Origin of the sequence: uncultured Bradyrhizobium sp., assembly GCF_964252615.1 — a bacterium.
In the GTDB taxonomy this organism is placed as follows: Bacteria; Pseudomonadota; Alphaproteobacteria; order Rhizobiales; family Xanthobacteraceae; genus Bradyrhizobium.
The window spans coordinates 1-54,541 of sequence record NZ_CAXUNQ010000003.1 but is presented as its reverse complement, the minus strand read 5'-3'; the positions used below and the strand labels follow the sequence as shown (position 1 = coordinate 54,541).

Genomic DNA, 54,541 nt, shown 5'->3' with positions numbered 1-54,541 from the left:
ATTGCTCCGCGGCGGCAAGACGCCAGTTCAACGGTACCAGCATGGCGCCGAGCCGGGCGCAGGCATAGAGCAGCACCAGATAGTCCGGCCGATTGAGGCTCAGGATCGCGACCCGGTCGCCGCGGCCGACGCCGCATCCGGCATTCAAGGCGCGCGCGGTTTGCTCGATGCGCGCGTGAAACGCCCGATAGCTGAGAGTCTGATCCTCAAAAATGGTCGCGGGCTTGTCCGGCGTAAACGCCGCGTGGCGCGCGATGAGATCGGAGAGGTCCAAGGTCAGCGACGTCCTGCAAATCTTTCAACAAGTACGACCTCATCCGGAGGAGCGCGCTCGCGCGCGTTTCGAACGATGGGCCACAAATCGCTGTATTCTTCGAGACGCGGCGAAGACGCCGCTCCGCGGGATGACGGCGTCAACAAATTCACGCGTCCGTCTCGCCGTTTTCGTACAACGCCTCGCGGCCGATGCGGTCGAGGCAGAGTTCGGCGGTCCACGGCAGCATCAGCGAGCCGCAGCGGCTGTCGCGATAGATGCGCTCCAAGCCCAGCGATTTCAGCATCGCCTGGCCGCCACAGGTGCGGATCGCCAGCGTCGCGATTTCGTTGGCGCCCTCCATCGCGGAATATTGCGCGGCGTAGGCGCGCAGCACCTGCTCCTTGGTCGGATTGGGGCCGGCCTCGGTTACCGCCTGAAACCAGACCGCCTTGATCTGCTCCAGTCTGATCTGCATCTGCGCGACCGCGATCTGCTTGGTCGGATACATTCGGCGCTTCACCGGCGGCGTACCCGGCATTTCGCCGCGCAGATAACGCACCGTGAAATCGTAAGCGGCCTGCGCCAGGCCGATATAGGTCGGCGACAGCGTCAGGAACATATGCGGCCAGCGCTGAGCCGCCTGGAAATATACGCCGCGCGGCATCAGCGCGGCATCCTCGGCCACAAATACATCCTTGAAAAGGAGCGTGCGCGACACCGTGCCGCGCATGCCCAGTGGATCCCAGTCGCCGACCACGGAAATGCCATCGGCTTTCGCAGGAAGCGCAAGATACAGCGTGTTGCGCCGCGAGGCCTTCTCGCCTTCCGCGATCTCGGTGCACAGCACGCCATAATAATCGGCATGGCCCGACAATGATGCAAAAATCTTCTTGCCGTTGACGATCCATCCGCCCTTGACCGGTTCTGCTTCGGTACCGAAGGCGACGCCGCCTGCCGCGGCGGCGCCGCCTTCCGAAAACGGCTGCGAATAGATGGCGCCGTCATCGACGATGCGTTGGTAATGTACCGCACGACGCGCCTCGTGTTCGGTGCGGGTCGCGGCGTCCATTTCAAGATCGTCGGCGAGCGGGCCGGACCACAGCGTCGAGCAGACATGCATGTTCCAGGTCAGCGCGGTGGCGCCGCAGTAGCGGCCGATCTCGGCGGCCGCGATGGCGTAGGTCCGATAATCGGCGCCGAGGCCGCCATGCTGTTTCGGTATCGCGATGCCGAGCAGGCCGGCGCGGTGCAGATCCCGGTAATTCTCCGTCGGAAAGGCGGCCTTGCGATCGTAGTCCGCGGCACGGCCTGCGAACACGGTCTGTCCAAGCCCGCGAGCAATGGCGATGATCGCGGCCTGTTCGTCGTTGAGCCGAAACGCGCTGGGATCGAAGATGGGCGCGTCCGGTACCACGCTGACCGAGCCAGTCATGACGGCAGTTTGCCCGGTCACGCGTCGGTTCCCGTGGCAGGCGAGACCATGCGGAGAAAATCATCGAGGACCGCGTTGAATTCACCAGGCTGTTCAAGCGCAACCAGGTGCCCGACCCCCTCCAGTTCGACATAGGTCGCGTTTGGAATGAAGCTCGCCATTTTCTTCACCATCGGCGCGGGTGCATTCTTGTCTTTGGTGCCGGAGATGACCAGCGTGGGAACCCTGATCTGCGCCAGCGATTTGCGCAGATCGAACCCAAGCATCGACATCATCATGGCACGATAGCTCGGCTCTGACACCGACGCCATGCAGTCGCGCGCGAGTTCGACGCCGGCGGGATCGGCATCGTCGCCGATGAGATCGGCGACGAGCTTTGGGGCCAGCGACGCCATCGTCTCGCCGCGCTCCAGCGGGCCAAGACGGGCGTCGAGAAACTCCTTCTGCCAATCGCCACCCGGCTTGCCGAATGCGGGGCTGGTCTGCGCCAACACCACCGATGCCGCGATGATCGGGTCGTGGGTAAGCAATTGCTGCACGATCATGCCGCCGATCGAATGTCCGACAAGGACCGGTTTGGTTGCGCCGACGCCGGCGAGAAAATCCTTCAAAGCGTCGGCGAGCGCGGCAACGCTGACGGATGGAAGCGGTGCGGATCCCCCATAGCCGGGCATGTCCCACGCAATGGCGTGGTAGCGGTCCTTGAAATAATTCAACTGGCCGCGCCAGACCCGGGCAGCGCCGCCGATACCATGCAGGAACACCAGCGGCGGCCGATCGGCCGCGCCTGCGGCTTCGTAGCCGAAGCGGCCGTCTTTCGTTGTCAGGGCAGCGGGGCTGGACACGGGATCTCCACGATATTGGCTATGGCGGTCAGTCTAACAGGCCGCCATCATATGCAAAGCGGTTCCATGCCGTTCTTGCAAAAATTTTAAGCTTAAAATATATTGGGTTGGCGACCCGCAAAAGGATGTTGATGCATGTCCGAACAGTCCCGCTCATCGCATGCGCTGGTGACGGGCGGCGGCAGCGGCATCGGTCGCGCGACGGCGGCGGCGCTGTCGCGCGCGGGCGCAACGGTGACGGTGCTGGGCCGCAATCGGGCGGCGCTCGAGGAAGTCGTCGCCGCCGGTTTTGCGCATTTTGTCGCCGTGGCCGATGTCGCCGACCAGGCAGCCGTCGACGCGGCGGCGATCGCAGTCGCGGCGCGGCAACCGGTCGATCTTCTGGTGGCGAACGCGGGCGCGGCCGAATCGGCGCCGTTCGCAAAATCCGATGCGGCGCTGTTCCGCCGCATGATCGACGTTAACTTTTTTGGCCTGGTTCATACGGCGCAAGCGGTGCTGCCGTCGATGAAGGCGCGCGGTCGCGGGCGCATTGTCGCCGTTGCCTCGACCGCGGGCCTCAAAGGCTACGCCTATGTCAGCGCTTATGCTGCCGCCAAACACGCTGTGGTGGGGCTGGTGCGTTCGCTGGCACTGGAGCTTGCGACCAGCGGCATAACCGTCAACGCGGTGTGTCCCGGCTTCACGGACACGAACCTGCTGACCGCAAGTATCGACACCATCATGCGCAAGACCAAGCGCAGCCGTGACGAGGCTTTGGCCGAATTGGCAAAGCATAATCCGCAGCGACGCCTGGTCACCCCGGCGGAGGTCGCCGACACCGTGCTATGGCTGTGCGGCGATGGCGCCGGCGCGATTACGGGCCAGGCCATCGCAGTCGCCGGCGGGGAGATTTGATCGAGAAATGCGTTGTTGTCGTGCGTCAGAACCCGCCTCAATCGTCATTGCCGGGCTTGATCCGGCAATCCATCCTTGTCGAAAGATTCTTGCAAGATGGACGCGCGGTCCCGCCCGCGCATGACGGGTCGCCTTTAGGATTGGAGATCCCATGAGCAAACCCGCCAATCCCGTCACACTGCCGCTGGCGGACTATTCGCCGAGCCATTTTCTGCTTGCGGTTGTCGACGGCGTCGCCACCGTGACGTTGAATCGGCCGGAACGGAAGAATCCGTTGACGTTCGAGAGCTACCGCGAGCTTACGGATTTCTTCCGCGCCTGTGCTTTTGATGATGAGGTGAAAACCATCGTGGTTTCCGGCGCCGGCGGGAATTTTTCGTCCGGCGGCGACGTGTTTGAAATCATCGGGCCGCTGGTGCGGATGAATACCAAGGGCCTCACCGCATTCACGCGCATGACCGGGGATTTGGTCAAGGCGATGCGGGCCTGTCCGCAGCCGGTGATCGCGGCCGTCGACGGCATCTGCGCCGGCGCAGGCGCGATCATCGCGATGGCTTCCGATATCAGGCTCGCCGCCATCGGCGCCAAGGTCGCGTTCCTGTTCAACAAGGTGGGCCTGGCCGGCTGCGACATGGGCGCCTGCGCGATCCTGCCGCGCATCGTCGGTCAGTCGCGGGCGTCGGAATTGCTTTATACCGGGCGTTTCATGACGGCGGAGGAGGGCGAGCGCTGGGGTTTCTTCAGCCGCATCGTCATGCACGAGCACCTGCTGACGCAGGCGCAGCTGCTCGCCAAACAGATCGCCGAAGGCCCGGCCTTCGCCAATACCATGACCAAGCGCATGCTGGCCATGGAGTGGGCGATGTCGGTGGAGGAAGCGATTGAGGCCGAGGCGGTAGCCCAGGCGCTGTGCATGACCACGGAGGACTTTGCACGGGCGTTCGAGGCGTTTTCGAACAAGGTGAAGCCGGCGTTTCAAGGCAATTGAATCAATTTGCGTGTCCCGGACGCAGTAGCGCGGTGCGCTGCAGAGCGGGGAAACCGGCGCGGGCTTGCCGTTAAAATGTTTTAGGTTTAAAGTAATCGGATATCCCGGCGCATTGCCATGGAGGCGGCCATGAAGATCGCGATCGTCGGCGGCGGGCCGGCCGGCCTTTATTCTGCGATTCTGTTGAAGAAGCAGCGGCCACAGGCCGCCATCACGGTCTACGAGCGCAACCGCGCCGACGACACGTTCGGCTTTGGCGTGGTGTTTTCCGATGCCACCCTGGATAATTTCGAGAAGTACGATTCGCCGAGCTACCGGCGCATCACCCAGGAATTTGCCTATTGGGACGACATCGCCGTGCATTTCCGCGGCACCGTGCATCGCGTCGGTGGTAACGGGTTTTGCGGCTGCTCCCGGCGCGTGCTGCTCACGATCCTGCAGGAACGCGCCCGCGAACTCGGCGTCCATTTGATGTTTGAAGCGGAGATCGATGCGACCGGCGGGCTCGCCCATGCCGATCTGGTTGTGTTGGCCGACGGCATCAACAGCCGTTTTCGTGAAAGGTTCGCCGATCATTTCGAACCGGAGGTGGATCTGCGGGCCAACAAGTTCGCCTGGATGGGCTCCACAAAACCGCTCGATGCCTTCACCTTCATCTTTCAGGAGACCGAGTGGGGGCCGTTCATCGCGCATGCCTATCAATACGAGGTCGGCCGCTCCACCTGGATTTTCGAGACGGATCCCGCAACGTTCAGGCGCGCAGGCCTTGAGGGCCTTAGCGAACAGGATTCGGCGCAGCGGATGCACGGGATTTTCGGCTGGTTCCTTGGCAGCTATCCGCTGCTGACCAACCGTTCGATGTGGCGAAATTTCCCGATGATCCGCAGCAAGCGCTGGGTGAAAGGCAACATGGTGCTGCTCGGCGACGCCAAGGCGACCGCGCATTTTTCCATCGGCTCGGGCACGAAACTTGCGATGGAAGATGCCATCGCGCTGGCGGATGCGATGCATTCGGCGCCGACCATCGAGGCCGCCCTGCAGCTCTATGAAACGGGGCGGCGCGAGGAAGTGGAAAAAACCCAGCACGCCGCCGATGTGTCGCTGGTCTGGTTCGAGCATGTCGAGCGCTTCTGGGATTTCGATCCGGTCCAGTTCGCGTTCGGCGTCATGACCCGCGCCAAGGCCATTACCTACGACAATCTTAACCTGCGTGCTCCGGATTTCGTCGCCGAAGTCGACCGCGCCTTTGCCCGGCAGGTCCGCGCGGCAGGGTTGAATGTCGACGTCGATGATCCGGTGGCTCCGATGTTCCAGCCGCTCAAACTGCGCGAGATGGAATTAGCGAACCGCGCGGTGCTGTCGCCGATGTGCATGTATTCGGCCGAGGAAGGCGTGCCCGGCGACTTTCATTTCGTGCATTACGGCTCGCGCGCGATTGGCGGCGCCGGGCTTATCTTCACCGAGATGACCTGTGTCAGCCGCGACGCCCGCATCACGCCGGGGTGCGCCGGGCTGTGGAATGACGAGCAGGAAGCCGCGTGGCGGCGCATCGTCGATTTCGTCCATGCCAATTCGGCGGCAAAAATCTGCCTGCAGCTCGGCCATGCCGGCCGCAAGGGCGCGACCAAATTGATGTGGGACGGCATGGACCGGCCGTTGGAGCAGGGCGGCTGGGACGTGCTGTCGGCATCGCCGATCCCATATTTTCCGGACAGCCAGGTACCGCGCCAGATGGATCGCGCCGCCATGGATCGGGTCAAGGCGGAGTTCGTGGCCGCGGTGCGGCGCGGCGAGGCGTGCGGCTTCGACATGCTGGAGCTGCATTGCGCCCATGGCTATCTGCTCGCCAGTTTCATCTCGCCGTTGACCAACCGGCGAAGCGACGCCTATGGCGGTCCGATCGAGAACCGGGTGCGCTATCCGCTGGAAATTTTCGCGGCGATGCGCGCGGCGTGGCCGGCGCACAAGCCGATGTCGGTGCGCATCTCCGCCACCGACTGGGCAGAGGGCGGCATCACCGGCAACGAGGCGGTTACAATCGCCCGCGCCTTCGGCGACGCCGGTGTGGATCTGGTCGATGTCTCCACCGGACAGACCGTGCGCGACGCGCAGCCGATCTACGGCCGCATGTTCCAGACGCCGTTTTCCGATCAGGTCCGCAACGAGGCGCGCGTCGCCACCATGTGCGTCGGCAACATCACCACGGCGGATCAGGTCAACACCATCCTCGCCGCCGGCCGCGCCGACCTGGTGGCGCTGGGACGGCCGCATCTGGTCGATCCGTCCTTCACGCTGCGCGCCGCCGCCTGGTATGGCGCCGGGATTGCCTGCCCGCCGCAATATCTGCCGGGCAAGGAACAAATTTTCCGCAACAGCGTGCGCGACCGTCAGGATTTCGATGAGCTCAAGATCAAGGGCAAGCCGAAGACGCGGGCCGAGCTTCGCGAGGCGGCGAAAACGCTGGCGGCGGAATAATATGTCCGGGCCGGCGGCGCAGATTTCTTTCGTCATGGCCGGATGTATTCCGGCCATCCACGTCTGTCTTGCTGTTCCGGAGCAAGACGTGGAAGCCCGGGCATGACGGCAATGGCGCGAGCGGCCAAGCCACTGGCGATGATGGCGGGACGATGACAATTCTCGATTCCGAGACCAAAGCCGGCGAAACTCCCGAAGATCACGGCGACGAGTTGCGGCTGTGGCTGCGGCTGTTGACCTGCACCACCCTGATCGAGGGGGAGGTGCGCAGCCGGCTTCGCGCGCGCTTTGACGTTACGCTGCCGCGGTTCGACCTGATGGCGCAGCTCGACAAGGTCCCGGACGGCATGACGCTGTCGGATGTCTCGAAGCGCATGATGGTGTCGAACGGCAACGTCACCGGTCTGGTCGAACGTCTGGTCGAATCCGGCCATCTCGCCCGCCGTACCTCGGATCAGGACCGGCGCGTGCAAGTGATCCGACTCACCAAACTCGGCCGCGTCGAATTTCGCAAGATGGCGGCGGAACACGAAACCTGGATCGCGGACATGTTTTCGGATTTGACTGAAAAGGATGTTCGCGAGCTGATGCGGCTGTTGGCCAAGACAAAATTGTCAGCGCGGAAGGCTGCAAGAAGCGGGAGCAATGAAAGTGTCGGATAGGATTGCAAGTCTCGGTCCAACGCTTGGACCGTCCGGCCATGCCGATGATTTTGCGCGGCGGAATCTCCCGCCGCTCTCGCAATGGCCGGACTTGATGCTCGATCGGCCCGAATTCCAGTATCCGGAATATCTCAATGCCGCGGTGGAATTGACCGATCGTATCGTCGAGAAGGGGCATGGCGATCGTGTCGCGCTGATCGGCAACGGACGCCAGCGCACCTACAAGGAACTGGCGGACTGGTCGAATCGCCTGGCGCATGCATTGGTCGAGAATTACGGCGTGAAGCCGGGCAACCGGGTCTTGATCCGGTCAGGCAATAATCCGGCGCTGGTTGCGGCATGGCTGGCGGCAACCAAGGCAGGCGCCGTCGTCGTCAATACCATGCCGATGCTCCGTGCCGGCGAATTGACCAAGATCGTCGACAAGGCGGAGATCGCGCTGGCGTTGACCGACAGCCGCATTGCCGACGAACTGGTCGCCTGCGCGAAGACCAGCCGGTTTCTCAAGCAAGTCGTGAACTTCGACGGCACGTCGAACCACGATGCGGAACTCGATCGCGCAGCCCTCAGCAAACCGGTCCGGTTCGACGCCGTCAAAACCGGCCGCGACGATGTGGCGCTATTGGGATTTACCTCGGGCACCACCGGCGAGCCAAAGGCGACGATGCATTTTCATCGCGATCTCATGATCATCGCAGATGGCTATGCCAAAGAAGTCCTCAACGTCACGCCGGACGACGTCTTTGTCGGTTCGCCGCCGCTCGCCTTTACATTCGGGCTCGGCGGCCTTGCGATCTTCCCGCTGCGGTTCGGGGCGACGGCGACGCTCCTGGAAAACGCGGCGCCCGCCGAGATGGTCAGGATCATCGAAACCTATAGAGCCACGATATGCTTCACCTCGCCGACCGCCTATCGGGCGATGATGGCGGCGATGGACCAGGGCGCCGATCTCTCGTCGCTGCGGCTGGCGGTTTCGGCCGGCGAAACCCTGCCGGCGCCGGTTTTCGAAAGCTGGACCCGCAAGACCGGCAAGCCGATCCTCGATGGCATCGGAAGCACCGAATTGCTGCACATCTTCATCACCAACCGGATCGGCGATGCGGCCGCAGGCACTACCGGGCGTCCGGTTTCGGGTTACCAGGCCAGGATCGTCGACGACGACATGAACGAGCTGCCGCCGGGGGCCGTGGGCAAGCTTGCGGTCCGCGGGCCGACCGGATGCCGCTATCTCGCCGACGCCAGGCAGTCAAACTATGTACGCGACGGCTGGAATTTGACCGGCGATTCGTTCGTATGCGACGCGGACGGCCGTCTGTCCTTTGTCGCCCGTTCGGATGACATGATTGTATCTTCCGGCTACAACATCGCAGGCCCGGAAATCGAAGCCGTGTTGTTGACGCACCCGGCCGTGGCCGAATGCGGCGTGGTCGGTGCGCCCGACGAGGCCCGCGGCATGATCGTCAAGGCCTATGTGGTGCTGGCGCCCGGATTCGCCGGCGACGACGCGCTGTCGAGCGACCTGCAGGATCACGTCAAGCGCACGATCGCGCCCTATAAATATCCGCGCGCGATCGAGTTCGTCGCGCAAATGCCGAAGACCGAAACCGGGAAACTGAAGCGGTTCGCGCTACGGCAAATGGCGCAGGCCGGTACTTCAGCCAGGACAGCCGCGCAATGAGTTTTCAAAGTGACAATGACCGCCCGCGGATTTTGCAGCCGAGCGGCTGGCCCTTGCCCAAGGGCTATGCCAATGGCATGGCCGCGGATGGACGCATTGTCGTGACTGGCGGCGTGATCGGCTGGGACACCGCGGGCGATTTGCCGGAGAGCTTCATCGCGCAGGTGCGTCAGGCCTTGAGCAACATCGCCGCGATCCTCGCCGAAGGCGGCGCGCGGCCGGAGCACCTGGTGCGGCTTACCTGGTACGTCATCGACATGGATGAGTATCTGGCGAACCTGAAAGCGCTGGGCCGGATCTATCGCGAACTTTTTGGCGCGCATTATCCGGCGATGGCGCTGGTGCAGGTGGTGCGGCTGGTCGAGAAGGCTGCGCGAGTCGAGATCGAGGCCACCGCGGTGGTGCCGCGGTAAGTGCATTCTCCCGAAAGGGAGGTGAATGTTGGCGTCATTGCGAGCGAAGCGAAGCAATCCAGAGGCCACCAGGAAAACCGGATTGCTTGGTCGCGAGCGCTCCTCGCAATGACGGTTAGATGCACACAGCGTCAGCGGGCATCCTTCGAGACGCCGCGCCAAAGCGCGGCTTCTCAGAATGACGTTTCCTTTGTTGCAAATTCCGTCGGCGTCTTGCCTGTGACCTGCCGGAAGGCATGCGAAAACGCTGGAAAGCTCGCATAACCCAAATCGGCCGCGAGTTGCTTGACCGAGACGTTCGGCTGCATCGACAGCCGCTCGATCGCGGCGGCGATGCGGGCGCGCTGGCACCAGCTCTTGAAGCTGAGCTGCGTTTCGGCGGAGAACAGCCGCGACAACGTGCGGGCCGAAGTGCCGACGTCACTTGCGAGGTCGGCGACGTCATAGGTTGCGGCCGGATCGGCCAGCACGATATCGGCAGCGCGGCGGCATCGCGCGTCGCGCGGCAACGGAATGAAGGTAGCTGCGTCTTCGGCCTGATGCAGCTCCAGCATGGCCAGCCGAATCAGCAGGTCGGTGCGTTGGGGATTGTCACGGCCATCGAACAGCGCCAGGATCGACTGATGCAAAAGCCGCGACACCCGAACCACAAATTCGGCGTCAAGACTCCGGCTGCGATGCTCCCGCGCCAGCCACGCCAGGTCGAAATATAACGTCCGCATCTGGATATCCGCCAGCACGTCGATGGAATGCTCCAGCCGTGCCGGCACCCACACGGCACGGTCCGGCGGCACCAGCCAGCGTCCCTTCGGCGTGGTCACCTGCATCGTCCCCCTGGCTGCGTAAACCAGTTGTGCCTCGCGATGCATGTGGGCGTCGAGCCGGACGCCTTTGCGATAATTGCGCGCGACCAGATGGACGCCATTGCCGCTCGCGGAATGATGTCCGCGCATGGCAACGATTGGCGTTTCGGCGATACTCATTGGCGACATCCCGTCAGGGCAACAACCTATAACCTATTCGATGGAAATTGCAGGATTCGATTTTTCATGAACAGCCCCGCAAGGGTGATCGGCTTTGTCAACGCCGCGCACTTTATCGACCATTATGCGATGTTGATCTTCGCCGCCGCAGTCATCGTGATGGGACCGGCGCTGGGCATGGCCTATCCGGAACTGCTGCCTTATGCGACCCCCGGATTTGTCGCGTTCGGCGCTGGCTCGCTGCTGACCGGCTGGCTCGGCGACCACTGGAGCCGCCGCCACATGATGGTGATTTTTTTCGCCGGCATTGGAGTATCGATGGTCGCGGTCGGGTTGGTGCAGACCCCGCTGCAACTCGGCGCCGCGCTGTTGTCGATCGGCGTGTTCGCGTCGATCTATCACCCGGTCGGCACCGCCATGATCGTGTCCTACGCCGACAGGCTCGGCCGGGAGATCGGCCTCAACGGCGTCTGGGGCAATCTCGGCGTGGCGTCGTCGGCGCTGGTCACCGGCGTGGTCGGGCAATTTCTCGGCTGGCGCTGGGCCTTCATTGGTCCGGGCATCCTCACCATACTGCTTGGCCTGGTTTTCATGCGCACGGTGGTTCACGAGGACAGGTCCGGCCTCAAGCAGGCCGCCGCGCAGTCGCGGGTGGCAAAAAGCGACATGTGGCGGGTGATCGCCGCGCTTGTGATCGTAGTAATTGCGATATCAACGACGTTCAACGCGGTCACAGTAGCGCTGCCGAAGCTGTTCGCGGAACGGCTGAGCGATTTGACCGGAAGCCCGGCGCTGCTGGGCGCAATCGCCGCGTTCGTCTATGTGTTCGGCGCGCTGACGCAATATGCCATCGGCAAGCTGGTCGACCGCACTTCGCTAAAGGCCGTCGCCGTGCCGCTGTCGTTTCTGCTGGCGCCACTCCTGTATCTGGCGGCGACGCTGTCGAACCTGCCGCTGATCCTGGCTGTTATTGGCATTGTGATCGGAGCGTTTGGCCAGGTGACCGTCAACGACGCCATGATCGGCAAATACACCACGGAGAAATGGCGCTCGCGCGCCTATGCGGTGCGTTATTTCGTCGGCTTCACCACGGCGGGTGCCTCGGTCGGGCTGGTGGCATGGCTGTACGAGCAAGGCGGTTTCGCCACCATGCTGCATGCCTTTGCCGGGCTGTGTCTGCTGGTGGTCGCTGCCGCGATCATCCTGCCGACGGAGATCAAGGTGCCGGCGGCGCAGGCGAATTAGGCTTTCAACTATACGGCTTTCGCACCATCAGCTACACTCTACCGTCATCCTGAGGTGCTCGCCATTCTTCACGGCGAGCCTTGAAGGATGGGCTCCAGGCGCTCGAGGCGGTCCTTCGCGACGCCGCGCAAGGGCGCGGCCCCTTGGGATGACGTGTGTGATAACGGATCGGCAAAAACCCGGCATGGGAGGAACGTTAAATGTTCGATCGCTGTCTGGCGCGTGTCTGCGGCCTTATCCTGGGTATCTCGATGATGATGGCCGTTCCCGCAAGCGCCGATGCGCTGAAAGATGAGATCGCGCCGACCGGCAGGCTGCGGGTGGCGATCGCGATCAGTCCGGCCGGCGGCGCGTTCTGGTCGACCAAAACCGAGGCGGGCGGTTATGCCGGGGTGCCGGTCGATCTCGGCAAGGAAATGGCAGCCCAGCTCGGCGTGCCCGTCGAATATGTCGTGCACCAGAATTCCGGACAGATCGTCGATGCGGTGTCGAAAGGCACCTGGGATGTGACGTTCCTGCCGAAAGACCCCGAACGCGAAGCGCGGATGTCGTTCGGCCCGATCTATGAGGTCGCGGACGCCACCTTCATCGTCAAGCCCGGCTCGGCAATCGCTAATTTCATGGACCTCGATAAACCCGGCATCAAGGTTGCGGCCGTCAACAAGACCACCACCATGCGCGGCGCGGCCGCTTTTCTTCAGAACGCCAAAGTCACCGGCTATGAAACCTATGACGAGATTTTCGGACTGCTGCAGAAAGGCGAGATCGACGCGTTCGCGCTGTCGCGCGACCAGCTCAACGCGATGGCCAAAAAGCTTCCGGGATCGCGGGTGTTGGATGAGACCTTCAAGCAGACCGTAACCGCGGTAGCGGTGCCGCCGAATCATCCACTGGCGCTGGCGTTTGCCACCAAATTCATGACGGAGGCGACGTTGAACGGAACGCTGCGCAAGGCCTATGACGACAACGGCCTGAAGGACACGCCGATCCGGGTGAAGTAGAAATCGTCATTCGGGGCGTTGGCGCGCTATGCGCGGCGTCAGACGACCGGAATCCAGAAATCGGAGCGTGTTGCCGGATTCCGGGTTCGCGCGCGCTCCGTAACGACGGCCGGTTATTTGGCCCCGACCGTGGCGATTGCTGGAATCGGCTCCATGCCGCTCTTGGTGATCATAGCAGCCGCCGTCGGCGAGGCGAGAAACGCGATCAGCGCCTTGCCGGCTTCCGGCTCCTTGCTCACGCTGGCAATGCCGGCGGAAAACACTGTGATCTTCTGAAGCTCCGGCGGCAGTTGCCCGACGATATCGATCCCGGGCACGGGTTTGAGCTCGCTGATCTGCTGAAAGCCCAGTTCCGCGTCGCCGTGCGCGACGATCTCGCCCACCGGCGTGGCCGGGATTTTCTTCGCCTTGTCTTTCATTTCGTCGGCAATGCCTAGTTTCTGAAACATTTCGGTCGAGACATAGACGCCGCTGGCGCTGTCGGAATAGGCGACCGATTTTGCAGCCAACAGCGCGCGCTTGACGGCATCCGCCGAACCGATATCCGGCTTTGGCGCGCCTGACTTCACCGCAATCCCGATCGGTGACTTCACCAGATCGACTTGGCTGCCGGACATCACCTTGCCCTGCTTGGCCAAGTCCGTGAGGGCATAGCCGACCATGATCAGCACATCCGCCGGCTCACCGCGTTCCAGCCGGACCGGAATCGCGTTCGCCGTAGTGCCCATCGAGGGCCCATATGCCGTGATGACCTTGTTGCCGGTGGCGCGTTCGAATTCCGGCACCAGTTCCTTGTAGGCCGCGGTCAGTCCGCCCGAGATCATCACCCGGATTTCGGCGGCGCCTGCTCCGCCGGCGAGCAACAGAACGCAGGCGATGCCGAGCGCGCATGTGCGGACGCCGATCGAGATGGATTTCATGGAAAGTTCTCCCTGATGGACGGCTCTTGGTTTGGCCATCCTTGATCGCGGCGAACGATACTCCGCAAATCAGGTCTAGCCTAGGGAGCAAGTAGCGGGATGGAGTAGCGAAATCCGGGGCTGGTCATGAACCGACATGCACGAAGTCCCGCAGCGCGCGGGGTGGGTTAGCGCCGTAGGCGCGTAACCCACCGACCGGCGAATTCACGGGTTGCGAACGGTGGGTTACGGCGCTTCGCGCCTACCCACTCCATGGGTGTACTGCTGGCAATGACCTGGAGGCGAATGGCCCGGCGTCACGAATTGACGTGCACGAAATCCCGCAGCAGCGGGTAGATCTCGGTATTCCAGCGCCGGCCGCTGAACACGCCGTAATGGCCGACGCCGGCCTGCATGTGATGCACCTTGCGATAGGCGCGCACGCCGGTGCAGAGGTCCTGGGCTGCCAGGGTCTGGCCGATGGCGCAGATGTCGTCCTTTTCGCCCTCCACCGTCATCAGGCCCATCCGCCTGATCGACGCGCAATTCACCGGCCGGCCGCGATAGGTCAGCTTGCCCATCGGCAGCAGATGCTCCTGAAACACGTCGCGGATGGTTTCGATATAGAACTCCGCCGGCAGGTCCATCACCGCGAAATATTCGTCGTAAAAGGTCTTGATGGTTTCGGCCTTCTCGATTTCGCCCCTGGCGAGATGATCCGCGAGATCGACATGCTGCTTGACGTGGCGCTCCAGATTCATCGACACGAAGGCAGTGAGCTGCACAAAGCCCGGATAGACTTGCCGGAACGCGCCTTTGCACTGCACCGGCACGTAGTTGATCAGATTGTCCGTGAACCAGGTCAGCGGTTTGCTCTTGGCGAAGTCGTTGACCTTGGTGGGCGCGATCCGCGTATCGATCGGGCCGGCCATCAAGGTCAGGCTGGCGGGCCGCGCCGGGTGATCGTCCTCCGACATGATCGCGGCCGCGGCGAGCGCGCACACCGAGGGCTGGCAGATCGCGACCATGTGCGAGCGCGGACCGAGTTCGTTCATGAAGGCGATCAAGTGCTCGGTGTATTCGTCCAGGCCGAATTTTCCCGCCGTCAATGGGATGTCGCGCGGATTATGCCAGTCGGTAATGTAGACGTCATGGTCCTGCAGCAGCGTTTTCGCGGTGCCCCGCAGCAGCGTCGCAAAGTGCCCGGACATCGGCGCCACCAGCAGCATCCGCGGTTGCGCCGGCGAGTTCTCTTTCTTGAAATGCAGCAGCGAGCCGAACGCGGTCGCGAACACCACCTCTTCGGTGACTTGCAATTCCCGATTTCCCACCAGCACCTTGTCGATCCCGTAAGCCGGGCGCGCATAGGTCAGCGATGTCCGCGAGATCAGTTCGAGAGCGGCAGCCAGACGCCCGAACAGCTTGTCGGAGCTCCCCTGCGGGGCGAGGTTGAGAACTTTCAGCGCCGACGCGGCCCCCATCCGCCATGGCGCCGTGAGGTCCATGTGGTTCTGATAAGCCTGATACATCATGGACATCATGCGATTCTTTCCTGCTTTTTGATGCCATGCAATATCGACGCCAGCGCCGGCTCCGGCGGCCTGCAAAACTGGCATGTCGCTTGCTGCATAAACCGGCAGGCGCGTCTCATCGACCGTTCGGGATAAGGAGAAGCCATGGCCAAGGCCACACTGACCATCAGCAGCAAGAACTACTCGTCGTGGTCGCTGCGCGGCTGGCTGCTGACCAGGTTCTCCGGACTGGAATTCGACGAGATCATTACCTCGCCGGATGATGCCTCGGCGAAAGCGGAAATCCTGCTGCTGTCGTCCTCCATCCTGGTACCGTGCCTGCGGCACGCCGGCGCTACGGTGTGGGACACGCTGGCGATTGCGGAATATCTCAACGAGGTCATGCCGGAAGCAGGCTTGTTACCCACGGAGCGGGTGTTGCGCGCGCACTGCCGTTCGATTTGCGGCGAGATCCATTCCGGCTTTACTACCCTGCGCGCCTCGTTGCCGGTCAATTTGAAAGCCCACTTTCCGAATTTCAAGATCTGGTCGCGTGCGCAGGGCGACATCGACCGCATCTGCTCGATCTGGCGCGAATGCCTCGCCAGGTCGGGCGGGCCGTTCCTGTTCGGCGAGCGCACCATGGCCGATGCCATGTATGCGCCGGTCGTGACACGCTTCATGACCTACGATGTGAAGCTCGACGACATACTGACGGCTTATGCCGGCACGGTGATGGCGATGCCCGAGATGCAGGAATGGATCGATGCCGCCAAGGCCGAGCCAGCCGACATCGAGGAACTTGAGGTCGAATATTAGGCAGCGTGTGAGCCGTACTGCTTGTTTGACGGGCTCATCCATCATGCAGGTCTTGCTTAACTTCATGCCAGCCGCGGCGTATGGGGCTTCGCAGCGCCGGCCGCAGGATCGGCGCGAATCCGAATTCCACTCGTGGTTCCAGGATCTTCAGGGCAGTCAAACCGGGCGTAGCAAAGTTTGCTGCGTCGCAATGGGCTGGCTTGATTTTCGCATAGTGCAAACAAGCTTGCGAGGTGACGATCCGCGCTGCCAAAAAATTGGTCGCCGGCGATCGTGCCGATCGCGCGACAGACGGTGGAGGCCGACCATGAACCAGCTAGCTGCAGTGAAAAAATTCTCGCACGTCAAGCCGCAGGATACCGACTACACTGGCGGCGGCTTGCGCGATTTCTTCCTTTACCGCGACCTCGGCGTTGCGGAGGCGACCGGAGGTCAGGTGATCTGTCACCTTGTGAAAGCCAACGCCGACTTGCCGCCGGTGGACGGCACCGGCTGGCACCGCCACGATTGCGAATTCCAGATCGTAATCATGATGAAGGGCTGGGCCCGCTTCATGTATGAGGACAAGCCGACACTGGTTAAGGCCGGAGATGTCGTGCATCAACGGCCGGGAATTGTGCACTATCTGTATGATTATTCCCAGGACATGGAATATCTTGAAATCGTCAGTCCCGCGGACTTCAAGACCGTCGACATGCCCCCGGCCACCGACAACGTTCCGCCGGTGACGCCCTGGACATAACAAGCGACCGGCCGGCGACGGCCGGACGGTTAACAATCGCCCCAACCGTCTGGGAATCGCGGCTTTTGCCCGGCTGCTGTTGTGCGGTGCCGGCCCGGTATTTCGATATCTGGGAATGCCGGCCTGACGCGGGACCCTTGCCGCCGATTCGGGCGCGTTTCGTTCCGGACGCGTTCCGAACCTTAAGAAGGCGCCACGTTCAGTTCCATTGTGGCACACTTCGTCCCGCCGCAGGTGAAGGCGTTTTAAGGACGCGGCAGCCGCCAGCCGATGACGGTCGCCTGAACCGTGCCGCCCGATTCGCTGTTGCGCCACTCTCCATCGATCCAGCGGCAAGCGAATGGCAATTGGTAGGTGCCGCTGTGATCCTCGCACAGCACCTGCACCGGCTGATCTGGTGGCGGTTCGCCATTGCCGTTGAATTCAGCCAGGCGTCGTTCGCGCGTTGCCATGTCATGGTTCTCCGTGGGAAACCGAACGGCTTGCGCCGACGGTTGTTCCGCAACCTCCTAACGCCGCTTGGGAGACTGCCGCGATCAGTTTCAGCGCGAATGAGGTTGCAGTATGTTCTGTTTCCGCATTTCACGCCCGTTGACACGGCGCCGAAAGCGACGCTTGGCTGTTTCAGCCGTCGCGGCACAATCGATGGGGGCGTAGATGATCAGCCGGATGATGTTGGTGGTGTCCGTATTGCCGTTGCCCTGGCTGTTCGCATCCGGAAATGCCGCCGCGCAAGACGTTCCCGGCATCGAAATCTGCACCGTCGAAAAGACCATGGAGCGGCGCACCAGCTGCCTTCAGAGCAATGTGGATTTTCTGCAAAAGACCGTCACCCGGCTCGGCATCGACCACCAGCAAAAGCTCGAGGCCGCAAAAGCGCAGATCGAGGCCCTGAAAGCCACCGTCACCGCACTGCAAAGGGCCGTGGACGAATTGCAGGTGGCGCAGAAGAAGACGATCGAAGATCAGAAAAAGAAAGCCGAGCCGGCCAAGGACGGCGCGAAGTAGCGAATGGAAGAGCTGCCACATCCGTCATTGCGAGCGAAGCGAAGCAATCCAGCTACACGAAGTCCCACTGGACTGCTTCGTCGCGGAGCTCTTCGCAACGACGAAGCGCTTCAGCTCTTCTCGCCGCTCATGATCGGTCCGAACAACTCCCAGCTTTCGCCCTTGAACCGCATCATCTGCAACTGCTCCAGCGGCGCGAAGTCGGTGGGGCCGGTCTTGATTTTGGTGCCCGGCAGGTAAATTCCGATCTCGAAATTCAGGTTGGCGGCCTGCTTCATGACGTTTTCGCGGGTAAGATCGTCCTTGCACTGCTTGAGCACCTGCTCAAGCCCCTTGGCGACGCCGTAGGCGAACACGGTCGAGGCATCGTCCTGATCGCCTTCGGGATACCATCTGGTCATGAATGCCCGCCATTCATTCATGGCCGGGTCATCCTTCCATTGCGGATCCTTCGGGTCCTTCAGATAGGCCGTCGACAGTATTCCCTGGTCGTTCTCGTAGCCGGCCGGCTTCATCACGCCGCCGATCGAGCCCGAAACATTGGTCAGGAAATGAACGGGAGTCCATTTCAGTTCGCCGATCTTCTTGATCGCCTGGGCGGCGAATTTCGGCGTTGCAATATTGATGAAGATGTCTGGATTGGCGGTCTTGATCTGAACCACCTGCGAATCCACCGTCGGCGTGCTGGTTTCGTACGAACTCTCGACCACGATGAGCTTGTTCGCCTGGTCGCTCAGGCCCTCGCGCAATCCGATCACATAGTCCTTGCCGAAGTCGTCGTTCTGGTACAGCACGCCAATGGTCTTGCCGGGATGATTTTTCAGGATGTAGGCGGCATAGATGCGCGCCTCGGTCTGGTAGTTGGGCTGCCATCCCATGGTCCAGGGAAAGTTCTTGGGATCGTTCCATTTGGCGGCGCCCGTGGATACGAAGAGCTGCGGCACCTTCTTGGTGTTCATGTATTTCTGTATCGCCGTGTTGCTCGGCGTGCCCAGCGAATTGAAGATCAGCAGCACCTCGTCGGCCTCGACCAGTTTGCGCGCCTGTTCGACCGCCTTCGGCGGGCTGTAGCCGTCGTCGTAGGAAATGAAATTGATCTTGCGGCCGTTGATGCCGCCCTCGGAGTTGATCTTATTGAAATAAGCCGCCTCGGTCTTGCCGATGGTGGCGTAGGCCGATGCCGGCCCGCTGTAGGGCATGATATTGCCGATCTTGATTTCGGTGTCGGTGGCGCCCGGATCGTATTTCTTCTGCGCGGCGGCGGTGCTCGCCACAGATGCTGCGAGAACCCCTGCAAGCGCAAGTGATTTGGCATGTTTCAAAATTTGCACGATCGTCCTCCCTGAGGTAATGGCCGAGGCTCGGGCGATCTTCTGGCGGTCGGTTCTTGAGCCGTCGGATTATGCGGATGCAGTATGCACAGTTGGGCCGACGTTGCCAGCAATGCCTCCGCGGCTATTTTCCGCGACACGGAACCACGCGGACGCCGGGCCGCCGATGCAGCGCAGCGCGCCGCTGTTGCGCAGTGACCGCCGCAGGGTGAAGCAAGCAGAATGCCGGTGTCCGATACGGTCCCGGTCCTTGCGAAACAGCCCCGTGCGTTGCGATCTCTCGCTTTGCAATCGAGGTCACCTTTGCCATAACATCGCATAACAAAGTGCTGTGTGCGCGGGATCGAGTCCGCCTGCAGCTAAAAAGCCGGGAGGATTCATGTCCAGTGTTCGCGTTCTCGCCACCGATCTCGAATTTCCCGAAGGGCCGGTGGTGATGCCCGATGGATCGGTGGTGCTGGTCGAAATTCGCGGCCGGCGGCTGACCCGGATATGGCCGGATGGGCGCAAGGAGATCGTGGCCGAAATTCCCGGCGGTCCCAATGGCGCCGCGATCGGCCCCGACGGCAAATGCTACATCTGCAACAATGGCGGGTTCAGCTGGATCTCCTCGCGCGGCACCATGATGCCGGGCCCGCCGAGCAGTGCGGAATATATCGGCGGATCGATCCAGCGCATCGATCTTGTCTCCGGCAAGGTCGAGACGCTGTTCGATAAATGCGGCGAGCACCCGCTGAAGGGGCCGAATGATCTGGTGTTCGATAAACAAGGCGGGCTTTGGTTCACCGATCTCGGCAAGCGCCGCGCGCGAGACATGGACGTCGGCGCGGTCTATTACATGAACCCCGGCGCAACCGAATTGACCGAGCAGGTGTTCGGCATGCTGCCGGCCAACGGCATCGGATTGTCGCCCGACGAAAACACCGTCTACGTCGCCGAGACGCCGACGGCGCGGCTGTGGGCCTTCGATGTTCCTGCGCCCGGTCAGGTCAGGCCGCGCGACGTGATCTATCGCGGCGAACGAGGCAAGCCGATCGCGGGTCTCGGCGGCTATCAGATGTTCGACTCGCTCGCGGTGGAGGCCGGGGGGAATGTCTGCGTCGCTACCCTGATCTCGGGCTGCATCTCGGTGATCGCGCCCGATGGCACCATCGTCGAGCAGGTGCCGACCGGTGACCGCGTCACCACCAATATCGCGTTCGGCGGAGCGGAATTGAAGACCGCGTACATCACGCTGTCCGGCAAGGGCGAGTTGGTGGCCATGGACTGGGCGCGGCCCGGCCTGCCGCTGAATTTTTTGAACAAGTGATGATCGAAATGAAAGAATTCTGTCATTGCGAGCAAAAGCGAAGCAATCCAGAAAACCGCAAACGGTAAGCATCGGAGCCTTTGATGCCATGGCTTGAACCGGTAACTCTGCAGGGTCCGTACGCGCGGCTCGAGCCTTTATCGCACGAACATCAGGACGGCTTGGTCGAGGCGGTGAAAGACGGCGAGTTGTGGAAGCTGTGGTATACCTTCGTTCCGAAGCCGGAAGACATGGACGGGGAGATCGAGCGCCGCCTTGGCCTGCAGCGCGCGGGCGCGATGCTGCCCTGGACCGTGTTCGATGCCAGTGGAAAAATTGCAGGCATGACCACCTACATGAATATCGATGCGCCCAACCGCCGCGTCGAGATCGGGTCGACCTGGTACGCCAAGCGCGTCCAGCGCAGCGCGCTCAACACCCAATGCAAATCATTGCTGCTGACACATGCGTTCGAACGGCTCGATTGCATCGCGGTGGAATTCCGCACCCATTTTTTCAATCACCAGAGCCGGCGCGGCATCGAACGGCTTGGCGCGAAACAGGATGGCATCCTGCGCAACAACACGATTTCGCCGAACGGCACGCTGCGCGACACCGTGGTCTACAGTATCATCGCGTCGGAATGGCCGACGGTGAAGGCGCATCTCGACTATCAACTGAATGAGAAGGCCCGGTAGCGATGGATACGTTCGATTATGTTATCGTAGGCGCGGGCTCCGCCGGATGCGTGCTGACCAACCGGCTGAGTGAGGACGCCGGCACCAGCATCTGCGTGCTGGAAGCCGGGCCCCGGGATTGGCATCCCTACATCCATCTGCCGGCGGGGTTCATCAAGACCTTTCATATGCGAGGCATCAACTGGGCCTACCAGCAGGAGCCCGGTCCATGGACCGGGGGCCGCAGTATCTATGCGCCGCGCGGCAAGACGCTCGGCGGCTCGTCCTCGATCAACGGGCACATCTACAATCGCGGACAGCGCCAGGATTTCGACACCTGGGCGCAGCTCGGCAACCGGGGCTGGGGCTATCCGGATGTGTTGCCGTATTTCAAACGGCTGGAACGGCGCATTGGCGAAGGCGAGGACACGTTTCGCGGGCGCGACGGCAGTCTGACCGTTACCACGATGGAGTGGCGGGATCCGCTCTGCGAGGCATTCATGGCCGGCGCAATGAGCCTCGGCATTCCGCGCAATCCGGATTACAACGGCGCGGTTCAGGAGGGTGTCTCCTACGCGCAGCGGACGATCCAAAACGGGCGTCGCGTCAGCGCCGCCACCGCGTTCCTGCATCCGGCGGCGAAACGGCCGAATGTTCATGTTCGAACGCATGCGCATGCGACCGAAATTATTTTCGACGGCAAGCGCGCGACCGGCGTGCGCTATACCAAGGGCGGCAGGGGCGGCACCCCGACCGAGGTTCGCGCTAAAAAGGAAGTGATTCTCGCCGGCGGCAGCTACAACTCGCCGCAACTGCTGCAATTGTCCGGCGTAGGGTCGCCGGATCTGCTGCGGTCGCTCGGCATCGAGGTACGTCACGCGCTGCCGGGCGTCGGGGAGGGATTGCAGGACCATTACGCGCCGCGTTCGGTCGCACGCGTCAAGAATATCAAGACCATCAACGAACGAAGGCGCGGCCTGCATTTGTGGGTCGAGGCGCTGAAATGGGCCACGACGCGGCGCGGCCTGCTTTCGTTGTCCCCCACCATGGTCTACTGCTTCTGGCACTCCGGCGAGACCACCGAGAGCTCTGATCTGCAACTGACCTTCACGCCGGCAAGTTACAAGGAAGGCGTGCAGGGACAGCTCGAGGACCAGCCCGGCATGACGGTGGCGTCCTGGCAGCAGCGGCCGGAGAGCCGCGGCTATGTCCGCGCCCGCTCGGCCGATCCGTTCGAGCCTCCGATCATCCAGACCAATTACCTGGTGGCGGAACTCGATCGGCGCGTGGTCGTCGCCGGGATGAAGCTGGCGCGGCGGCTGCTCGCCTCGGCGCCGCTCGCGCCCTATTACGCCTATGAGGACTTTCCCGGACCCGGCGTGCAGACCAACGACGAATTCCTCGCCGCCGCGACCCAGCGCGGGACCACCACCTTCCACCCGGGATGCACCTGCCGCATGGGGCCCGCCGATAGTTCTTGGGCCGTCGTCGATGATCAACTCCGCGTCCATGGGCTGCAGGGCCTGCGCGTGGTCGATGCCTCGATCATGCCGCGGATGATTTCGGCCAATCTCAACGCCTCGACCCTGATGATCGCCGACAAGGCGTCGGATCTGATCCGCGGGCGTGCGCCGCTGGAGGCGGCGGTGTTGTCGAGCAACTGAATGCGCCGTCCGGCTCGGCACAGCCCCAACACCGCGCTCGTGTCCCCGGCGCGAAGCGCTGCTTCGCGCCTAGACGCGCTTATGGCGAAGAGCTACGCGCTGCGCTGTGTCTTCACACCTCGCGCCGGCTCAGAAAGGCCAGCCGCTCGAACAAATGCACGTCCTGCTCGTTCTTCAGGAGCGCGCCGTACAGCGGCGGGATCAGCTTGCGCGGCTCGCGTTCGCGCAGCATTTCCGGCGTCATGTCCTCGTTGAGCAGCAGCTTAAGCCAGTCCAGCAACTCCGAGGTCGACGGCTTCTTCTTCAGGCCCGGCACCTCGCGCACCTCGAAAAAGATGCGCAGCGCCTCCTGGACCAGCCGCTGCTTGATGCCGGGAAAATGCACGTCGACGATCCGGTTCATGGTCTCCTGGTCGGGAAACTTGATGTAGTGGAAGAAGCAGCGGCGCAGGAACGCGTCGGGCAATTCCTTCTCGTTGTTGGAGGTGATCATCACGATCGGGCGCAGCTTCGCCTTGATGTTTTCGCCGGTTTCGTAGACGAAGAATTCCATGCGGTCGAGTTCGAGCAGCAGATCGTTGGGAAATTCGATATCGGCCTTGTCGATTTCGTCGATCAGCAGCACGGGGCGCTTGTCGTGGGTGAAGGCTTCCCACAATTTGCCGCGCTTGATGTAATTGCCGATGTCGGAGACGCGGGCGTCGCCGAGCTGGCTGTCGCGCAGCCGCGATACCGCGTCGTATTCATACAGTCCCTGCTGGGCCTTGGTGGTAGACTTGATGTGCCAGGTCAACAGCGGCGCACCGATCGCCTTGGCGACCTCCTCGGCGAGTACCGTCTTGCCGGTGCCGGGCTCGCCCTTGATCAGGAGCGGGCGCTCCAGCACGATCGAGGCGTTGACGGCGATCTTGAGGTCGTCGGTAGCGACGTAATCCTTGGTCCCGGTAAATTTCATTTAAACTCTGCCTTGCTGTTTCCTGCATTAAACAAGAAACGACCGCCGGTGCGGCGGTCGTTCCCACGGTGAAGGCCGGTCGTCAGGTGCGTCTGACCAGTGAGATAACGACCAGAACGATTACTGCACCGATGGCGGAATCGATAATCGCGGCGAGGATACCTCCACCCAGATTGACTCCGAGATTCGGCAACAGCCAGCCCGCGACCACCGCACCGATGATGCCGACGACGATATTTCCCAACAGGCCGAAGCCGCCGCCCTTGACGATCAGCCCGGCGAGCCAGCCGGCAATGGCGCCCACGATAAGCCAGACGATAATGGAGTCGATACCCATGAAATTCCCCGGTTTGACACTTCAACGGGCCGAGTTTAGTTCAAAGTGCCTTGGCATTCTAGGCTGCCGACAGGACTTTACGGGGTGCATTGCAGCCCCGCACTTACCGGACGTGCGCTGCAAGCCCTTGACGGACGCCTTATCAAGGGCAAAGTGCTGAACCATGTTTCTGCAATTCTTCACATCGCTGCGCGATGCCCAGGTCCCGGTGACCCTGCGCGAATATCTGACGCTGATGGAGGCGCTCGACGCCGACCTCGCCGAGCAGACGGTGGAGAACTTTTACTACCTCTCACGCGCGGCGCTGGTGAAGGACGAACGCAACCTCGACAAGTTCGACCGCGTCTTCGGCACGGTGTTCAAGGGGCTGGAAAGCCTGCTCGACGCCATGGAAAAGGCGGACATCCCCGCCGAATGGCTGAAGAAGCTCGCCGAGAAATATCTCACCGAGGAAGAGAAGAAACAGATCGAGGCGATGGGCTGGGACAAGCTCATGGAAACCCTGCGCGAGCGGCTGAAGGAACAGAAGGGCCGCCACCAGGGTGGCAACAAATGGATCGGTACCGCCGGCACCTCGCCGTTCGGCGCCCACGGCTACAATCCGGAAGGCATCCGCATCGGCCAGGACAAGAACCGCAATTTTCGCGCGGTGAAGGTATGGGACCGCCGTGAGTTCAAGGATCTCGACGGCAATGTCGAACTCGGCATCCGCAACATCAAGATCGCGCTGCGCCGCCTGCGCAAATTCGCCCGCACCGGCGCGCCGGACGAACTCGACCTCGACACCACCATCAAGGAAACCGCCAACCACGGTTATCTCGACGTCCATATGCGTCCCGAGCGGCGCAACGCGGTCAAGGTACTGGTGTTCTTCGATATCGGCGGCTCGATGGATTCGCACATCGAGCAGGTCGAGGAGTTATTCTCGGCGGCGAAGACCGAGTTCAAGCACATGGAATATTTCTATTTCCACAACTGCCTCTACGAGGGCGTTTGGAAGCAGAACCGCCGGCGTTTCACCGACCGCACCCCGACCTGGGACGTGCTGCACAAATATCCGCACGACTACAAGGTGGTGTTCGTCGGCGACGCTTCGATGAGCCCTTACGAGGTGATGGTGCCTGGCGGCTCGGTCGAGCACGTCAACGAGGAGGCCGGTGCGGTCTGGCTGGAGCGCATCACCCGGACCTATCCCCACGCGGTATGGCTCAATCCGGTGGCGCAGCGGCACTGGGACTATTCGGAATCCACCACCATCATTCGCCGGCTGTTTTCGCAACGCATGTACCCGATCACCATCGAGGGCCTGGAAAATGCGATGAGGGAACTGGTGCGGTAACGTTTCGGGCCCGGATGCAGCGTAGCGCTGCGAAGCGGTGCGCTGCACCGGGGCCGGAAAAACGGCGGCGTTCGAGACAAGAGGGAGAGTCAATGTCCCAGACCATTACCCGCGGCATCAAGGCGATGATCGAGGAGGCCAGTGCCGAAATCGAAACCGTGAGCGCGGCCGATGCCATCGCGGCCTATCACGGCGGCGCCGGCAGCGACGTGGTGATCGTCGACATCCGCGATCCCAGAGAGATCGAGCGCGACGGCCGGATTCCTGGTGCGTTCTCCTGCACCCGCGGCATGCTGGAGTTCTGGATCGATCCGCAAAGCCCCTATGCCAAGCCGATTTTCCAGGGCGACAAGAAATTCATCTTTCACTGCGCAGGAGGCTTGCGCTCGGCCCTCGCTGCGAAAACCGCGCAGGACATGGGCCTGAAGCCCGTCGCGCATCTGGGCGGCGGTTTTGCCGCGTGGCGCGATGCCGGCGGCCCGGTCGAGAAATGGGAGCCGAAGAAGGCGAAGGGTTAGTTTCGTCATATGCGGGCTTGACCCGCGTATCCATCATTCTTCACAAGAGTCTTTCGAGAAGATGGATTGCCGGCTCACGCCCGGCAATGACTGGAGTGGGGAGATTGCTTATGACCACCACCGACGATCCGCTGGTCTCGACCGACTGGCTTGCCGCCCGTATCGACGATCCGAAACTCAAGATCATCGATGCATCGTTCAAGCTGCCCGGCGTGATGCCGTTGCCGATCGACGATTATCTCGCCGCTCATATTCCCGGTGCGGTATTTTTCGATGTCGACGCGGTCTCCGATCGTTCGCAGTCGCTGCCGCATATGTATCCCGACGCCGCGCAGTTCGCGCGCGATGTCGGCGCATTGGGAATTTCGAGCGGCGACACGGTGGTGGCCTACGATTCCGGCGGCTGGGTCGCAGCCCCCCGGGCATGGTGGATGTTTCTGTCGTTCGGACAGGGCAAGGTTAAAGTCCTGGATGGCGGGCTTAAGAAGTGGGAAGCCGAAGGCCGTCCGACCCACGCCGGCAAGGCGACGCCGAAGCCCGGGAAATTCCAGGCGACGCTGGATCCGAATTTTGTCCGCAGCAAGCAACAATTGATCGCCAACCTCGACTCTCATGCGGAACAGTTGATCGACGCGCGTCCGCGTCCGCGCTTCGAAGGCGCGGTGGCGGAGCCGCGGCCGGGTCTTCGCGGGGGCCATATTCCCGGCAGCCGCAACGTCCCCTATGCCGAATTGTTCGACGCCAAAACCGGCGCGATGAAGCCGCCGGACGATCTGCGGCGGATTTTCAGCGGCGCCGGCGTGGACATGACAAAACCGATCGTGACGACCTGTGGATCGGGCGTATCGGCCGCGGTGCTGACGCTCGCCCTGCATCGGCTCGGCGTACGCGGCAGCGCGCTTTACGATGGCTCGTGGGCCGAATGGGGACTGCCTGACGGGCCCCCCGTTGCGACCGGGCCGGCCTGAGTATCAGCGCGCTTGCGGAACGGCCGCCCAGGGGGAACCGAACGGGTTTGCCGGTTGCTGCGCTGCCATTGGGCGCGCCACACGCGGACGCTGCACAATTCTGCGACGCTTGACGGCGGGCTTGACCTGCGCGGATTTCCTCACCTTCGCCGGTGCGCGCTTTGGTGGCGCCGATGACGGTTTATCAATGGCCACCGGCGGACCGCCGAGCGTGGCGATTTTCGTTTCAGCAATTCTGGTGCTGGCGTCGGCCGGCGCGGTCGGCTGATCCGGCGTCGTCACGGCGGCCCGGCTCGGCGCGATTGGGGTTATCTCGGCAATCGCCGCAACCGTCGTCTCGCCAGCGGGCGAGGGAGCATCGGCCTGTACCGGAATATCGGGCGTGAATGCTTCCGTCGTGGGCATTTCCGGGGACGAAGGGTTTTCTGCCGGCGCTTCGACATCGGTCAGCGCGGTGATCCGGTCGGATTCGAGCGCGGGCTTTTCCGGCTCCGGCGGCGTCGCAACAATCGCTGCTTGCTCCGGGGCAACGTGCTGAACGTCGTCCGTTTCCGGTGCATTCACCATCGCTTCGTCCGGCGCCGGTTCGCCGGCGCGCAGTATCGCGAGCGTCGCCATGGCATCGCCGCGTCGCGCGAAGATGGTCTCGGCAGGCGCGCGGCGCGACGGGATGCTGACAAATTCTTCGTGCGCCGCGCGCAGCAGCGCTGCCGCACCGAGCCCGAAAATCAGCATTGATACTGACAGTACGGTCGCAGCGATCAGGAAACGGAAGCCGGGAAGCATGAATTGGATGTTCCGCCTTCGCTTGCAGATCCTAGGAAGGCTTTCGGGTCATCGGGGACGCGGTAACGACGGAATGCCAAGGTTTCTCACTGCTGAAATGCCGCGAATCAGGGCGATTCGAGAATAACCGCAATGCTTCGGATACGATTGTTAAAAATGGCCGGTCGGATACCGATGAGATGCTTTTTGCGAGCGCGCATTCCGGCCGCGCCGGTCTGCCGATATCATAATATGTCGCAATTCGGCGCTAATTCGCAGATTTGTCTTGAATGCGCCGCTATCCTCGGCCATCTGGCCGTTAACGTTCCGGTGTCGGCTTGGGGCTATATAAGGGCGATGATGATCAAACGCATTCTGACCGTTATGGCGACCGTAGCTGTGAGCGCGGCGGGAACCTCGCTCGCGCCTGCGCAGGGCTATTCGCAGGCACCCGGCCCGGTGTATTCCCGCGACCCCAATTATCCTCCCGGCGGTTATCCGGCCGATTATCGGGACTCGCGCGATGTAGCGCCGGATTTCGATGCGCTGGAAGACGATCAGGCCCCGCGCGGCTCCGATTCCGTGGCGCTATCTCCCCCCGGTCCGATTTTGTCGCCGGACGATCCGCGCTACGGCCGCGTGGTCGGCCCACCGGTCTATACCGAACGGGCCATGCCGCAGGGCCCGATCATGTCGCCGAACGATCCGCGTTACGGCCGGCCCGATGGACCTGCCGTCATTTACGCTGACCGCCCTCCAGGCGCTCGGCCGCAGCAGACCTATTCGGATCGTGGCGGCGACGGCGCGCTCCGTCCGCCCGAGGCGATCGGCGCTCCCGGTGCCGTCACCGGTTCGGTACAGCCGCAAGGCGCAGACGGCCGGCCGATGGTGCTTTCCGCGCTGCCCGTCGACGAACAGCCGGAAGTCGCCCCGGTGCAACTGCCGCCGAACCTGCGCCGCCAGGAGGTGAATTTCGTTACCAAGGAGCCGCCGGGAACGTTGGTCGTCGATACCCCGAACACATATCTTTATTATGTGCTCGGAGGCGGGCGTGCGATCCGTTACGGGGTCCGCGTCGGCCGCGACGGATTCACATGGACCGGTACGCAGAAAATTTCGCGCAAGGCGGAATGGCCGGATTGGCATCCGCCGACAGAAATGATCGAGCGTCAGCCCTATCTGCCGCGTTTCATGGCCGGCGGACCCGGCAATCCGCTTGGCGCTCGTGCAATGTATCTCGGATCCACGGTGTATCGCATCCACGGCACCAACCAGCCGTCGACGATCGGCAAATTCGTGTCCTCGGGCTGCATCGGCATGCTCAACGACGACGTTTCCGACCTGTTCGACAGGGTCAAGGTCGGCACGCGCGTGGTGGTGCTGCCGGGTGGAGCTCCGCCACCGTCGACGGCTACGGCATCCGTCCAGCCGATGCCCGGGCCGAACGCCGCGCCGCCGCCTCCGATGTCCAGCGCTCCCGGTACTCAGCCGACCGTGGTGCCGCCGCTGCCGGCACCAATGACAGTGCGGTAGGACTAAGCCAACCGTCTTACCGGCTCGCCTCCAAGCCAGGCGGTGATACCCTCGACCATCTGGCGATAGTGATTGCGAAAACCCTCCTCGGTAACATAGCCGAGATGCGGGGTCAGCACGATGTTATCGAGCTTGCGGAACGGATGATCGACCGGGAGCGGTTCGACAGAAAACACGTCGATCCCGGCGCCTGCGATTTTGCGCTGCTGCAGGGTTTCCAGCAGTGCCACTTCATCCACAATCGGTCCGCGCGCGGTGTTGACCAGATACGCCGTCGGCTTCATCCGCGCCAGATCGTCGCGTCCGACCAAGCCGCGTGAGCGCTGGCTCAGCACCACATGGATGGTGACGATGTCGGCGGTGGCGAACAGTTCCTCCTTGCCGGCATGGCCGACGCCGACTTCCTTGCAGCGCTCCGGTGTCAGGTTCGGGCTCCACGCGATCACGTTCATGCCGAACGCCTGCGCCAGTTTTGCGACTTTGCTGCCGAGCTTGCCAAGGCCGACTACGCCCAGCGTCCGGCCCTCGATTTCCATGCCGACAAATTTCTGCAGCCGTTCGCCGGCATGCATGCGCGCGCTTTCGCGGCCGATATTGCGGGTTAGTTCGAGGATGAGGCCCATGGTGAGGGGCGCGGTGGGATCGCGGCCCCATTGCGTCCCGCACAGCACGACGTCGTGTTCTTTCGCGGCTTCCATATCGATCGCGGCATTGCGCATGCCCGAGGTGATCAGCAGTTTCAGCCTGGGCAATGCCGCGAACAGTGCGCGAGGAAACGGCGTGCGCTCGCGCATCGCGCAGATGATCTCGAAATCCTTCAAGGCGCCGGCGGCGGCCTCGTTGGACGCAAATGGTTCATCGAACACGGTAACGTCGACACGGTCCTGGAGCGGCGACCAGTCGGCGACCTTGGTGGAGAGATTGAGATAGTCGTCGGTAATTGCACAGCGCAGCCGCGTCATGACCAGGTCCGTTCATAGCAATAATGGCGGCTTGAGTTGGCCGCCGGGACAGCGTCATGGTCGCGCGCAACGCCGGCGCGCGCAAGCGTCCGCACCCTGACTACGTGGTGAAATCAGGTCGAATGCAGATGCGACGAGGATACATGCTTGGCGCGCCAGGCCGGGCCCGGGCCGCGCATGTAATGCTGTTCCGGCCGATAGGGATGGAACGCGGCAACGATGAATTGCCGCCAGAACTCGCGAATTTCGCTGATCAGTCCGGGCTGGGGGGCACGGCCGTCGACAGCCGATGATGGGGACGATGATGCGATGGTTGCCATGGCGCGTTCTGCCGGTTGCCCGCGATTTTTTGAGGAGAAAATCGCTGGAATTCGTTGCGAGAACAGTCTTGGCGGGATTGATTAAAAAGCGGTTTTTATTGTCCGGACCGTGGCGGTGGCCGAAGTTAGGCTTGCTAAATTCTTAAGGCCGGTTGCCCTTTTGCAACAGCGCCGCTACATCAGCGCCAGCAAATCCCCCACAACACACGGTTCAGGGAACACGATGGCGCGCCAGTTCGTTTATTTCATGCAGGGTCTGTCCAAGACCTATCCCGGCAACCGCAAGGTGCTCGATAACGTCCATCTGTCGTTTTATCCCAATGCCAAGATCGGCGTGCTCGGCGTCAACGGATCCGGCAAATCGACGCTGCTGCGGATCATGGCCGGCATCGACAAGGAGTATAACGGCGAGGCCTGGGTCGCCCAGGGTGCGCGCGTCGGCTACCTCGAGCAGGAGCCGCAGCTCGACCCTGCAAAGACGGTGCGCGAGAACGTGATGGAAGGGGTCGCCAAGCAGAAGGCGATCCTGGATCGCTACAACGAATTGGCGATGAATTATTCCGATGAGACCGCCGACGAGATGACCAAATTGCAGGACGAGATCGAGGCCGCGGGCCTATGGGATCTCGACAGCAAGGTCGATCAGGCGATGGACGCGTTGCGCTGCCCGCCTGATGATTCCGACGTCACCAAACTGTCCGGCGGCGAGCGCCGCCGGGTTGCACTGTGCAAGCTGCTGCTCGATCAGCCCGATCTGCTGCTGCTCGACGAGCCGACCAACCATCTCGACGCCGAGTCGGTGTCATGGCTGGAAGGGCACTTGCGCAACTATCCCGGCGCGATCCTGATCGTTACCCACGACCGCTATTTCCTCGACAACGTAACGGGGTGGATCCTGGAGCTCGACCGCGGCAAGGGCATTCCCTATGAGGGCAATTACACCGCGTGGCTGTCGCAGAAGCAGAAGCGTCTGGCCCAGGAAGGCCGCGAGGAGGCGGCGCATCAGCGCACGCTGGAGCGCGAGCAGCAATGGATCGCGGCCTCGCCCAAGGCGCGCCAAGCCAAATCCAAGGCGCGTTACCAGCGCTATGAAGAACTGCTGAAGCAGGCGAGCGAGAAGCAGACCCAGACCGCGCAGATCACCATTCCCGTCGCCGAGCGGCTCGGGCAGAACGTGGTCGACTTCGAGGGCTTGAGCAAAGGTTTCGGCGATCGCGAACTGATCGACCATCTCACTTTCAAGCTGCCGCCCGGCGGCATTGTCGGCGTGATCGGCCCCAATGGCGCCGGAAAGACCACGCTGTTCCGGATGATCACCAAACAGGAAATGCCCGACAAGGGCAGCATCACCATCGGCGAATCCGTGCATCTAGGTTACGTCGATCAGTCGCGCGACGCGCTCGACGGTTCCAAAAACGTATGGGAGGAGATTTCCGGCGGCAACGAGCAGATCCTGCTCGGCAAGCGCGAGGTGAATTCGCGCGGATATGTATCTTCGTTCAACTTCAAGGGCGCCGACCAGCAGAAGAAAGTCGGCTCGCTGTCAGGTGGCGAGCGCAACCGTGTACATCTGGCGAAAATGCTCAAATCCGGCGCCAACGTGCTGCTGCTCGACGAGCCGACCAACGATCTGGACGTCGATACGCTGCGCGCGCTGGAAGAGGCGCTGGAGGATTTCGCCGGCTGCGCCGTCATCATCAGCCATGATCGCTGGTTCCTCGACCGCATCGCCACCCACATCCTGGCCTTCGAGGGCGAGAGCCATGTCGAATGGTTCGAAGGCAATTTCCAGGATTATGAAAAGGACAAGATGCGGAGACTGGGACAGGACAGCATCATTCCGCATCGGGTGAAGTACAAGAAGCTGACAAGGTAATGGGGCTATGGCGAAGGAGCGATCTGATCGACGCGGGAACAAGTCATTTCTCGCGAAAGGCTTGCGTGCTTTAATTTTCGGTATGCTCCTTTTCGGTCTGGCGTTTCCATATAATGCACACGCCGCCGACGCAGCCTTCACCCGGTTCATCGCCTCGCTCTGGCCGGACGCGCAGAAGGAAGGCGTATCGCGCGCGACGTTCGAGCAGGAGACGCGCGGCCTGGAGCCCGATTACAAATTGCCGGACCTGATCTTGCCCGGCCGTCCCGCGACCGGGGCGGCGTCGCAAGCTGAATTCGTGCAGGTGCCGGCCGACTATGTGAAGGAAGCGAGCATCGCCAGGCTGGCTGCCGAGGGGCAGCGGTTGAAGCAGAAGTACCGCCCCGCGCTCAACGCGATCGAACAACGGTTCGGCGTGCCGGCCACCGTCGTGCTGGCGATCTGGGGCCGCGAAACCGACTACGGTCGCTACGCGCTGCCTTACGATCTGGTGCGCGTGCTGGCGACGCAGGCCTATGTCGGCCGCCGCAAGGAGCAATATCGCACCGAGCTCGTTCTCGCCCTGAAAATTCTCAGCGAAGGCAAGGTCGCGCGCAAGGACATGCGCTCGTCATGGGCGGGCGCGACCGGGCTGACACAGTTCCTGCCAACGGAGTTTTACAAGCACGGCGTGGATTTCGATGGCGACGGTCGCGTCGATATCTGGACTTCTGTGCCGGACGCGCTGGCCTCCGCGGCGCAGCAGCTCGTCAACAAAGGCTGGCAGCCCGGCTTGCGCTGGGCCTATGAGGTGCGTGCGCCGGCCAATGCCGATTGCACCCAAGGCGTGGCTGAAGTGACAAAACCGATCGGCGACTGGCTGCGCGCCGGCTTTGTGCCGGTGCATGGACAACAATTGAGCTCGGCGGAGCAGGCACAGCCGGCGTCGCTATTGCAGCCCGAGGGGATTTATGGCCCGGCGTTCCTCACCACCAAAAATTACTTCGTGATCAAGGAATACAATTTTTCGGATTTGTATGTGCTGTTCGTCGGGCATCTCAGCGACCGCATCGTAAGTCCGCGGCCCTTCGCGACGCCGTGGTCGGCTTCGTCCCAACTGCGCACCACCGCCGTCGAGGCGATGCAGCGTCATCTCACTCGCATCGGGCTCTATAGCGACAAATTGGACGGCAAGGCGGGAATGAAGACACGCGCGGCACTCGGCGCGTACCAGAAATCTGCCAGCCTCAAGGTCGACTGTTGGCCGAGCGAAGCGGTTTTGCGCGCGATGAGCACGGCAAAGTAAATTCGCCGTGATTCCGGGACGCGCGACGGCGTAAAAACCAAAACCCGGCCGGATGCCGGCCGGGTTTCGAATTCAAGCTGCACGAGAATTTGCGCGGCGGCAATCAGATCAGTTGCAGACCTCGACGCGGCGGAAGCGCCAGCTATAGCCATCCCAGAAACGCTCGCGAACCATGCGGCACGCGGGAGCTTCTTCGACATAAACCGGCGCCGGAGCGGCATAGGCCGGACGGCTCGAAGCGATGGCGCCGCCGACGATCGCGCCGCCGATGAGTCCCGCCGCCACGCCAGCCGCGACGCCACGCTGGGCGCTCGCTGGGGTCGACGCAAGGGCGCCGGCAACTGTCGCGATAGCGAGGAAGGCAGAAAATGTCTTCTTCATTGCTTGGTCTCTCCTGGAGAAGGCGCCGTGAGGCCGGCACCGGGTTTAAAGATCTACGCACACGCCGTATTTCGAAACTGACTGTCCCGCCAGAAAGCGCACAACCGTCAACTTGAAGTAAACGTTAGCTATCCCTCGACGGAAAAAACGGTTTTTTCGGGCCGAATCGCAAAAAACGCTCCGGAAACAAGTCGTTCCCGGAACGTCGCTGGATCCGTCGAAACCTATCAGGGCATTCGGCTTAATCGCAGACCCGGACCCGGCGCACACGCCAGCCGTAACCGTCCCAAAAACGCTGACGCTGCATGTAACAGCTGCCATAGCCGGGCCCCGCGACATAGGCCGGCCCGCCGTAGTAACCTGGACCGTAATAGCCGTTCTGGGATGCAATTGCGCCGCCGACGATGGCCCCGCCGAGCAAGCCGGCCGCGACACCCGCGGCCACGCCGCGCTGCGCATGCGCCGGAGCAGGCGCTGCCAAGGTCGAAACAGCCAAGGTGGCGGTGGCCGCGACGACCAGTAATGTTCTCTTCATGGCTTCACCTCTTTTCCGAAACTGAGAGGCAGGGGAAGGTCCTGCGGAACCCAAAGTTTCATATTCCGCTCGAACATTCAATGAAGGGTGCCGCGGCTTTCAGAAAGATTGAAGCAATGGCATTGCAACGCAGCATTCCGATCGGCATTTCCGGCGGGCATCGCGATTCCGGTCGATCGGTGGCCTGAACGTCTCTGCGCGGCGTCATTTCGGCCCTGTTCCGTGGGGGACTTCTTGGATTCCTTCATTCTGTAGCGCTGCTAACTCTGTAGATTGGAATCGCTTGAAAAAGCGGTTTTTTCTTTTGCATCCCGCGCCGGTCTTAAATATCCAATGGACAAGCATATCGAGAGCGTCGTCCGTTCATGATTGTTTGTTCCTGCAATGTCTTCACCGACCACGACGTGCGCAACGCCGTGAGCGTTGCGCAGATGCCGCCGCGCACCCCGGGGCAGGTCTACGGTTGTCTTGGCTGCAGTGTCCAGTGCGGCCGATGCGCCCGCACCATCAAGAAGATCATGGATGAAGCGCTTGGCGCCTGCGCCAAGTCCTGCTGCTCGGGCTGCCCGCACAGCCGGACTGATGTAGAAACGCCTGTTCAGGTCGAGTTTTCCCTCGCTGCGTCCTGAAATCCCAAGATAAGCCTGCTTCCTTCCGTTTCTGGCTGCTCCCGCCGGGGGTTGCTCCCGCGCACAATCTAATTTAGAAAAGTTCTAAATTTGGGGTGCCGGCTCATAGGCCTTGAACAGGAGTGTACCGCGATGCAGGGCGACCTGAAAGTCATCGAATATCTCAACAAGGGCCTGCGCAGCGAGCTGACTGCCATCAACCAGTATTGGCTGCATTTTCGGTTGCTCAATCACTGGGGCCTGCTGGAAATGGCCAAGACGTGGCGCAAGGAATCGATTGAGGAGATGCACCATGCCGACCGCTTTACCGACCGCATCCTGTTCCTCGACGGCTTTCCCAACATGCAGGTGCTGGATCCGTTGCGGATCGGCCAGAACGTCAAGGAAATCATCGAGTGCGACCTCGCCGCCGAATTAGGTGCGCGCGCGCTTTACGAGGAAGGCGCAACCCATTGCCATAGCGTCAAGGACTACGTCTCCCGCGACCTGTTCGAAAGCTTGATGAAGGATGAGGAACATCACATCGACTTCCTTGAAACCCAGTTGCATCTGATCGATCGGATCGGCCTCGATCTCTACACGCAGAAGCATGTCGGCGGCCTCGAAAGCGAGTTCGAGCCGAAGAAGTAGCGGTCGGCAATGGGACGCGTCAGGACGTCCGCTTCTGCACGGCCGATGCCGGGCATTCGGCAAGCGCCGCCTGCACGGCGGCAGCGGCGCCGGCTACGCGGAATTCCGCAGTGGTGCGTCCCGCATTGAGCGACCGGATCCGTAAATACAGCGTGCTTGAATTGACAAGTTCGTCGATGAATTGTGCTACCGCGGTCTTGTCCTCGATAACGATCACCGTATAGCCAAGCAGGATTCGGGACGCGACGTTGTCGCGGCCGGGTTTGTCGTCGAAGCGATAGCCGAGTGCAGAGTTGTTGTCAGAGCCGATCTTGAATTCGAATGAAAACCGCACAATCGGATTTCGCTCGAAACAGGTCAACTGCAACTGCGCCGGCTTTGTATAATCTTCTCCGGAGTGCGAGCTGTTGCGGGTCATCAATAGCGCGCTGGCGATCGCGTTGCCGGTGATGCGGTCGGGCTGACGCTCGATCCTCCATTCGCCGGATGAAATGGTATTGGCCGTCGTCGAGACGTAAGGGTCCGCACAGCCACTCAGCGATAATGTTATCCAGACGACGGCCACCCAGCGCACGACGCTTCTCCCCAAGCTTCGGTTATTTTGTAACCCGTGAGCGAAAGAGACAAGACGTTAGAAAAGTGGAAGGGCGGACTGGTGCGCGGAATACGAGTAAAGATCGTCATTGCCGGCGAAGCCAAGCAATCCAGCTATCGCGCAGCGTGATCGGATCGATACGTCGTTTCGCTCGGAAATCAGAGCTGCGTCTTGTAGCGTGCCTCGATCACGGCCTGCGGCTCCGGCTCGCCAAGCGTCGTCTGGTCGTAAATGATCTGGCCGATGCTCGGCAGCACCGCACGCTCCACCTTCATATCGGATGACCACAGCTTCGAGCGCATCAACGCCTTGCCGCAATGAAAATAAGCTTCGCGGACGGCGATGTGTAATACCGCGCGCGGTAACCTGCCGAACTCTTCCAGTGAAGCCAGCAAATCCGGATCGACAGATAGTTTGCCCGTTCCGCCGACGCGCAGGGTTTCGTCAATACCCGGCACGAAGAAGATCATCTGCAACTGTCCGCTGCCTTCGACGATATTCCTGAAACTGTCGATGCGGTTGTTGCCGGAGCGATCGGGCATCACGAGTTGCGTCGGCGACGCCACATGGATGAACCCGGGATTGCCGCCGCGTGGCGAGGCATCGACGCTGCCATCGGAGCCGGATGTAGCGAGCACGCAGAACGGCGACATGCCGATGAATTTCTTCGCGTGCGTATCGATCTCGGGCCGCGCTTTCGCGATCACGCGGGGCGAGGGCAGCGGATAGACCGCGGGAAGATCGAAGGCGGCAGCATCGGTCAAGGGACTGCTCCGGCGGAGGTTCATGCAGGCAACGTATCATCGTATAATGGGTTCGAAAAGGTGAGCGCGGCAAGGTCGGTAGGGCGGCAAAGGTGCTTTCGCCGCGCTGCGCTTTGCCAGCCTAGGAACGGTTTCGCCACGGCCAGTCGATCACATCGGCGCAATAGAGCGCCCACCAGATGATGACCGGTTGAAGCACCAAGCGTGGGCCGTGATAGAGCCAGCTATTGGCGACGTAAGGCAGGTCGACCCCGTCGATGGCGTGTTTGAAATTTGCCGGCCACACACAGAACGCATAGGCCGCCAACGCGATGCCGGCCCACCAGCGCAGCGGTTTTGTCACCAGCGCGATGGATGCTATCAGTTCGAACAGGCCGGTGAGGAAAATCACCTGCGGTGCGAACGGCACCCACGACGGCGTGATCGCAAGCAACTTCTCCGGCGCCCACAGATGCGCGACGCCCGCCGCCGAAAAAAACGCGGCCAAAATCCACCGCATCGCGGCGCGGCGGCCGCTTCGCACCTCTGCCACGACCAACGCGCCTCCCTCCTTACATTGTCTTTTGCGGCGCGGTCTGCAGCAGGTCCTGCAGTTGCCGCTTGTAGAATTTGGCGTCGCCGGTGGTGAGGTGTCCCTTAGTATCGCTGCTGGCTGGAATGAGATGCACTCGCCCATTCTTGATCCGCTTCATTGCAGCGTCGGTGATGCCGGTTTCCGGCGGATTGCGTTCATCGTCCGCAGCGTTGATGGCGAGCACCATAGCCTCGATCCTCTCCAGTCCGGGGCCCGGATCGTAGTCGTGCGACGCTTCCCACTGGTAGATGAAATCGTTGGCATCGGCGATGAAAGGCGCCTTGAGGCGGTCGTCGATCATCCGGTCGGCCTGTGCCGCGGTCGGCGCCAGTTTTTGATAGTTGAGCGTGCCGCCGGCGGTTGCCACTCCGAACGTGATACTTGCGTATTTCATCATGCGCGGCTGCGCGGTGTAGTTGCCGCCATTATAGTCGGGATCGTTGCGGATGGTCTCCAGCATCATCCGCCTCAGCATCCAGTTGCGCGCCGCCATCTCGGTCGGCTGCGACGCCATCGGCACCAGCGCGTCCATATAGGCCGGATATTTTCCGCCCCAGATCCAGGTGTGCATCCCGCCCATGGAGTTGCCGATGATGAGCCGCAGATGCGCGATGCCGAGGCCCTCCTTGAGCAGGCGGTAATGCGCCTCCACCATGTCCTCGTAATCGTATTTCGGGAACGCGGTCTTCATGCCGTCCGATGGTTTTGACGATTTACCGTGGCCGATGCCGTCGGGAATGATGATGTAATATTTCGTGGCATCAAGCGGTTGTCCGGCCCCGAACAGCTCGCCGGCAAACGTCGGCGTCAGCATGCTTGCCGCCGAGCCCGCCGAGCCGTGCAGCACCAGCACCGGTTGTCCGGTCGGCTCGCCGAGCGTGGTGTAGTGCAGGCGCAGCTCCGGCATTATTTCGCCGGTGTGGAATTTGAAATCTTTTACGATCCAGTCGCCCTGTTTCGGCGCCGGATAGTCGGCCGCCAGGACGGCGAACGAGATGAATGCAAAAACCGCCGATAGCGCCGCGCGCAACAGATGCATGGTCGTCTCCCCGAGCGCGGCCGCTCTGCCGGGCCGCTTGGCAAGGAGACTAACATGCCAGGTGCCGGGATCGAGGGCTTTGCGTGGCGGCAGCCTGTCAAAATTTTGCCAGATGCGCACCGCGTGACGGAAATACTATCGCGTATCCTCGATATCGGTTTCAGGCCGGTCGCTGCCGGCGGCGGTTTCGGTGTGCCATTTGCCATCCTCCGTCTCGTATTCGATCATTTCGGTGCGGCCGGGAACGCGCTGCTCGGCGGCGGCGCGTTTGGCGGCGGCAAGGGCGGCCGCATGGGTAGGGAAAGGCTCGGAAAACACAGCGCCGACGGTGTAGGCCCAGCCGCCATCATGCTGGACGATTTTGTAGGTGACATGGGACATTGGAACTCGCTGGTTTGCTTGCGCGGGGTGGCGACGGGGGTGAATGTAGTGTCCATTCTATGTCAAAACCGGCAGCTGATGTAGGATTTCGCGTCCTCGGATCGTCCTCGAGGAAGGAATGGCGAGAACGGCCGGCGGCGAGCAAAGGAGGCAACGATGTGCCGTAACATCAAGACGCTGTTCAATTTCGAACCGCCCGCGACCGAGGATGAAGTCCACGCCTCCGCGCTGCAATTCGTGCGCAAACTGTCGGGATTCAACAGGCCGTCGCAGGCCAACGAGGCGGCGTTCGACCGCGCGGTGGAAGAAGTTTCGATGGCCGCGCGGAAACTGCTGGCGTCGCTGCATACCCACGCGCCCGCGCGCGACCGCGAGGTCGAGGCGGAGAAGGCGCGCGAGCGGTCGAAAGCGCGGTTCGGCTGACCGCTTGCCAGAGCTTGTTCCTTAAAACCGCGTCCCGGTGTCTGCCGATACCGCTCAGGGCCGGGTCAAACCTCGCTTGGCCATTTCGTCGTCGATCGCTTTCTTGGCCTTGAGCTGACCTTCTGTCGGCGCGTCGCCAGCGCTTTTCTTTTCCTTGATGGCGTCTCGATTGTTGTTATGCGCGTCGATCAGCGCGTCGTCGCTCATTTTGTGGACAGTCTTAGCAATGCCTGTGTCGGGTGAATCGGGTTTTTTTGCCATTCTGTGTTTCCTGAAAGTTGATCGAAAATAATACGCCGCCGTCGAAATTGTTACGGTGATTTTGAAAAGTCAATTGCTTTGGAAACATCAGCCGCGGTTCAAATTCGGCACTCTCCGCCTTGCTGCTGATCCGTGTCCCATTTCACCGGCAGGTTCAGCAATCCGCGAAACGCCCAGCCGCCGATCCGCACCGGGTCGGCGCCGTCTAGCCGCAAGCCCTTGAGCCGGGCAAAGATGCTGGGTAGCGCGATATCGGCGACCATCGCGCGCGAGGCCCAGGCGCCGGCGCAATAATGCGGCCCTGCGCCGAACGCGATGCTTTTGGCGGTATCGCGGGTGATGTCGAAGCTGTCGGGATCGCAAAAGCAGGCCTCGTCGCGGTTGGCCGAGCCGAACATGAAGAACACGCGGTCCTCTGGCTCGAAATCGACCCCGCCATACGACCACGGTCTTGCGACCCGGCGCGGCGACATCCCGATCGGCGCGATCCAGCGCGCATATTCCTCGAACACCGCGATCCACTTCGCTTCGCCCGAGCGCACCAGCGCAAGTTGCTCCGGATGCGTCAGCAGCGCCCAGATGGTGCCCGCGATGGCGTCGCGCGGCTCGTTCTGGCCACCGGAGATCGCAAGCTTGATGTTGGCGCGTATGCTTTCGAGCCGCATGCCGGCGGACAGCAGTACGCTGAGGATGGAGGCGTTGGGATGCCTGGTCACGACCGGAATCATTTCGTCGATTGCCGCATCGATGCCCGCGGTGGCGGCCTGGCAGCGCGCCTCGACCTCCTTGTCGCCGGTATAGTTGGCGATGCCGTCGATCATCGCCTGCGACCACGCATCCATGTCCTGGAAGCGCATGTTGGTGAGGCCGGTGACGTCCTTCAGGCATTCGGCCGACAGCGGCAGCGCGAACGCCTTGCAGAGATCGGCGCGCCCGGCCGGCGCAAGCTCGTCGAGAATGCGGTTGGCGTGCGCCTGAAACACCTTGCTCCAGGTGTCGCGCACGGTTCGCGGCGACACTGACGGAAACATCGCCGCGCGTTCCGCCATGTGCGCATCGCCATCCTTGCGCATCATATTGTGGCCCATCAGCGTGTTCATCAATCCCGCCGGCTGATGCGACGAGAACACGTCGATCCGCTTCTCCTGGGTGAAGATGTCGTCGCGCCGCGTGAAGATCGTCGAGCCGAACTGCGGCACGAACGCGATCGGCGCCTCCCGGCGCATCCGCGCCAGATCCGGATAGGGATCGGCCCAGAAGGCCGGTACGTTGATGTTGAAGTGTGGGGCGCTGGACATGGCGCGATCATTGATCGGAGCGTCGCGAATGTCCAGCGTGGCCGGGCCGCTGCATCAAGGCGATTAAGACCGCGCCGACGGCGTTTGCTGCGGCCACGAATTGCCGACGCTCACACCGCCCTGTAGCCGCCGTCCGCCATCACGATTGAGCCGGTCACATAGGCCGACAGATCGGAGGCGAGGAAGATCGCCGGTCCCACGATGTCCTCGGGTTGTCCGGCGCGGCCGAGCGGCGTGTGCTCGATGAACAACCTGACGCCGTCCGGATTGTTGACGCGCGTGCCGGCGTTCAGCGGCGTTTCGATAAAGCCGGGGCCGATCGCGTTGACGCGCACGCCGTCCTTGCCGAGTTCGACGGCAAGGGCGCGGGTGAAGCCGAGCACACCGTGTTTCGATGCGGTATAGGCGGGTGAACTCGGCTGCCGGATATGCACGAAGGACTGGATCGAGCCGATATTGACAATGCGTCCCTTGTTGGCGCGCAGGGAGCCTAGAAACGCATGCGTGACGTTGAACACGCCGGTGAGGTTGACGGCGATGATATCTTCCCAGTCCTTGACCACGGCGTCTGCCGCGCCGGTCATGCCGTTGCGTCGCGCGATGCCGGCGTTGTTGACCAGGATCGAGACCGGCCCGACGCCATCGGCGATCTGTTTCGCCATCGCGACGCAGGCCATGCGGTCGGCGACATCGAGCGCAAAACTGTCGACGGTGCCGCCGGCGTCGCCGACCAGTTTCGCGGTTGCCTTAGCGCCCGCTGCGTCGACGTCCAGCGCGACCACCCGCGCGCCCTCGCGTGCATAGCCGAGCGCGATCGCGCGCCCGATGCCGGAGCCCGCGCCGGTGACGACCGCAATGTGGTTTGCAAGAAGCGGCACGGCTGTTACTCTTTTTTGATATTCGACAGGATAACGGACGCGCGCATTTGCACAAGTGCCGGTACGGCGCAACGCTCAGCGTGTTGCGATGCGCTGCCGCACGTTTCGGTCGCATTCCGGGTCAAGACAATTTCGGGTTACTTCGCTGCCGCTTTACCGTCACGGCCGCAGGCCTTGATCTCCGAAGGCTGTTTGGCGTGCAGCGGCGGCTTGAAGATCGCGAGGTATCCTACGTCGCCCTTGAGCTGGTGGAAGCCAGCCTCGCGGTAGCCGACGGCCGCGAGTTCGCACCGCAGCATATTGGGCGGTGTTCCGTGTTCGCCGGTGGCGCGATCGAGGTCGACAATCCCCACCAGCGCGTCTGGCTTCATTGCAGCGGCTAGATTGAACAGCAGGGCGTAGGGCTGCGCGATCTCATGGTACATGTGAATGAGCACGGCGGCATCGAGCATGCGCGCGGGCAGCCGCGGATCGTGCGCTTCGCCGAGCCCGACCCTGACATTGGCGACTTTGGCGGTGCGCACGCGCCTCTGTAGCGCTTCCAGATATTTCGGGGTGATATCCTGCGCCAGCACCTCGCCGGCTGGTCCCACGGCGCGCGACAGCGCCATCGTGTAAAAACCGCTGCCGGCGCCGATATCGCCGACCCGCATCCCCGGTCTGATGCCGAGCAACTCGAATACCTGCTCGGTCTCGTTGGCCGAGCGCCGCTCGTCTTCGGACGCCCACTCCGGACTGATGATGCCTGCGACCGGGCGGTCCGGCGCGGGAAACGCGGCGGCTCCGACTCCAGGCGGAGCGAGGGGAATTACAGTTTCGGCGACAGCCATTCGGGCGCTTACGCCGGCGCTGGAAACCAGCGCCAGGAAGATGGTGGCGACGGATTTTCGGGCTGAACACATCATCGCGGCCGCTTTCGGAATTCCCGTGCCGAGTGCGCGGAGTTCCGCGTCCCGATCCGAGAAGCCAACGCGCGATGCGTCAATATGTTCGTGCTTTGCGCCGGGAAATGCCGGTTGACGCCGTCAACCGCGCGATGCGGACGCGTCCGCCGGCGCTTCGCCGCGCTCGGGGAGGGTTTCACCGGCGCTCCCGTCCGGGCGGGCCATCGGGCGCGGGCGACGGTTGGTGATACGAAACAGCGTGTGCACCGTGGTGCCGACCGTCGCGCAGCCGCCGCGCATGTTGGGCAGGATCAGAACCGCTTCACTCATCGTCATTCCTCCTTTTGCTACGGTGGGGAAACGAACTGACGATTATTCGGTTCTTCATGACGTGTTGGTATGCTTGACGAGACGTTAACGATGCGCATCCATCGTTCTTCGCGTGTGATGATCCCGCGGCGCGCCTTTGGCCTGCGGCAGACGTAAACGGCCTTCGCCCGGTTGACAGCTATATCGCGGTGAGGGACAACGAGGCGGCCGTGAAAGCGGCAACCATCGGCGTTTGCCGCTCGTGAGGGTTCTTGCCATGCGCGCATTTACCCGGACGTCTTCCGCCGCCGCCGATCCGGCTGCGCTCCACCGCGCGCGCGCCGAACCCCGGCCACCGGTTCACCCGATTGGTTCGGTGCATGCGAGCATCGTGAATTCCGTGGTGTCGGGCTGGCCGCGGGACAATGCGCGCGATGGGGCAGGCGCGCCGTGCGGCACTGCCGGCCGAAGTTACGATTTCAGCCGGATATCGATCCACGCTCCGCGCACCATCGACAAGGACAAGATCGGCGGCCGCGCCGGTTTTGGCGACGACAATGCCGCCGTCGCGTTCGATACCGGCTCGGGCGCGGGCTCCGGATCGGGTTCGGGCTCCGGCTCCCAACCCAAGCCGGCGCCGCCCGCCGCTCCTCCGAAAGCGAAAACGGCGGGTGTGGATTCCTTCGTGGTCCAATGGTCGAAAAATACCGCTGCGGGCGGCGACAGTCCGACCAATCCCCGGCTCCGGCTCGACTTCAAAGCAAAATTCAAGAACGACGCCGACCATGATCCGGCGCTGGCCGATTTCCGCCAGAACGCGATGGCGGTCTGGGAAATCACCGACGGCCCGCTGAAGGGGCGCAAGGTCGAGGAGACGATGCACGATGACCATTATTCGCGGGCGGATGCCGATGAAGGCTCGGCCACCGGCGTCAGCTTCACCTCGAACGACAACCCCGGCGTGAAAGACATCAACAAGGACGACGTACTCGACTACAGCTTCACCGCCGAGCAGATGATCATCGACACGTCCCAGGCCGGCAAGGTGATCGCCAAGCGCGGGCCGCACACGGCCACCATCAAGGGCAAGGACCCGCGCAGCTATGGCGGCGTTCCGAAGACGTTGAATTCATAAACACACGCCCCGTAGGACGGTTAGTGCCAGCGTAATCCGCCGCCAGCGGCGTAGAGCGAGTGGTCGGATGGGCGATTACGCTGCGCTGATCCGACCTACGCCAACTGCGGCCTACACCTGCACTTCGCCCTCGTCCTTGCCGTTCCAGTAATGGATGCGCGAGGCGTGCACCTTGATCATGACGAGACCCGGCGTGTCGATGCCCTGCTCGAACCAGAGGTCGAGATCCTTGGTCCAGTGCGCCTGGAAGCGCGCCTTGTCGCGGATTAGCTCGGCCTCGCCTTCGATCGACAGCATCAGCGGCCGCATGCCGAGCAGGCCCGACGAGCCCTGCAGCGACATCCCGACCTTGGGATCGCGCCGGATGTCCGCCACGGTATGCGTGCCGCTGTCGGTAAAAAAGTAGGAATCGCCGTCATACGCGACCTGGCGGTTGTTGCTCATCGGCCGCGCTGCGATCTGCCCGCCCTCGGCGCGCGTCGACAACATGGTGAAATCGATGTCGCGCATCTTCTCGGCGATTTCCTGCAGGGTCATTTTGGCCATGGCTGTGCTCCGGTTCGCGGGGCATAACGCGGCAGGCGGCGGTTGGTTTCGGCTCATTCACCGCCGTGCATCATAACTTAGGATTGCTGGGCACGGCGCAAGGGCGCCTTTGCCCATCCTACGCTTACCACGTCGGCGAGGTCATGGCGTCTTCAGATAGTTGCGGTGCAGGTCGAGCTGGAGCGATTGCGCTCGGCTGCGGTCGCGGCCCGAGGCCATGAACAGCACGATGCGTTTTTCCTCGATGCAGCGAACCGCGATGGTGTAGTCGCTGCGGGTGCCGAAGCGCGAATATTTGGTGCGCTCGATCTCGCCAAAACCTATGCGCCGGATCGCCGCCTCGCCGCGCGCGAAGCATTCGTTTTGCGACACCGTCATCTCGTCCCAGTCGCTGGCGATCGCAGGTCCGTCGCCCAGCGCAAAGGCGGGAGCGGATGAAAGGCATGCGAGGATCGCGCCGACGAGAGCAGGGCGGAAATCTGGCAAATGGAAATTCCCCGGATTGGCGCTCACCCGGCGGCGGGCGAACGCGAGTGTGTCGGGGCGACCGGGTTGAAGGTTCAATCGATTGAAATGCGCAAGCGTGTGTCGAGCGAAGATGGGCAAAGCGGTACGATAGAGCTTTGCGCATGCCGCCCGTCGGCTACACTTCGGCGAACGCGACTCACCCTACCTCGCAGGCTCACACGCAGATTCCAAAGGAACAACTCCATGAAGGTGCCAACCGCCATTCGTGCTGCGCTGCTTGCGCTGACGGCCATCGCTGGCCTGCCGTCGGTCTCGTTTGCCGACAGCGGCACGGTGTCACTCACCATCTACAAAGCGGGATGGGTGATCGGCGGCTCGGGCGGCGGCGGCACGCTGACCTTCCGCGGCCGCAGTTACCCACTGTCCGCCGGCGGCCTCGACTACGGCTTCGTGTTCGGCGGATCGAAGACGGTGCTGCGCGGCCGGGTGCGCAATATCGCGCGGCCATCCGACGTCGCCGGCGTCTACGGCGCAGCCGGCGCCGGCCTCGCCATCGGCGGCGGCGCGCGCGCCATCGTACTGACCAACCAGAAGGGCGCCGTGCTCGAACTGAGCGGCCGGCAGGTCGGGCTGATGGCGAACGTGGACCTGAGCGGGCTGGCGATCACGTTGAAGTAAGGAGCAGGGCGCAATCAGCGCAAGCATTGCGCCGCCCGGCGGCGTCCAACCCGACATTCAAAACAGAGGCAGGGCAATCAAGCGATCGGGCCCCCATGTCCGTTTCGATGAACGGTTGTTCATAAAAAGAAAATCTACCTTGCAGGCAACCAACGTCACGTTTGCGCGATTGTGCTGCCGTACCTTTGTCCAATGGAGGTTTCGATGAAAAGCCTTGCTTTCGGATTGGCCGCGGTTCTCGGCCTCGCACTTCCGGCCACGGCCGGGACAGTCGATCGAATCCATCTTGCCCAAGCCCCGAGTGGCGCCGGTCAATCCGGCGCAGGTCAGTCCGGCTCCGGCCAATCCGGCGCAGCCAGTGAGACCGCGAGAACATCGGGCAGCCAGGATGGCGGCGCGGCAACCGGCGACAATGCGCGCTCGTCCGGCGCGGGTGGCGATCGCGCCGCGGCAAGCCGTCGCGACGGAGACCAGGGCCGCATGAGCGAGAGCCGGCGCGGCGGCGACAGGGTGGGAGAGGGACGGCGCGAGGGCAGCCGGACCAGCATCCGCGCCAACGTCCGGATCGGCGAGCGTGACGGCGTTCGCTCGCGTGTCCGCTACGGCTCGCGCACGACAATCCGCGCGCGCTACGGCTCCAGCGACGACGTCTACTACTCCCGCCGCAAGAAGGTCCGGCGTTATGTCCATTCCGAGCCCTCGGTCATCATCCGGCGCAAGAAGGCGCGGCGTTACGTTTATGATAAGCCGTCCCGCGTGTCGGTGAGCCGCCGCTATCGCAGCGGCGTTGTGGTCCGTGGCGGAGAGTCGGCACGGGTCGGCGTCAGCGTGCGCAGCCGTACAACGCGAACCACGGTGGGAGAGCGCAGCGGCGGCGCGCGCGGCAGCGTCAGCGTGAACGAGCGCAGCACGACAACGCGATCCACCGGCGGCGGCAGCGAGACGAACCGGTCGGACGGTGAATCCGCCGGCGGCAACGCGCGCGGCACCAATACGGTCGGAACCGGCGGCGGCGCGAGCAGCTCCGGTGGCGCGGGCTCGTCCGGCGCGAGCGGTGGCGGTGCGAGTGCGCCCGCGGCAGCGAAGCAATAAGGTTCTGCGACGGAGCAGGCGAACGCGTCGGGGAGCGGCTTGCTTCCCGACGCTTTTACTGTGGCTGGTGTGCGCGTGGCAGGACGCAATAAGCGGCAGCGCGTTGTACGGTCTTGAGCGGCGTTCAACTCAATGTCGAAAAGGTGAGGCGCCGCTATCAAGCGATTGCGCCCTACAGTCATGCTTGTAACGGTGAGAAGACACCACGGTGGCTTGAGCTTCAAAAGTGCTTAAAATCTCAGGAGGAAATCTGAAAGAGAGATTTGCTTATGTAGATGCGGTAAGTCTAGGAGGTTTTTCTTTCCACCCAAGTCGACGATGTCGATATGCCAATATCGATCCTTCCCGGTACCGGTTGTTCTAAGGTGCGGCAATTGATCTCTGACAAATCCGAGGGGCAATGCAAAGCAAGTTCTTGAGTCGATGCACCCCAATATAAGAAATCCGCTTTCTGAATCCTCAAGCCAGCGATTCCAGATCTCGTGAAACCCGAACCAATACTTCCGTTTTCCTTTTCCTTCATAACGGCTCGAAAAGGTACAAACGACCCTTAGCGCCCCTTGTGAGTCTTCAAAATAGCTCTTGGTAATTTGCCTTAGGGTAATACCATTTTCCGCACCGAAAGCTTTTACCGCAGCACGTTTAAGCGATGTAACATCCGTTTGTCGACCGGGAGCTGGCTCGCTTCCTTTCGTAAACATAAACTCAGAAAATTTTAGGTCGAAAGTCGCAAGGAGTTGCTTAATTTGTTCTGTCCGTTCACTGATGGGTATCTTTAGATTTTCAGGAACTAAAACAGTAGTTGTGCCGTCGCCGGTAAACGCAAGTATCTCTTCAATGAGACGCCGGTCTCTTGGTCTCCGGCGATCATCTGACAGATGTTGGCTAAACAATGCTCTGATTCTTGGTGTCAGGATGCTTGTATCCAACCAAGCCGCGGCACCGGCGCCGCCAGTTTGGCGTAGCTCTTTGTGAACTGATTTGATTACGGCGCTGTCCACCTCCAATCCGCATGCGCTTTTCACTTGTATGCATACGAAAGGATTGGCCTGTAGTTCTGGTTGTCGCACTGATATCAACGACCGTATTGTCTCGATAGTACCAACTAAAGGTTCATCCTCTAGTTTAAAGTACCAAAAGGCAGGATCGCCGAGTTTTTGGTCCAACGTGAATGCTACGTGTTCAATGTTAAATATTTCTATAAATGGCTCAAAGGCGATAACATTGTTGCTATCGTCAACGACTTGCACTAAGTAGTTGTTGGAATGTTGGGGAGCTATGAAAATTGGCAAAAAGAACCCATCTGGTTGGCCCGTGGGACTTACGACACCGCAGAGCTGGGCCTTTTCTATTATCACTTTTCTAAAATACCTTGTTCAATATAAAAGTGTCGGACGACATCGCTCAGAAGCGGTACTTGGCTTGCCGGCGTAAGGTTGGCTCCATCTGTGTACGAACGAATGTGAACGTCGAGATTTGATAATTTAGCTTTGACTGCTCTATCTTTTATCATTGAACTGGGAACAATGACGGCGAGTAGATTGTCTTGTAATTTAAGGCACTCATCAAGTAACAGCTCCACCGTTGTAGAGCGGTCATCTCGCTGATTCTTTCCGCGAAACGTAACTAGTTCCTGATAGGTCTGGGCCTCAAACTCATCGGCCTGTATCGAACGTTTCGCTCTAGGGTTCTGATTGTAATAGCGGGAGTTGGTCCCGAAGAAGAAGGCGACAAGTTTGCCGATCGTTCGGTGCGATGGTTGTAACCCAAAATCTTGAACTGCCATCCTATGGTGTGTAAATTCGGAGTACATCTCCCCCTTAAATGCACCAGAATCGAAGGGGAAGGCGGCTATAGCCTTGTCACTGACTGTCGACTTAAAGATAAGCACTATCGGAGCATAAGCGGCCAAATTATTAGCCTGAATTTCCGAGTTTTTACGGTATGCGGGGCGCCCGTAAAAAAAATAGGAGAGGTCATGATCAAGAACGTCGCAAGGCCGGGGTCGGATCTCACCGTTCTCAATTATGTCGCCAAGATCGTACGCGTCAGTTGTATGGGTGATCGGTAGCAACTTTTCATTAGCCTCTTTCTGCGCCTCTATGAACCTTTCGAAACGCAGTTTTCCCTTCTTGATTACCTTATGTCGCGTATTCACCTGCCAATCCCCTTCGGTTTGGGATGGGTTCTTATATCACAACACCCGATTGCTCTCCTTCACCTTCTCCGCCTCCACATACACCCGCTCGCCCATCTCGCGAAACTTCGCGCTCATCGTTGCCATGCCGTCCTCGATCACGCCGCTGACCGACATCCCGACGCTACCGCCGGCCACCGCGCGCTTGTCGGGGTCGTTCAGCGTCGCGGCGTAATCCCGAACGTCCTGCGTGATCTTCATCGAGCAGAACTTTGGTCCGCACATCGAGCAGAAGTGCGCGACCTTGTGGGCGTCCTTGGGCAGCGTTTCGTCGTGGTAGAGCTTGGCGGTGTCGGGGTCGAGGCCGAGGTTGAACTGGTCCATCCAGCGGAAGTCAAACCGCGCGCGGGACAAAGCGTCGTCGCGCAGTTGCGCGGCGGGGTGGCCCTTGGCGAGATCGGAGGCGTGGGCCGCGATTTTGTAGGTGATGACGCCGACCTTGACGTCGTTGCGGTCGGGCAGGCCGAGATGCTCCTTCGGCGTCACGTAACACAGCATGGCGCAGCCGAACCAGCCGATCATGGCGGCGCCGATGCCGCTCGTGATATGGTCATAGCCCGGCGCGATGTCGGTGGTCAGCGGCCCCAGCGTGTAGAACGGCGCCTCGCCGCACTCCTTCAGCTGCTTGTCCATGTTGACCTTGATCTTGTGCATCGGCACGTGGCCGGGGCCTTCGATCATCACCTGGCAGCCTTTTGCCCACGCCACCTTGGTCAATTCGCCTAATGTCTCCAGCTCAGCGAACTGCGCGCGGTCGTTGGCGTCGGCGATCGAGCCGGGGCGCAGGCCGTCGCCGAGCGAGAACGACACGTCGTATTTGCGCATCAGGTCACAGATCTCCTCAAAACGCGTGTAGAGGAAGCTTTCCTTGTGATGGGCGAGGCACCACTTCGCCATGATCGAACCGCCGCGGCTGACGATGCCGGTGACGCGGTCAGCGGTGAGGTGGATATAGGGCAGGCGCACGCCGGCGTGGATGGTGAAATAGTCAACGCCCTGTTCGCACTGTTCGATCAGGGTGTCCTTGTAGACTTCCCAATCCAGCTTCACCGGATCGCCGTTGACCTTCTCCAAGGCCTGGTAGATCGGCACGGTGCCGATCGGGATCGGCGCGTTGCGCAGGATCCATTCCCGCGTGGTGTGAATGTTGCGCCCGGTGGAGAGGTCCATCACGGTGTCGGCGCCCCAGCGGATCGCCCACACCATCTTGTCGACTTCCTCCTCTACCGAAGAAGTCACCGCGGAGTTGCCGATATTGGCGTTGATCTTGGTCAGGAAATTGCGGCCGATGATCATCGGCTCCAGTTCGCCGTGGTTGATGTTGCAGGGGATAATGGCGCGGCCGCGCGCGATCTCGCTGCGCACGAATTCCGGGGTGATGAAGGCGGGCACCTCGGCGCCGAAGCTTTCGCCGTCGGCGAGTGCGGCCTCGGCGCGCTCGAGCTGCACCTTGCGGCCGAGATTCTCGCGCGTCGCGACGTAGATCATCTCCTTAGTGACGATGCCGGCGCGGGCGAATTCGAGCTGGGTGATCATGTGGCCGCCCGTGCCGCGCAGCGGCCTGTGATGCGCCTTGAAGGCGAGGGCGGCCTTGTCGGGCGAGACATTGCCGTTATCGACCGGCTTGACGTCGCGGCCCTGATATTCCTCGACGCCTCCGCGCTCCTTTACCCATGCGATGCGCGCGCGCGACAGCCCGGCATTGACGTCGATCGTCACCGACGTATCGGTGTAGGGACCGGAGGTGTCGTACACTGGCAGGTCCGGCTCGCCGGCGCCTTTGCTCAGCATGATCTCGCGCAGCGGCACGCGCAGATCCGGCGCTTCATCCGGCGTGACGAAGATCTTGCGCGACGACGGCAGCGGGCCGGTGGTCACTGCGGGAAGCGTGGTGTCCGGGTTGGAGCGGATGTTCATGGCATATCCTCCGTTTGTCGTTCTATTCAGGCGGCCTTGGCGGAATCGCCAAGCCAGTCGCGTACGCGTGAATCGGGGTCGGCATGTTGGGTAACATCGCTGACCACGGCGATGGAGTCGGCGCCGGCGGCGAAGATCGCCGCTGATTGTTCGAGTTTGATGCCGCCGATCGCCACCAGTGGAATCGCGCCGATTCGCTGCTTCCACTCGGTGATCTTCGCAATGCCCTGCGGGGCGAAGCGCATCGATTTCAGCGTGGTCGGAAAGATCGGGCCGAGCGCGATATAGTCCGGTTTTGCGCGCAACGCGGTTGCAAGCTCGTCGTCGTCATGGGTGGAGATGCCGAGCGTGAGACCGGCGTCACGGATCGCGGCGAGGTCGGCTTCGGCGAGATCTTCCTGTCCAAGATGAAGATGCCGCGCGCCAGCCACGATCGCCGCGCGCCAGTAATCGTTAACCACGAGTTTGGTCGGCGTGCCCTTGGTAACTTCAAGCGCATCCGTGACGATCTGCAGCGCCGCGCCGTCGTCGAGGTCCTTGGCGCGAAGCTGCACCGTGCCGACGCCGAGCGCGGCGAGGCGCGCGACCCAGGCGACGCTGTCGACGACGGGATAGAAGCGGTCAGGATACGGCATGCCAGAACGGGGTCCCGATTACAGGTGTGGAAGGAGAGGCGAAGTCGCGGGCTCCCATCAGCCCGGCTTCAAACGCGGTGCGGCCGGCTTCGACCGCGAGCCTGAACGCGCCGGCCATCGCAACCGGATCGGCGGCCTTGGCAATGGCGGTGTTCAGCAGCACCGCGTCGTAGCCGAGTTCCAGCGCTTCAGCCGCGTGGCTCGGCGCGCCAAGCCCGGCATCGACCACCAGCGTGATGTCGGGCAGCCGGTCGCGCAACAGCTTCAGCGCGCCCCGATTGATGATGCCCTTTGCGCTGCCGATCGGCGCCGCCCACGGCATCACGATCCTGCAGCCGGCGTCCACCAGCCGCATCGCGACGCTCAGGTCCTCGGTGCAATAGGGAAACACCTCGAAGCCGTCCTTAATCAGGGTGCTGGCAGCTTCGACCAGCCCGACCACGTCGGGCTGCAGCGTATCATTGTCGGCAATCACCTCGAGCTTGATCCAGGAGGTGCCGAACAGCTCGCGCGCCAATTTGGCGGTGGTGACGGCCTCGCGCACGCTGCGGCAGCCGGCCGTATTCGGCAGCACGGCGACATCGAGTTCGCGGACCAGCGACCAGAACGCGTCGCCGGTCTTGCCGCCGCCGGATTCGCGCCGCAGCGACACCGTGACGATGTCCGCACCGGAGGCGCGGATCGCGTCCTGCATGATCTTCGGCGACGGATACAGCGCGCTGCCGATCATCAGGCGCGAGGCGAAGGGTTTGTCGTAGAGGTTCAGCATGATCCGTCCTCCCCGCGAAGGCGGGGACCCATAGCCACCGTATTCTCAATTGGACACCTTGCCCGCATCATCGTGGTCCAACCGGCCACGGTGGTTATGGGTCCCCGCCTTCGCGGGGACGACGTCGGAGTATCGGTCGTCATCCTCACCCTCCCTGCCGCGGCGTGATGATCTCGATCTCGTCGCCGTTTTTCAGCGGCGTTTCGGCCCAGCGGCTGCGTGGCAGCACGTCGTAATTCAGCGCGATCGCGAAATGCGTGCCTTCGTATTCGAGTTCGGACAACAGCGCATCGACCCGCGCCGAGGCGACCTCGCGCTGCTCGCCATTGACGGTCACGCGCATTGCATCACCTCGTTGTCGATCACGCCGCGCTGGACATAGCCGAGCGTCAGCTCCGCCAGCGCCGGCGCCAGCAGAAAGCCGTGGCGATAGAGTCCGTTGACCGCGATGAGCCGATCGCGAACGGCGATGCGCGGCAAGTTGTCGGGAAATGCAGGCCTCAAGCCGGAGCCGATCTCGACAATGCGGGCCTCGCCGAAGGCCGGATGCACCGCATAGGCGGCGCTGAGCAATTCCAGCGCCGAGCGCACGCTGACGCCGTCATCCTCGCGCTCGATCGAGGTGGCGCCGATCATGAACTGATGGCCGGCGCGCGGGACGATGTAGAGCGGCCAGCGCGGATGGACCAGCCGTATTGGGCGCGACAGTACGATCTCATCGGTTTCGACGACGACCATCTCGCCCTTGACGCCGCGAAGCTCCGGCTGCGCGTCGCGCGCGGCCAGTCCGCGGCAATCGATCACGATGCCGTCGAGATCGTCAGCACGCCGTTCGTCGCCGAACCGGATCGTGGCGCCGGATGCGGTGATGCGCGCGTGCAATTCCGGCAGGACCGCGCGTGGTTCGACATGGCCTTCGTCGGGAAAAAACAGCGCCTCCCGAAAGCGGCCGTCGAGCGAAGGTTCAAGGCTCGAAATGCCGCCGGCATCGAGGCGCCGATGGCCTGTCGTCAACTTTGCGAAGCGCTCGTAGTCGGATCGATCGCGCGGGTGCGACACCACGACAGAACCGTGGAAGGGCGTGGCGGGAAATTCATCGCGCCACAGATCGAGCGAACGCACTCCCAGTCTGGCGACGACGGGCTCCGACGCCTCGCGCTCGCAATACGGCGCCAGCATGCCGCCGGCCCAGTGGCTGGCGGCCTGCGTCATCCGCCGGTCGCCGCGCTCGAACACCGTGACCTGGTGGCCGGCCCTGGCAAACAGCAACGCCTGCCAGGCGCCGGCAATGCCGGCGCCGATAACGGAAACCGGGGATTCCCCCCGCGACGAGTCCGAACTCCGATACATCCCTGTCCCTTCGCCGGCATGACCCGGATCAGGTTCAAAGGGTCACCGCGGTCTCCCGCCTGCAAGCAGGCTCGAGCGTGCGGTATCTCAGCCCCTCGTCGGAGCTCCCCTCGGAACGGACTCAATGTAAGCCGATGCGGCGGGGTGTCAACGCATGCTGAAGGGAACTGCACCGCATCGTGCCCCGACGACGCGCAGTGCGAGCATTCCCGTCATGCCGCATCTTTGCCGTCATTGCCGGGCTTGACCCTACTGGATTCACACATCTCGCCGTCATGCCCGGCCTTGTGCCACGCATCCACGTCTTTCTTTCTGATGTGGGGCAAAGACGTGGATGGCCGGGACAAGCCCGGCCATGACGTAGAACGCGCTGCCCGGCCTTATGCCGGGCATGACGTAGACCGCGCCGTCATTGCTGGGCCTTGTGCCGCGCATGATGTAGACCACGCCGTCATGCCCGGCCTTGTGCCGGGCATCCACGTCTTTCTTTCTGATGTGGAG

61 protein-coding genes and 1 riboswitch (1 of these 62 cut by a window edge) are annotated in these 54,541 nt (G+C 62.1%); of the genes, 26 read left to right on the top strand and 35 right to left on the bottom strand.

Annotated elements, in window-relative coordinates:
• From ACFE72_RS02860 to ACFE72_RS02850, 3 genes are all read right to left on the bottom strand, one after another.
• Positions 1–274, bottom strand: partial view of a class I adenylate-forming enzyme family protein gene (locus ACFE72_RS02860; protein WP_375411541.1) — the 5' portion only. It extends 1,241 nt beyond the left edge of the window; 274 of the gene's 1,515 nt are visible here — the first part of the coding sequence; its start codon is at positions 272–274; its stop codon lies off the left edge, out of view.
• 148 nt (positions 275–422) lie between these two features.
• A complete protein-coding gene (locus tag ACFE72_RS02855) occupies positions 423–1,688 on the bottom strand; it encodes an acyl-CoA dehydrogenase family protein (protein ID WP_375411671.1) in 1,266 nt (421 codons plus the stop codon).
• Between the two features lie 17 nt (positions 1,689–1,705).
• Positions 1,706–2,533 (bottom strand): alpha/beta fold hydrolase, encoded by an 828-nt coding sequence (locus ACFE72_RS02850; protein ID WP_375411540.1) that lies wholly within the window; start codon positions 2,531–2,533, stop codon positions 1,706–1,708.
• A 135-nt stretch (positions 2,534–2,668) separates the two neighbouring features.
• On the opposite strand from ACFE72_RS02850, the gene ACFE72_RS02845 reads away from it, so the two are divergent.
• From ACFE72_RS02845 to ACFE72_RS02820, 6 genes are all read left to right on the top strand, one after another.
• Entirely contained in the window at positions 2,669–3,430 is a 762-nt protein-coding gene (locus tag ACFE72_RS02845; protein WP_375411539.1) for an SDR family NAD(P)-dependent oxidoreductase, read from the top strand.
• A gap of 151 nt (positions 3,431–3,581) precedes the next feature.
• Positions 3,582–4,418, top strand: a complete 837-nt coding sequence (locus ACFE72_RS02840) for an enoyl-CoA hydratase family protein (protein ID WP_375411538.1) — start codon at positions 3,582–3,584, stop codon at positions 4,416–4,418.
• 129 nt (positions 4,419–4,547) lie between these two features.
• Positions 4,548–6,893 carry a bifunctional salicylyl-CoA 5-hydroxylase/oxidoreductase gene (locus ACFE72_RS02835; RefSeq protein WP_375411537.1) on the top strand — a complete coding sequence of 782 codons (2,346 nt, stop codon included), beginning with the start codon at positions 4,548–4,550 and terminating at the stop codon, positions 6,891–6,893.
• A 152-nt stretch (positions 6,894–7,045) separates the two neighbouring features.
• A complete protein-coding gene (locus tag ACFE72_RS02830) occupies positions 7,046–7,555 on the top strand; it encodes a MarR family winged helix-turn-helix transcriptional regulator (protein ID WP_375411536.1) in 510 nt (169 codons plus the stop codon).
• On the top strand, positions 7,539–9,233 hold the full coding sequence (locus ACFE72_RS02825) for a benzoate-CoA ligase family protein (RefSeq protein WP_375411535.1): 1,695 nt from the start codon (positions 7,539–7,541) through the stop codon (positions 9,231–9,233). Before ACFE72_RS02830 ends, ACFE72_RS02825 begins: the two co-directional genes overlap by 17 nt.
• Positions 9,230–9,646: a RidA family protein gene (locus tag ACFE72_RS02820; RefSeq protein WP_375411534.1), complete on the top strand. Its 417-nt coding sequence runs from the start codon at positions 9,230–9,232 to the stop codon at positions 9,644–9,646. The genes ACFE72_RS02825 and ACFE72_RS02820 overlap by 4 nt, the downstream gene beginning before the upstream one ends.
• Before the next feature lie 173 nt (positions 9,647–9,819).
• Here the strand turns inward: ACFE72_RS02820 and ACFE72_RS02815 are convergent, their stop codons facing one another.
• Positions 9,820–10,629, bottom strand: a complete 810-nt coding sequence (locus ACFE72_RS02815) for a helix-turn-helix domain-containing protein (RefSeq protein WP_375411533.1) — start codon at positions 10,627–10,629, stop codon at positions 9,820–9,822.
• A 66-nt stretch (positions 10,630–10,695) separates the two neighbouring features.
• Here ACFE72_RS02815 and ACFE72_RS02810 point away from each other — a divergent pair, with 66 nt between their 5' ends.
• Together ACFE72_RS02810 and ACFE72_RS02805 are read left to right on the top strand one after the other, a co-directional pair.
• Complete coding sequence (locus tag ACFE72_RS02810; RefSeq protein ID WP_375411532.1) at positions 10,696–11,874, top strand: MFS transporter; 1,179 nt, start codon at positions 10,696–10,698, stop codon at positions 11,872–11,874.
• Between the two features lie 257 nt (positions 11,875–12,131).
• On the top strand, positions 12,132–12,875 hold the full coding sequence (locus tag ACFE72_RS02805; RefSeq protein WP_375411670.1) for a transporter substrate-binding domain-containing protein: 744 nt from the start codon (positions 12,132–12,134) through the stop codon (positions 12,873–12,875).
• A 113-nt stretch (positions 12,876–12,988) separates the two neighbouring features.
• Here ACFE72_RS02805 and ACFE72_RS02800 read toward each other — a convergent pair whose 3' ends face one another.
• Complete coding sequence (locus ACFE72_RS02800) at positions 12,989–13,795, bottom strand: extracellular solute-binding protein (RefSeq protein ID WP_375411531.1); 807 nt, start codon at positions 13,793–13,795, stop codon at positions 12,989–12,991.
• A 296-nt stretch (positions 13,796–14,091) separates the two neighbouring features.
• Positions 14,092–15,315, bottom strand: a complete 1,224-nt coding sequence (locus ACFE72_RS02795) for a polyhydroxyalkanoate depolymerase (RefSeq protein ID WP_375411530.1) — start codon at positions 15,313–15,315, stop codon at positions 14,092–14,094.
• Positions 15,316–15,450: 135 nt separating this feature from the next.
• On the opposite strand from ACFE72_RS02795, the gene ACFE72_RS02790 reads away from it, so the two are divergent.
• Both ACFE72_RS02790 and ACFE72_RS02785 read left to right on the top strand, forming a co-directional pair.
• Positions 15,451–16,104, top strand: coding sequence for a glutathione S-transferase family protein (locus ACFE72_RS02790; protein WP_375411529.1), 654 nt, complete (start codon positions 15,451–15,453; stop codon positions 16,102–16,104).
• 307 nt (positions 16,105–16,411) lie between these two features.
• Positions 16,412–16,846 (top strand): cupin domain-containing protein, encoded by a 435-nt coding sequence (locus tag ACFE72_RS02785; protein ID WP_375411528.1) that lies wholly within the window; start codon positions 16,412–16,414, stop codon positions 16,844–16,846.
• 245 nt (positions 16,847–17,091) lie between these two features.
• On the opposite strand, the gene ACFE72_RS02780 is transcribed toward ACFE72_RS02785, so the two are convergent.
• Entirely contained in the window at positions 17,092–17,298 is a 207-nt protein-coding gene (locus tag ACFE72_RS02780) for a hypothetical protein (RefSeq protein ID WP_375411527.1), read from the bottom strand.
• Between the two features lie 217 nt (positions 17,299–17,515).
• On the opposite strand from ACFE72_RS02780, the gene ACFE72_RS02775 reads away from it, so the two are divergent.
• The gene (locus tag ACFE72_RS02775) at positions 17,516–17,854 is read left to right on the top strand and encodes a hypothetical protein (protein ID WP_375411669.1); all 339 of its coding nucleotides are present in this window, start codon (positions 17,516–17,518) and stop codon (positions 17,852–17,854) included.
• A 110-nt stretch (positions 17,855–17,964) separates the two neighbouring features.
• Here the strand turns inward: ACFE72_RS02775 and ACFE72_RS02770 are convergent, their stop codons facing one another.
• A complete protein-coding gene (locus tag ACFE72_RS02770) occupies positions 17,965–19,176 on the bottom strand; it encodes an ABC transporter substrate-binding protein (RefSeq protein ID WP_375411668.1) in 1,212 nt (403 codons plus the stop codon).
• A gap of 388 nt (positions 19,177–19,564) precedes the next feature.
• Between ACFE72_RS02770 and ACFE72_RS02765 the strand changes: the two genes are divergently transcribed.
• The 3 genes from ACFE72_RS02765 to ACFE72_RS02755 all read left to right on the top strand — a co-directional run bounded on the left by ACFE72_RS02765 (position 19,565) and on the right by ACFE72_RS02755 (position 22,814).
• Positions 19,565–20,494, top strand: a complete 930-nt coding sequence (locus tag ACFE72_RS02765) for an SMP-30/gluconolactonase/LRE family protein (RefSeq protein ID WP_375411526.1) — start codon at positions 19,565–19,567, stop codon at positions 20,492–20,494.
• An 83-nt stretch (positions 20,495–20,577) separates the two neighbouring features.
• Positions 20,578–21,171 (top strand): GNAT family N-acetyltransferase, encoded by a 594-nt coding sequence (locus tag ACFE72_RS02760; RefSeq protein WP_375411525.1) that lies wholly within the window; start codon positions 20,578–20,580, stop codon positions 21,169–21,171.
• Between the two features lie 2 nt (positions 21,172–21,173).
• Positions 21,174–22,814: a GMC family oxidoreductase gene (locus ACFE72_RS02755; RefSeq protein ID WP_375411524.1), complete on the top strand. Its 1,641-nt coding sequence runs from the start codon at positions 21,174–21,176 to the stop codon at positions 22,812–22,814.
• Between the two features lie 112 nt (positions 22,815–22,926).
• Here the strand turns inward: ACFE72_RS02755 and ACFE72_RS02750 are convergent, their stop codons facing one another.
• Both ACFE72_RS02750 and ACFE72_RS02745 read right to left on the bottom strand, forming a co-directional pair.
• Positions 22,927–23,769 (bottom strand): AAA family ATPase, encoded by an 843-nt coding sequence (locus tag ACFE72_RS02750; RefSeq protein ID WP_375411523.1) that lies wholly within the window; start codon positions 23,767–23,769, stop codon positions 22,927–22,929.
• A gap of 82 nt (positions 23,770–23,851) precedes the next feature.
• Complete coding sequence (locus ACFE72_RS02745) at positions 23,852–24,106, bottom strand: GlsB/YeaQ/YmgE family stress response membrane protein (protein WP_375411522.1); 255 nt, start codon at positions 24,104–24,106, stop codon at positions 23,852–23,854.
• A gap of 163 nt (positions 24,107–24,269) precedes the next feature.
• On the opposite strand from ACFE72_RS02745, the gene ACFE72_RS02740 reads away from it, so the two are divergent.
• From ACFE72_RS02740 to sseA, 3 genes are all read left to right on the top strand, one after another.
• Positions 24,270–25,445 carry a VWA domain-containing protein gene (locus ACFE72_RS02740; protein WP_375411521.1) on the top strand — a complete coding sequence of 392 codons (1,176 nt, stop codon included), beginning with the start codon at positions 24,270–24,272 and terminating at the stop codon, positions 25,443–25,445.
• A 92-nt stretch (positions 25,446–25,537) separates the two neighbouring features.
• Entirely contained in the window at positions 25,538–25,963 is a 426-nt protein-coding gene (locus ACFE72_RS02735; RefSeq protein WP_375411520.1) for a rhodanese-like domain-containing protein, read from the top strand.
• Positions 25,964–26,073: 110 nt separating this feature from the next.
• The gene (gene sseA, locus ACFE72_RS02730) at positions 26,074–26,931 is read left to right on the top strand and encodes a 3-mercaptopyruvate sulfurtransferase (RefSeq protein WP_375411519.1); all 858 of its coding nucleotides are present in this window, start codon (positions 26,074–26,076) and stop codon (positions 26,929–26,931) included.
• 3 nt (positions 26,932–26,934) lie between these two features.
• Here the strand turns inward: sseA and ACFE72_RS02725 are convergent, their stop codons facing one another.
• Positions 26,935–27,549, bottom strand: a complete 615-nt coding sequence (locus ACFE72_RS02725; RefSeq protein WP_375411518.1) for a hypothetical protein — start codon at positions 27,547–27,549, stop codon at positions 26,935–26,937.
• Positions 27,550–28,053: 504 nt separating this feature from the next.
• Between ACFE72_RS02725 and ACFE72_RS02720 the strand changes: the two genes are divergently transcribed.
• On the top strand, positions 28,054–29,229 hold the full coding sequence (locus ACFE72_RS02720; protein ID WP_375411517.1) for a L,D-transpeptidase: 1,176 nt from the start codon (positions 28,054–28,056) through the stop codon (positions 29,227–29,229).
• 2 nt (positions 29,230–29,231) lie between these two features.
• Here the strand turns inward: ACFE72_RS02720 and ACFE72_RS02715 are convergent, their stop codons facing one another.
• Together ACFE72_RS02715 and ACFE72_RS02710 are read right to left on the bottom strand one after the other, a co-directional pair.
• Positions 29,232–30,191: a D-2-hydroxyacid dehydrogenase family protein gene (locus tag ACFE72_RS02715; protein WP_375411516.1), complete on the bottom strand. Its 960-nt coding sequence runs from the start codon at positions 30,189–30,191 to the stop codon at positions 29,232–29,234.
• 113 nt (positions 30,192–30,304) lie between these two features.
• Positions 30,305–30,511: a hypothetical protein gene (locus tag ACFE72_RS02710; RefSeq protein ID WP_375411515.1), complete on the bottom strand. Its 207-nt coding sequence runs from the start codon at positions 30,509–30,511 to the stop codon at positions 30,305–30,307.
• Between the two features lie 223 nt (positions 30,512–30,734).
• Here ACFE72_RS02710 and ettA point away from each other — a divergent pair, with 223 nt between their 5' ends.
• Both ettA and ACFE72_RS02700 read left to right on the top strand, forming a co-directional pair.
• A complete protein-coding gene (ettA, locus tag ACFE72_RS02705) occupies positions 30,735–32,387 on the top strand; it encodes an energy-dependent translational throttle protein EttA (protein ID WP_375411514.1) in 1,653 nt (550 codons plus the stop codon).
• A gap of 82 nt (positions 32,388–32,469) precedes the next feature.
• Complete coding sequence (locus tag ACFE72_RS02700) at positions 32,470–33,672, top strand: lytic murein transglycosylase (protein WP_375411513.1); 1,203 nt, start codon at positions 32,470–32,472, stop codon at positions 33,670–33,672.
• A gap of 108 nt (positions 33,673–33,780) precedes the next feature.
• Here the strand turns inward: ACFE72_RS02700 and ACFE72_RS02695 are convergent, their stop codons facing one another.
• Together ACFE72_RS02695 and ACFE72_RS02690 are read right to left on the bottom strand one after the other, a co-directional pair.
• On the bottom strand, positions 33,781–34,053 hold the full coding sequence (locus ACFE72_RS02695) for a hypothetical protein (protein WP_375411512.1): 273 nt from the start codon (positions 34,051–34,053) through the stop codon (positions 33,781–33,783).
• Between the two features lie 241 nt (positions 34,054–34,294).
• A complete protein-coding gene (locus tag ACFE72_RS02690) occupies positions 34,295–34,588 on the bottom strand; it encodes a hypothetical protein (RefSeq protein ID WP_375411511.1) in 294 nt (97 codons plus the stop codon).
• A gap of 365 nt (positions 34,589–34,953) precedes the next feature.
• Between ACFE72_RS02690 and ACFE72_RS02685 the strand changes: the two genes are divergently transcribed.
• Positions 34,954–35,217 carry a bacterioferritin-associated ferredoxin gene (locus tag ACFE72_RS02685; protein ID WP_375411510.1) on the top strand — a complete coding sequence of 88 codons (264 nt, stop codon included), beginning with the start codon at positions 34,954–34,956 and terminating at the stop codon, positions 35,215–35,217.
• Positions 35,218–35,349: 132 nt separating this feature from the next.
• Positions 35,350–35,847, top strand: a complete 498-nt coding sequence (bfr, locus tag ACFE72_RS02680; protein WP_375411509.1) for a bacterioferritin — start codon at positions 35,350–35,352, stop codon at positions 35,845–35,847.
• A gap of 19 nt (positions 35,848–35,866) precedes the next feature.
• Here the strand turns inward: bfr and ACFE72_RS02675 are convergent, their stop codons facing one another.
• The 5 genes from ACFE72_RS02675 to ACFE72_RS02655 all read right to left on the bottom strand — a co-directional run bounded on the left by ACFE72_RS02675 (position 35,867) and on the right by ACFE72_RS02655 (position 39,200).
• The gene (locus ACFE72_RS02675) at positions 35,867–36,421 is read right to left on the bottom strand and encodes a hypothetical protein (protein ID WP_375411508.1); all 555 of its coding nucleotides are present in this window, start codon (positions 36,419–36,421) and stop codon (positions 35,867–35,869) included.
• A gap of 179 nt (positions 36,422–36,600) precedes the next feature.
• On the bottom strand, positions 36,601–37,206 hold the full coding sequence (locus tag ACFE72_RS02670) for an MSMEG_1061 family FMN-dependent PPOX-type flavoprotein (protein WP_375411507.1): 606 nt from the start codon (positions 37,204–37,206) through the stop codon (positions 36,601–36,603).
• A 121-nt stretch (positions 37,207–37,327) separates the two neighbouring features.
• Positions 37,328–37,705, bottom strand: a complete 378-nt coding sequence (locus tag ACFE72_RS02665; RefSeq protein ID WP_375411667.1) for a hypothetical protein — start codon at positions 37,703–37,705, stop codon at positions 37,328–37,330.
• A 52-nt stretch (positions 37,706–37,757) separates the two neighbouring features.
• Positions 37,758–38,819: an alpha/beta fold hydrolase gene (locus tag ACFE72_RS02660; protein WP_375411506.1), complete on the bottom strand. Its 1,062-nt coding sequence runs from the start codon at positions 38,817–38,819 to the stop codon at positions 37,758–37,760.
• A 135-nt stretch (positions 38,820–38,954) separates the two neighbouring features.
• A complete protein-coding gene (locus ACFE72_RS02655; protein WP_375411505.1) occupies positions 38,955–39,200 on the bottom strand; it encodes a DUF2188 domain-containing protein in 246 nt (81 codons plus the stop codon).
• 156 nt (positions 39,201–39,356) lie between these two features.
• Here ACFE72_RS02655 and ACFE72_RS02650 point away from each other — a divergent pair, with 156 nt between their 5' ends.
• Positions 39,357–39,623, top strand: a complete 267-nt coding sequence (locus tag ACFE72_RS02650; RefSeq protein ID WP_375411504.1) for a DUF2277 domain-containing protein — start codon at positions 39,357–39,359, stop codon at positions 39,621–39,623.
• Positions 39,624–39,677: 54 nt separating this feature from the next.
• On the opposite strand, the gene ACFE72_RS02645 is transcribed toward ACFE72_RS02650, so the two are convergent.
• From ACFE72_RS02645 to ACFE72_RS02625, 5 genes are all read right to left on the bottom strand, one after another.
• A complete protein-coding gene (locus ACFE72_RS02645; RefSeq protein ID WP_375411503.1) occupies positions 39,678–39,884 on the bottom strand; it encodes a hypothetical protein in 207 nt (68 codons plus the stop codon).
• Positions 39,885–39,982: 98 nt separating this feature from the next.
• Positions 39,983–41,182 (bottom strand): cytochrome P450, encoded by a 1,200-nt coding sequence (locus ACFE72_RS02640; protein WP_375411502.1) that lies wholly within the window; start codon positions 41,180–41,182, stop codon positions 39,983–39,985.
• Between the two features lie 110 nt (positions 41,183–41,292).
• The gene (locus ACFE72_RS02635; protein WP_375411501.1) at positions 41,293–42,060 is read right to left on the bottom strand and encodes an SDR family NAD(P)-dependent oxidoreductase; all 768 of its coding nucleotides are present in this window, start codon (positions 42,058–42,060) and stop codon (positions 41,293–41,295) included.
• A gap of 137 nt (positions 42,061–42,197) precedes the next feature.
• Positions 42,198–42,962: a class I SAM-dependent methyltransferase gene (locus ACFE72_RS02630; protein ID WP_375411666.1), complete on the bottom strand. Its 765-nt coding sequence runs from the start codon at positions 42,960–42,962 to the stop codon at positions 42,198–42,200.
• 123 nt (positions 42,963–43,085) lie between these two features.
• Positions 43,086–43,274: a hypothetical protein gene (locus ACFE72_RS02625; RefSeq protein WP_375411500.1), complete on the bottom strand. Its 189-nt coding sequence runs from the start codon at positions 43,272–43,274 to the stop codon at positions 43,086–43,088.
• A gap of 256 nt (positions 43,275–43,530) precedes the next feature.
• Here ACFE72_RS02625 and ACFE72_RS02620 point away from each other — a divergent pair, with 256 nt between their 5' ends.
• A complete protein-coding gene (locus ACFE72_RS02620; protein WP_375411499.1) occupies positions 43,531–44,388 on the top strand; it encodes a hypothetical protein in 858 nt (285 codons plus the stop codon).
• Between the two features lie 111 nt (positions 44,389–44,499).
• Here the strand turns inward: ACFE72_RS02620 and ACFE72_RS02615 are convergent, their stop codons facing one another.
• Both ACFE72_RS02615 and ACFE72_RS02610 read right to left on the bottom strand, forming a co-directional pair.
• Positions 44,500–44,934 (bottom strand): pyridoxamine 5'-phosphate oxidase family protein, encoded by a 435-nt coding sequence (locus ACFE72_RS02615; protein ID WP_375411498.1) that lies wholly within the window; start codon positions 44,932–44,934, stop codon positions 44,500–44,502.
• 141 nt (positions 44,935–45,075) lie between these two features.
• Complete coding sequence (locus ACFE72_RS02610; RefSeq protein ID WP_375411497.1) at positions 45,076–45,420, bottom strand: hypothetical protein; 345 nt, start codon at positions 45,418–45,420, stop codon at positions 45,076–45,078.
• 225 nt (positions 45,421–45,645) lie between these two features.
• Between ACFE72_RS02610 and ACFE72_RS02605 the strand changes: the two genes are divergently transcribed.
• Together ACFE72_RS02605 and ACFE72_RS02600 are read left to right on the top strand one after the other, a co-directional pair.
• On the top strand, positions 45,646–46,080 hold the full coding sequence (locus ACFE72_RS02605) for a hypothetical protein (RefSeq protein WP_375411496.1): 435 nt from the start codon (positions 45,646–45,648) through the stop codon (positions 46,078–46,080).
• 204 nt (positions 46,081–46,284) lie between these two features.
• Positions 46,285–47,172 carry a hypothetical protein gene (locus ACFE72_RS02600; protein WP_375411495.1) on the top strand — a complete coding sequence of 296 codons (888 nt, stop codon included), beginning with the start codon at positions 46,285–46,287 and terminating at the stop codon, positions 47,170–47,172.
• A gap of 230 nt (positions 47,173–47,402) precedes the next feature.
• Here the strand turns inward: ACFE72_RS02600 and ACFE72_RS02595 are convergent, their stop codons facing one another.
• From ACFE72_RS02595 to ACFE72_RS02560, 8 genes are all read right to left on the bottom strand, one after another.
• Entirely contained in the window at positions 47,403–48,422 is a 1,020-nt protein-coding gene (locus ACFE72_RS02595) for a hypothetical protein (RefSeq protein ID WP_375411494.1), read from the bottom strand.
• 104 nt (positions 48,423–48,526) lie between these two features.
• Positions 48,527–49,330 (bottom strand): hypothetical protein, encoded by an 804-nt coding sequence (locus ACFE72_RS02590; protein ID WP_375411493.1) that lies wholly within the window; start codon positions 49,328–49,330, stop codon positions 48,527–48,529.
• A 36-nt stretch (positions 49,331–49,366) separates the two neighbouring features.
• Positions 49,367–51,286: a phosphomethylpyrimidine synthase ThiC gene (gene thiC / locus ACFE72_RS02585; protein WP_375411492.1), complete on the bottom strand. Its 1,920-nt coding sequence runs from the start codon at positions 51,284–51,286 to the stop codon at positions 49,367–49,369.
• Positions 51,287–51,312: 26 nt separating this feature from the next.
• Positions 51,313–51,921, bottom strand: coding sequence for a thiamine phosphate synthase (locus ACFE72_RS02580; RefSeq protein WP_375411491.1), 609 nt, complete (start codon positions 51,919–51,921; stop codon positions 51,313–51,315).
• Positions 51,908–52,690, bottom strand: a complete 783-nt coding sequence (locus ACFE72_RS02575) for a thiazole synthase (RefSeq protein ID WP_375411490.1) — start codon at positions 52,688–52,690, stop codon at positions 51,908–51,910. Before ACFE72_RS02575 ends, ACFE72_RS02580 begins: the two co-directional genes overlap by 14 nt.
• A gap of 145 nt (positions 52,691–52,835) precedes the next feature.
• On the bottom strand, positions 52,836–53,033 hold the full coding sequence (thiS, locus tag ACFE72_RS02570; RefSeq protein ID WP_375411489.1) for a sulfur carrier protein ThiS: 198 nt from the start codon (positions 53,031–53,033) through the stop codon (positions 52,836–52,838).
• Complete coding sequence (locus ACFE72_RS02565; protein WP_375411488.1) at positions 53,024–54,040, bottom strand: FAD-dependent oxidoreductase; 1,017 nt, start codon at positions 54,038–54,040, stop codon at positions 53,024–53,026. The genes thiS and ACFE72_RS02565 overlap by 10 nt, the downstream gene beginning before the upstream one ends.
• A riboswitch (TPP riboswitch) is annotated at positions 54,028–54,161 on the bottom strand. It overlaps the preceding gene by 13 nt.
• Before the next feature lie 152 nt (positions 54,162–54,313).
• The coding region (locus ACFE72_RS02560; RefSeq protein ID WP_375411487.1) for a hypothetical protein at positions 54,314–54,541 on the bottom strand (228 nt) is incomplete at its 5' end.

Coding starts and splice junctions, on each gene's coding strand:
- ACFE72_RS02690 (WP_375411511.1), bottom strand. CDS start 34,588: ATGAAGAGAACATTACTGGTCGTCGCGGCCACCGCCACCTTGGCTGTT.
- ACFE72_RS02780 (WP_375411527.1), bottom strand. CDS start 17,298: ATGGCAACGCGCGAACGACGCCTGGCTGAATTCAACGGCAATGGCGAA.
- ACFE72_RS02700 (WP_375411513.1), top strand. CDS start 32,470: ATGCTCCTTTTCGGTCTGGCGTTTCCATATAATGCACACGCCGCCGAC.
- bfr (WP_375411509.1), top strand. CDS start 35,350: ATGCAGGGCGACCTGAAAGTCATCGAATATCTCAACAAGGGCCTGCGC.
- ACFE72_RS02765 (WP_375411526.1), top strand. CDS start 19,565: ATGTCCAGTGTTCGCGTTCTCGCCACCGATCTCGAATTTCCCGAAGGG.
- ACFE72_RS02660 (WP_375411506.1), bottom strand. CDS start 38,819: ATGCATCTGTTGCGCGCGGCGCTATCGGCGGTTTTTGCATTCATCTCG.
- ACFE72_RS02630 (WP_375411666.1), bottom strand. CDS start 42,962: ATGTGTTCAGCCCGAAAATCCGTCGCCACCATCTTCCTGGCGCTGGTT.
- ACFE72_RS02575 (WP_375411490.1), bottom strand. CDS start 52,690: ATGCTGAACCTCTACGACAAACCCTTCGCCTCGCGCCTGATGATCGGC.
- ACFE72_RS02565 (WP_375411488.1), bottom strand. CDS start 54,040: ATGTATCGGAGTTCGGACTCGTCGCGGGGGGAATCCCCGGTTTCCGTT.
- thiC (WP_375411492.1), bottom strand. CDS start 51,286: ATGAACATCCGCTCCAACCCGGACACCACGCTTCCCGCAGTGACCACC.
- ACFE72_RS02845 (WP_375411539.1), top strand. CDS start 2,669: ATGTCCGAACAGTCCCGCTCATCGCATGCGCTGGTGACGGGCGGCGGC.
- ACFE72_RS02795 (WP_375411530.1), bottom strand. CDS start 15,315: ATGATGTCCATGATGTATCAGGCTTATCAGAACCACATGGACCTCACG.
- ACFE72_RS02775 (WP_375411669.1), top strand. CDS start 17,516: ATGATGTTGGTGGTGTCCGTATTGCCGTTGCCCTGGCTGTTCGCATCC.
- ACFE72_RS02740 (WP_375411521.1), top strand. CDS start 24,270: ATGTTTCTGCAATTCTTCACATCGCTGCGCGATGCCCAGGTCCCGGTG.
- ACFE72_RS02855 (WP_375411671.1), bottom strand. CDS start 1,688: ATGACTGGCTCGGTCAGCGTGGTACCGGACGCGCCCATCTTCGATCCC.
- sseA (WP_375411519.1), top strand. CDS start 26,074: ATGACCACCACCGACGATCCGCTGGTCTCGACCGACTGGCTTGCCGCC.
- ACFE72_RS02685 (WP_375411510.1), top strand. CDS start 34,954: ATGATTGTTTGTTCCTGCAATGTCTTCACCGACCACGACGTGCGCAAC.
- ACFE72_RS02835 (WP_375411537.1), top strand. CDS start 4,548: ATGAAGATCGCGATCGTCGGCGGCGGGCCGGCCGGCCTTTATTCTGCG.
- ACFE72_RS02830 (WP_375411536.1), top strand. CDS start 7,046: ATGACAATTCTCGATTCCGAGACCAAAGCCGGCGAAACTCCCGAAGAT.
- ACFE72_RS02735 (WP_375411520.1), top strand. CDS start 25,538: ATGTCCCAGACCATTACCCGCGGCATCAAGGCGATGATCGAGGAGGCC.
- ACFE72_RS02800 (WP_375411531.1), bottom strand. CDS start 13,795: ATGAAATCCATCTCGATCGGCGTCCGCACATGCGCGCTCGGCATCGCC.
- ACFE72_RS02645 (WP_375411503.1), bottom strand. CDS start 39,884: ATGGCAAAAAAACCCGATTCACCCGACACAGGCATTGCTAAGACTGTC.
- ACFE72_RS02815 (WP_375411533.1), bottom strand. CDS start 10,629: ATGAGTATCGCCGAAACGCCAATCGTTGCCATGCGCGGACATCATTCC.
- ACFE72_RS02805 (WP_375411670.1), top strand. CDS start 12,132: ATGGCCGTTCCCGCAAGCGCCGATGCGCTGAAAGATGAGATCGCGCCG.
- ACFE72_RS02665 (WP_375411667.1), bottom strand. CDS start 37,705: ATGCGGTGGATTTTGGCCGCGTTTTTTTCGGCGGCGGGCGTCGCGCAT.
- ACFE72_RS02650 (WP_375411504.1), top strand. CDS start 39,357: ATGTGCCGTAACATCAAGACGCTGTTCAATTTCGAACCGCCCGCGACC.
- ACFE72_RS02625 (WP_375411500.1), bottom strand. CDS start 43,274: ATGAGTGAAGCGGTTCTGATCCTGCCCAACATGCGCGGCGGCTGCGCG.
- ACFE72_RS02710 (WP_375411515.1), bottom strand. CDS start 30,511: ATGGCAACCATCGCATCATCGTCCCCATCATCGGCTGTCGACGGCCGT.
- ACFE72_RS02725 (WP_375411518.1), bottom strand. CDS start 27,549: ATGGCGACGCTCGCGATACTGCGCGCCGGCGAACCGGCGCCGGACGAA.
- ACFE72_RS02615 (WP_375411498.1), bottom strand. CDS start 44,934: ATGGCCAAAATGACCCTGCAGGAAATCGCCGAGAAGATGCGCGACATC.
- ACFE72_RS02720 (WP_375411517.1), top strand. CDS start 28,054: ATGATGATCAAACGCATTCTGACCGTTATGGCGACCGTAGCTGTGAGC.
- ACFE72_RS02745 (WP_375411522.1), bottom strand. CDS start 24,106: ATGGGTATCGACTCCATTATCGTCTGGCTTATCGTGGGCGCCATTGCC.
- ACFE72_RS02840 (WP_375411538.1), top strand. CDS start 3,582: ATGAGCAAACCCGCCAATCCCGTCACACTGCCGCTGGCGGACTATTCG.
- ACFE72_RS02790 (WP_375411529.1), top strand. CDS start 15,451: ATGGCCAAGGCCACACTGACCATCAGCAGCAAGAACTACTCGTCGTGG.
- ACFE72_RS02600 (WP_375411495.1), top strand. CDS start 46,285: ATGAAAAGCCTTGCTTTCGGATTGGCCGCGGTTCTCGGCCTCGCACTT.
- ACFE72_RS02760 (WP_375411525.1), top strand. CDS start 20,578: ATGCCATGGCTTGAACCGGTAACTCTGCAGGGTCCGTACGCGCGGCTC.
- ACFE72_RS02655 (WP_375411505.1), bottom strand. CDS start 39,200: ATGTCCCATGTCACCTACAAAATCGTCCAGCATGATGGCGGCTGGGCC.
- ACFE72_RS02810 (WP_375411532.1), top strand. CDS start 10,696: ATGAACAGCCCCGCAAGGGTGATCGGCTTTGTCAACGCCGCGCACTTT.
- ACFE72_RS02750 (WP_375411523.1), bottom strand. CDS start 23,769: ATGAAATTTACCGGGACCAAGGATTACGTCGCTACCGACGACCTCAAG.
- ACFE72_RS02620 (WP_375411499.1), top strand. CDS start 43,531: ATGCGCGCATTTACCCGGACGTCTTCCGCCGCCGCCGATCCGGCTGCG.
- ACFE72_RS02715 (WP_375411516.1), bottom strand. CDS start 30,191: ATGACGCGGCTGCGCTGTGCAATTACCGACGACTATCTCAATCTCTCC.
- thiS (WP_375411489.1), bottom strand. CDS start 53,033: ATGCGCGTGACCGTCAATGGCGAGCAGCGCGAGGTCGCCTCGGCGCGG.
- ACFE72_RS02755 (WP_375411524.1), top strand. CDS start 21,174: ATGGATACGTTCGATTATGTTATCGTAGGCGCGGGCTCCGCCGGATGC.
- ACFE72_RS02695 (WP_375411512.1), bottom strand. CDS start 34,053: ATGAAGAAGACATTTTCTGCCTTCCTCGCTATCGCGACAGTTGCCGGC.
- ACFE72_RS02640 (WP_375411502.1), bottom strand. CDS start 41,182: ATGTCCAGCGCCCCACACTTCAACATCAACGTACCGGCCTTCTGGGCC.
- ACFE72_RS02605 (WP_375411496.1), top strand. CDS start 45,646: ATGAAGGTGCCAACCGCCATTCGTGCTGCGCTGCTTGCGCTGACGGCC.
- ACFE72_RS02580 (WP_375411491.1), bottom strand. CDS start 51,921: ATGCCGTATCCTGACCGCTTCTATCCCGTCGTCGACAGCGTCGCCTGG.
- ACFE72_RS02820 (WP_375411534.1), top strand. CDS start 9,230: ATGAGTTTTCAAAGTGACAATGACCGCCCGCGGATTTTGCAGCCGAGC.
- ettA (WP_375411514.1), top strand. CDS start 30,735: ATGGCGCGCCAGTTCGTTTATTTCATGCAGGGTCTGTCCAAGACCTAT.
- ACFE72_RS02825 (WP_375411535.1), top strand. CDS start 7,539: ATGAAAGTGTCGGATAGGATTGCAAGTCTCGGTCCAACGCTTGGACCG.
- ACFE72_RS02785 (WP_375411528.1), top strand. CDS start 16,412: ATGAACCAGCTAGCTGCAGTGAAAAAATTCTCGCACGTCAAGCCGCAG.